Origin of the sequence: Paenibacillus haidiansis (genome assembly GCF_036553665.1) — a bacterium.
In the GTDB taxonomy this organism is placed as follows: Bacteria; Bacillota; Bacilli; order Paenibacillales; family Paenibacillaceae; genus Fontibacillus; species Fontibacillus haidiansis.
This window is the reverse complement of sequence record NZ_JAZHPZ010000007.1, coordinates 170,980-228,650: the sequence shown is the minus strand read 5'-3', so window position 1 is coordinate 228,650 and position 57,671 is coordinate 170,980. Positions and strand designations below refer to the sequence as shown.

At 53.1% G+C, this 57,671-nt stretch carries 53 protein-coding genes (1 of these 53 running past the window's edge); 42 read left to right on the top strand and 11 right to left on the bottom strand.

Annotation, left to right across the window (positions count from 1 at the left end):
* Positions 1–120: 120 nt before the first annotated feature.
* From V3851_RS16090 to V3851_RS16020, 15 genes are all read left to right on the top strand, one after another.
* On the top strand, positions 121–885 hold the full coding sequence (locus V3851_RS16090) for an energy-coupling factor ABC transporter permease (RefSeq protein WP_331847574.1): 765 nt from the start codon (positions 121–123) through the stop codon (positions 883–885).
* On the top strand, positions 885–1,160 hold the full coding sequence (locus V3851_RS16085; RefSeq protein WP_331847573.1) for an energy-coupling factor ABC transporter substrate-binding protein: 276 nt from the start codon (positions 885–887) through the stop codon (positions 1,158–1,160). The genes V3851_RS16090 and V3851_RS16085 overlap by 1 nt, the downstream gene beginning before the upstream one ends.
* A gap of 4 nt (positions 1,161–1,164) precedes the next feature.
* Positions 1,165–1,953: a cobalt ECF transporter T component CbiQ gene (gene cbiQ / locus V3851_RS16080; protein ID WP_331847572.1), complete on the top strand. Its 789-nt coding sequence runs from the start codon at positions 1,165–1,167 to the stop codon at positions 1,951–1,953.
* 50 nt (positions 1,954–2,003) lie between these two features.
* A complete protein-coding gene (locus V3851_RS16075) occupies positions 2,004–2,873 on the top strand; it encodes an energy-coupling factor ABC transporter ATP-binding protein (RefSeq protein ID WP_331847571.1) in 870 nt (289 codons plus the stop codon).
* A gap of 82 nt (positions 2,874–2,955) precedes the next feature.
* A complete protein-coding gene (gene cobJ / locus V3851_RS16070; protein WP_331847570.1) occupies positions 2,956–4,818 on the top strand; it encodes a precorrin-3B C(17)-methyltransferase in 1,863 nt (620 codons plus the stop codon).
* Complete coding sequence (gene cobK, locus V3851_RS16065; RefSeq protein WP_331847569.1) at positions 4,815–5,630, top strand: precorrin-6A reductase; 816 nt, start codon at positions 4,815–4,817, stop codon at positions 5,628–5,630. The genes cobJ and cobK overlap by 4 nt, the downstream gene beginning before the upstream one ends.
* A gap of 44 nt (positions 5,631–5,674) precedes the next feature.
* A complete protein-coding gene (locus tag V3851_RS16060; protein ID WP_331847597.1) occupies positions 5,675–6,352 on the top strand; it encodes a precorrin-8X methylmutase in 678 nt (225 codons plus the stop codon).
* Positions 6,349–7,515 carry a cobalt-precorrin-5B (C(1))-methyltransferase gene (locus V3851_RS16055; RefSeq protein WP_331847568.1) on the top strand — a complete coding sequence of 389 codons (1,167 nt, stop codon included), beginning with the start codon at positions 6,349–6,351 and terminating at the stop codon, positions 7,513–7,515. The genes V3851_RS16060 and V3851_RS16055 overlap by 4 nt, the downstream gene beginning before the upstream one ends.
* A complete protein-coding gene (gene cbiE / locus V3851_RS16050) occupies positions 7,508–8,761 on the top strand; it encodes a precorrin-6y C5,15-methyltransferase (decarboxylating) subunit CbiE (RefSeq protein WP_331847567.1) in 1,254 nt (417 codons plus the stop codon). Before V3851_RS16055 ends, cbiE begins: the two co-directional genes overlap by 8 nt.
* 13 nt (positions 8,762–8,774) lie before the next feature.
* On the top strand, positions 8,775–9,638 hold the full coding sequence (cobI, locus tag V3851_RS16045) for a precorrin-2 C(20)-methyltransferase (RefSeq protein WP_331847566.1): 864 nt from the start codon (positions 8,775–8,777) through the stop codon (positions 9,636–9,638).
* 5 nt (positions 9,639–9,643) lie between these two features.
* The gene (cobM, locus tag V3851_RS16040) at positions 9,644–10,438 is read left to right on the top strand and encodes a precorrin-4 C(11)-methyltransferase (protein WP_331847596.1); all 795 of its coding nucleotides are present in this window, start codon (positions 9,644–9,646) and stop codon (positions 10,436–10,438) included.
* Positions 10,431–11,546: a cobalt-precorrin 5A hydrolase gene (locus tag V3851_RS16035; RefSeq protein ID WP_331847565.1), complete on the top strand. Its 1,116-nt coding sequence runs from the start codon at positions 10,431–10,433 to the stop codon at positions 11,544–11,546. Before cobM ends, V3851_RS16035 begins: the two co-directional genes overlap by 8 nt.
* Positions 11,539–12,984: a cobyrinate a,c-diamide synthase gene (locus tag V3851_RS16030; protein ID WP_331847564.1), complete on the top strand. Its 1,446-nt coding sequence runs from the start codon at positions 11,539–11,541 to the stop codon at positions 12,982–12,984. The genes V3851_RS16035 and V3851_RS16030 overlap by 8 nt, the downstream gene beginning before the upstream one ends.
* A gap of 89 nt (positions 12,985–13,073) precedes the next feature.
* Positions 13,074–14,687 (top strand): alkaline phosphatase family protein, encoded by a 1,614-nt coding sequence (locus V3851_RS16025; protein WP_331847563.1) that lies wholly within the window; start codon positions 13,074–13,076, stop codon positions 14,685–14,687.
* Between the two features lie 48 nt (positions 14,688–14,735).
* Complete coding sequence (locus tag V3851_RS16020) at positions 14,736–15,986, top strand: MFS transporter (RefSeq protein WP_331847562.1); 1,251 nt, start codon at positions 14,736–14,738, stop codon at positions 15,984–15,986.
* A gap of 92 nt (positions 15,987–16,078) precedes the next feature.
* On the opposite strand, the gene V3851_RS16015 is transcribed toward V3851_RS16020, so the two are convergent.
* Both V3851_RS16015 and V3851_RS16010 read right to left on the bottom strand, forming a co-directional pair.
* Entirely contained in the window at positions 16,079–19,567 is a 3,489-nt protein-coding gene (locus V3851_RS16015; protein ID WP_331847561.1) for a glycoside hydrolase family 2 TIM barrel-domain containing protein, read from the bottom strand.
* A gap of 34 nt (positions 19,568–19,601) precedes the next feature.
* Positions 19,602–20,474, bottom strand: coding sequence for an AraC family transcriptional regulator (locus tag V3851_RS16010; protein ID WP_331847560.1), 873 nt, complete (start codon positions 20,472–20,474; stop codon positions 19,602–19,604).
* 234 nt (positions 20,475–20,708) lie between these two features.
* On the opposite strand from V3851_RS16010, the gene V3851_RS16005 reads away from it, so the two are divergent.
* From V3851_RS16005 to V3851_RS15985, 5 genes are all read left to right on the top strand, one after another.
* Complete coding sequence (locus V3851_RS16005; protein WP_414859327.1) at positions 20,709–22,865, top strand: glycoside hydrolase family 3 C-terminal domain-containing protein; 2,157 nt, start codon at positions 20,709–20,711, stop codon at positions 22,863–22,865.
* Between the two features lie 71 nt (positions 22,866–22,936).
* Positions 22,937–23,890 carry an ABC transporter permease gene (locus V3851_RS16000; protein ID WP_331847558.1) on the top strand — a complete coding sequence of 318 codons (954 nt, stop codon included), beginning with the start codon at positions 22,937–22,939 and terminating at the stop codon, positions 23,888–23,890.
* 66 nt (positions 23,891–23,956) lie between these two features.
* On the top strand, positions 23,957–24,778 hold the full coding sequence (locus V3851_RS15995) for a carbohydrate ABC transporter permease (RefSeq protein WP_414859328.1): 822 nt from the start codon (positions 23,957–23,959) through the stop codon (positions 24,776–24,778).
* Positions 24,779–24,902: 124 nt separating this feature from the next.
* Complete coding sequence (locus tag V3851_RS15990) at positions 24,903–26,576, top strand: ABC transporter substrate-binding protein (RefSeq protein WP_331847556.1); 1,674 nt, start codon at positions 24,903–24,905, stop codon at positions 26,574–26,576.
* Between the two features lie 132 nt (positions 26,577–26,708).
* Positions 26,709–27,389 carry a DUF421 domain-containing protein gene (locus tag V3851_RS15985; protein WP_331847555.1) on the top strand — a complete coding sequence of 227 codons (681 nt, stop codon included), beginning with the start codon at positions 26,709–26,711 and terminating at the stop codon, positions 27,387–27,389.
* A gap of 324 nt (positions 27,390–27,713) precedes the next feature.
* Here the strand turns inward: V3851_RS15985 and V3851_RS15980 are convergent, their stop codons facing one another.
* Complete coding sequence (locus V3851_RS15980) at positions 27,714–28,379, bottom strand: FadR/GntR family transcriptional regulator (protein WP_331847554.1); 666 nt, start codon at positions 28,377–28,379, stop codon at positions 27,714–27,716.
* Positions 28,380–28,665: 286 nt separating this feature from the next.
* Here V3851_RS15980 and V3851_RS15975 point away from each other — a divergent pair, with 286 nt between their 5' ends.
* The 17 genes from V3851_RS15975 (at position 28,666) to V3851_RS15895 (ending at position 48,446) form a co-directional block, all read left to right on the top strand.
* Positions 28,666–29,619, top strand: coding sequence for a sugar kinase (locus V3851_RS15975; protein WP_331847553.1), 954 nt, complete (start codon positions 28,666–28,668; stop codon positions 29,617–29,619).
* Positions 29,620–29,631: 12 nt separating this feature from the next.
* The gene (locus V3851_RS15970; RefSeq protein ID WP_331847552.1) at positions 29,632–30,276 is read left to right on the top strand and encodes a bifunctional 4-hydroxy-2-oxoglutarate aldolase/2-dehydro-3-deoxy-phosphogluconate aldolase; all 645 of its coding nucleotides are present in this window, start codon (positions 29,632–29,634) and stop codon (positions 30,274–30,276) included.
* A gap of 12 nt (positions 30,277–30,288) precedes the next feature.
* Positions 30,289–31,440, top strand: a complete 1,152-nt coding sequence (dgoD, locus tag V3851_RS15965) for a galactonate dehydratase (RefSeq protein ID WP_331847551.1) — start codon at positions 30,289–30,291, stop codon at positions 31,438–31,440.
* A 120-nt stretch (positions 31,441–31,560) separates the two neighbouring features.
* Entirely contained in the window at positions 31,561–34,575 is a 3,015-nt protein-coding gene (locus V3851_RS15960) for a glycoside hydrolase family 2 TIM barrel-domain containing protein (protein WP_331847550.1), read from the top strand.
* A 132-nt stretch (positions 34,576–34,707) separates the two neighbouring features.
* Entirely contained in the window at positions 34,708–36,420 is a 1,713-nt protein-coding gene (locus tag V3851_RS15955; RefSeq protein WP_331847549.1) for a sensor histidine kinase, read from the top strand.
* Positions 36,378–37,607, top strand: a complete 1,230-nt coding sequence (locus V3851_RS15950; RefSeq protein ID WP_331847548.1) for a response regulator transcription factor — start codon at positions 36,378–36,380, stop codon at positions 37,605–37,607. Before V3851_RS15955 ends, V3851_RS15950 begins: the two co-directional genes overlap by 43 nt.
* Positions 37,608–37,753: 146 nt before the next feature.
* Positions 37,754–39,079 carry an ABC transporter substrate-binding protein gene (locus V3851_RS15945; protein WP_331847547.1) on the top strand — a complete coding sequence of 442 codons (1,326 nt, stop codon included), beginning with the start codon at positions 37,754–37,756 and terminating at the stop codon, positions 39,077–39,079.
* A gap of 30 nt (positions 39,080–39,109) precedes the next feature.
* Entirely contained in the window at positions 39,110–39,994 is an 885-nt protein-coding gene (locus tag V3851_RS15940) for a carbohydrate ABC transporter permease (protein ID WP_331847546.1), read from the top strand.
* A gap of 13 nt (positions 39,995–40,007) precedes the next feature.
* Positions 40,008–40,871 (top strand): carbohydrate ABC transporter permease, encoded by an 864-nt coding sequence (locus tag V3851_RS15935; protein ID WP_331847545.1) that lies wholly within the window; start codon positions 40,008–40,010, stop codon positions 40,869–40,871.
* A 129-nt stretch (positions 40,872–41,000) separates the two neighbouring features.
* A complete protein-coding gene (locus V3851_RS15930) occupies positions 41,001–41,231 on the top strand; it encodes a cysteine-rich CWC family protein (protein ID WP_331847544.1) in 231 nt (76 codons plus the stop codon).
* Between the two features lie 27 nt (positions 41,232–41,258).
* Positions 41,259–42,434 (top strand): alanyl-tRNA editing protein, encoded by a 1,176-nt coding sequence (locus tag V3851_RS15925; protein ID WP_331847543.1) that lies wholly within the window; start codon positions 41,259–41,261, stop codon positions 42,432–42,434.
* Between the two features lie 14 nt (positions 42,435–42,448).
* Positions 42,449–43,264: a helix-turn-helix transcriptional regulator gene (locus tag V3851_RS15920; RefSeq protein WP_331847542.1), complete on the top strand. Its 816-nt coding sequence runs from the start codon at positions 42,449–42,451 to the stop codon at positions 43,262–43,264.
* 91 nt (positions 43,265–43,355) lie between these two features.
* On the top strand, positions 43,356–43,778 hold the full coding sequence (locus V3851_RS15915) for a VOC family protein (protein ID WP_331847541.1): 423 nt from the start codon (positions 43,356–43,358) through the stop codon (positions 43,776–43,778).
* 120 nt (positions 43,779–43,898) lie between these two features.
* On the top strand, positions 43,899–44,579 hold the full coding sequence (locus V3851_RS15910; RefSeq protein ID WP_331847540.1) for a response regulator transcription factor: 681 nt from the start codon (positions 43,899–43,901) through the stop codon (positions 44,577–44,579).
* Positions 44,554–45,540, top strand: a complete 987-nt coding sequence (locus tag V3851_RS15905) for a sensor histidine kinase (RefSeq protein ID WP_331847539.1) — start codon at positions 44,554–44,556, stop codon at positions 45,538–45,540. The genes V3851_RS15910 and V3851_RS15905 overlap by 26 nt, the downstream gene beginning before the upstream one ends.
* A gap of 81 nt (positions 45,541–45,621) precedes the next feature.
* Complete coding sequence (locus V3851_RS15900; RefSeq protein WP_331847538.1) at positions 45,622–46,380, top strand: ABC transporter ATP-binding protein; 759 nt, start codon at positions 45,622–45,624, stop codon at positions 46,378–46,380.
* Entirely contained in the window at positions 46,377–48,446 is a 2,070-nt protein-coding gene (locus V3851_RS15895) for an ABC transporter permease (protein WP_331847537.1), read from the top strand. Before V3851_RS15900 ends, V3851_RS15895 begins: the two co-directional genes overlap by 4 nt.
* A gap of 40 nt (positions 48,447–48,486) precedes the next feature.
* Here the strand turns inward: V3851_RS15895 and V3851_RS15890 are convergent, their stop codons facing one another.
* The 7 genes from V3851_RS15890 to V3851_RS15860 all read right to left on the bottom strand — a co-directional run bounded on the left by V3851_RS15890 (position 48,487) and on the right by V3851_RS15860 (position 53,223).
* Positions 48,487–48,948 (bottom strand): CBO0543 family protein, encoded by a 462-nt coding sequence (locus tag V3851_RS15890; RefSeq protein WP_331847536.1) that lies wholly within the window; start codon positions 48,946–48,948, stop codon positions 48,487–48,489.
* On the bottom strand, positions 48,945–49,436 hold the full coding sequence (locus V3851_RS15885) for a CBO0543 family protein (RefSeq protein ID WP_331847535.1): 492 nt from the start codon (positions 49,434–49,436) through the stop codon (positions 48,945–48,947). The genes V3851_RS15890 and V3851_RS15885 overlap by 4 nt, the downstream gene beginning before the upstream one ends.
* Positions 49,437–49,501: 65 nt before the next feature.
* Positions 49,502–50,419, bottom strand: coding sequence for a DMT family transporter (locus V3851_RS15880; protein WP_331847534.1), 918 nt, complete (start codon positions 50,417–50,419; stop codon positions 49,502–49,504).
* Complete coding sequence (locus V3851_RS15875) at positions 50,416–51,264, bottom strand: AraC family transcriptional regulator (RefSeq protein WP_331847533.1); 849 nt, start codon at positions 51,262–51,264, stop codon at positions 50,416–50,418. The genes V3851_RS15880 and V3851_RS15875 overlap by 4 nt, the downstream gene beginning before the upstream one ends.
* A 124-nt stretch (positions 51,265–51,388) precedes the next feature.
* Positions 51,389–51,682, bottom strand: coding sequence for a phosphatidylinositol kinase (locus V3851_RS15870; protein ID WP_331847532.1), 294 nt, complete (start codon positions 51,680–51,682; stop codon positions 51,389–51,391).
* A gap of 104 nt (positions 51,683–51,786) precedes the next feature.
* The gene (locus tag V3851_RS15865) at positions 51,787–52,320 is read right to left on the bottom strand and encodes a CDP-alcohol phosphatidyltransferase family protein (RefSeq protein WP_331847531.1); all 534 of its coding nucleotides are present in this window, start codon (positions 52,318–52,320) and stop codon (positions 51,787–51,789) included.
* 93 nt (positions 52,321–52,413) lie between these two features.
* Positions 52,414–53,223 carry a lipase family protein gene (locus V3851_RS15860; RefSeq protein ID WP_331847530.1) on the bottom strand — a complete coding sequence of 270 codons (810 nt, stop codon included), beginning with the start codon at positions 53,221–53,223 and terminating at the stop codon, positions 52,414–52,416.
* Between the two features lie 250 nt (positions 53,224–53,473).
* Here V3851_RS15860 and V3851_RS15855 point away from each other — a divergent pair, with 250 nt between their 5' ends.
* The 5 genes from V3851_RS15855 (at position 53,474) to V3851_RS15835 (ending at position 57,185) form a co-directional block, all read left to right on the top strand.
* On the top strand, positions 53,474–53,755 hold the full coding sequence (locus tag V3851_RS15855; protein ID WP_331847529.1) for a DUF6809 family protein: 282 nt from the start codon (positions 53,474–53,476) through the stop codon (positions 53,753–53,755).
* 59 nt (positions 53,756–53,814) lie between these two features.
* Positions 53,815–54,072 carry a hypothetical protein gene (locus V3851_RS15850; protein ID WP_331847528.1) on the top strand — a complete coding sequence of 86 codons (258 nt, stop codon included), beginning with the start codon at positions 53,815–53,817 and terminating at the stop codon, positions 54,070–54,072.
* Entirely contained in the window at positions 54,062–54,448 is a 387-nt protein-coding gene (locus V3851_RS15845) for a retropepsin-like aspartic protease (RefSeq protein WP_331847527.1), read from the top strand. The genes V3851_RS15850 and V3851_RS15845 overlap by 11 nt, the downstream gene beginning before the upstream one ends.
* 146 nt (positions 54,449–54,594) lie before the next feature.
* Complete coding sequence (locus V3851_RS15840) at positions 54,595–56,688, top strand: thioredoxin domain-containing protein (RefSeq protein ID WP_331847526.1); 2,094 nt, start codon at positions 54,595–54,597, stop codon at positions 56,686–56,688.
* A gap of 74 nt (positions 56,689–56,762) precedes the next feature.
* Positions 56,763–57,185, top strand: a complete 423-nt coding sequence (locus V3851_RS15835; protein ID WP_331847525.1) for a hypothetical protein — start codon at positions 56,763–56,765, stop codon at positions 57,183–57,185.
* Between the two features lie 41 nt (positions 57,186–57,226).
* On the opposite strand, the gene V3851_RS15830 is transcribed toward V3851_RS15835, so the two are convergent.
* Positions 57,227–57,671 carry the end of a glycosyltransferase WbsX family protein gene (locus V3851_RS15830; protein ID WP_331847524.1) on the bottom strand. It continues 620 nt past the right edge of the window, so only the last 445 of its 1,065 coding nucleotides appear in the window; its start codon lies off the right edge, out of view — the gene reads right to left on this strand; its stop codon occupies positions 57,227–57,229.

Below are 57,671 nucleotides of genomic sequence, written 5' to 3'. Positions count from 1 at the left end.
CCAGCGGTCTTCCGCAGCAGGTCCGACTCTTGCACAACTGATGACGTACAAAGCACTCCCACCCTGCAGGGTGGGAGTTTTTAGTTTGTGACTGTACGAATAATAAGTGGAGGAACAAGAATGAAAAAGCGGAGATTTTGGAGCATGACGGCCCTGATCGCCGGATTTACCGTTTATTTACTGCTCAATGAACCGGGAACGGCGCTGGCGATGCACATTATGGAAGGCTTTCTGCCGGTTGGCTGGGCCGTTTTCTGGTGGGCGGCGTTTCTGCCTTTTTTTGTGCTCGGGGTGGTGAAGCTGCAAAAATTGACCCAGGACAATCCCGAGGTGAAGCTGCTGCTCGGGCTTTCCGGAGCGTTCACCTTCGTCTTGTCCGCGCTCAAAATGCCTTCCGTTACCGGAAGCAGCTCTCATCCTACGGGGACGGGCCTCGGAGCGGTCATGCTAGGGCCGCTGCCGATGAGCGTAATCGGCTCGATCGTCCTGTTGTTTCAGGCGCTGCTGCTGGCCCACGGAGGAATCACCACACTGGGAGCGAACGCCTTCTCGATGGCGGTGGCGGGTCCTTTTGCCGGGTATGCCGTCTACAGACTGATGATGAGATTCACCGAACGCGAAAAGCTGGCGGTGTTTCTGGCGGCGACCTGCGCCGATCTGATGACCTATGTGGTTACTTCCGTCCAGCTTGCGGCCGCTTTCCCCGCGGCGAACGGCGGATTTGCCGCTTCCCTGCTGAAATTCGGCGGCATTTTTGCCGTAACCCAGATTCCGCTGGCGATCAGTGAGGGATTGCTGACCGTACTGCTCTGGAATTGGTTGAAATCGTACATTCCGAACGACCTATCGCGGCTAAAAGGTCAAACGAAAGAAGGAGGCCTGTAATGAGCAATAAGTGGAAGAATGCGTTGATGCTGCTGGCGGTAGTTCTGCTCGTGGTCCTGCCGCTGCTGCTGGTCGACGGGGAATTCGGCGGGGCTGACGATGCGGCGGAGGGGGTCATTACGGAGGTTGCCCCCGATTATGAGCCTTGGTTCAAGCCGATTACCGAGCTGCCCGGGGAAACGGAAAGCATGCTGTTTGCGCTGCAGGCGGCGCTTGGGGCCGGAGTGATCGGTTATTCGGTCGGGCTGCTGAAAGGCAGACAGCAACGGCGGTAGTCCCATGCTCAGAAGAATTGACGCTTTGTCCTACAGCAATGCGCTGCGCCATTTGTCGCCCCTGTGGAAAAGCTTATTCGCCGTGGTGATGTTCATCCTTTCTTATTCCCTGCATCCTGTTTTACAGGTCATTATTTTCTTTTGGATGATGCTGTGGTGCATCCATTTTGCCAAAATTCCTGCCCGTACCTACGGATCGCTTCTCTGTACGGCGCTGTTGTTCTTTGTTCTCAGCCTTCCAGCAGTGCTCGTGGAGTTGGGACGGCCGGAGGCCTCCGACGCGGTACTTGCTCTCAAGCTGCCGGCTTCGGAGCAAAGCCTGTACGTTATGGCGGCGGGAATTCGGCGGGCAGGGAAGCTGCTGGCCCGGGTAATAGCCTGTTTGTCCTGCTTTTTCTTCCTGATATTAACGACTCCGTTCGGCGAGCTGCTGCAGGTGCTCCGGAAGCTGCGGCTGCCGGAAATCGTACTGGAGCTGATGCTGATTATGTACCGATTCTTATTTCTATTGAGCGATACGGTGCACGGAATGCTTCTCGCCGGTCGTCTGAGGGGCGGAAAGCGAGGATTTTGGGCCAGGATGAGGGAGATGGCGGGGATGGGCAGCGCTCTATTTGCAAACACCATGCGACGTTATGACGGGCTTTCCAAAGGGCTGCTTACCCGGGGATATACGGGACAGATTGTCTTGCCTCCATATGAACCCCGGACTGTACCGGGAAAAATCGCCGCGTCGGCATACATCGGCATCGCTTTGATGCTGCTTGCCGAGCTGTGGATTAGGTTGGTATAGGCATCATCAACGGACAAATGGACCGACAAGAGAAGGAGAACAAGATGAACATGGCTGACAGCTTGACTTTTGAAGGAGTAGTATTCCGCTATCCCGATACGGCGGAGCCCGCGCTGCGGGAATTGACCGTTTCCATCCCCGGGGGATGCAAGACAGCGGTGATTGGCCATAACGGTTCCGGCAAGTCCACATTCTTTCTCCATGCCGTCGGCATTCTCCGTCCGCAGCAGGGCAGGGTGCTGCAGGCGGGAATCCCCGTATCTTATGCCAAGAAAGATCTGGCGGCTCTGCGCCGCAACGTCGGTCTCGTGCTCCAGGATCCCGAGCAGCAGTTGATCTTGAACACACCGGGGGAGGATATTTCATTCGGGCTGCGCGGGATGGGGATGAATGAAGCGGCAATTAAGACGCGCTGCCTTGAGATGCTGGACTTGCTGAAGCTGGAAGAACTGAAGGACAAGCCCATTCATCAGCTCAGTTTGGGACAAAAGAAACGCACGGCGCTCGCAGGGGTGCTGGCGATGAAGCCGGAGCTCCTTTTGCTTGACGAGCCGACTTCCTATCTGGACCCACTTTCGGAAGCTCAATTGCTTGCGGGACTGGAGAGCGTTCATAAGCAAGGGACAACGATCGTGATGGCGACACACGACATGAATCTGGCCTACAGCTGGGCGGATTGGGTTATCGTGCTGGATCATGGGGCTTGCCTGGCGGCGGGAACGCCGGAAGCGGTATTCAGCGGGCGGGGTGGCTTGCGGGCCCTTGGTCTCGAACTGCCGCTGATTGCGGATTTGTGGTACAGCCTGCCCGCGCGGTATACCGAAGGCCGCTCCGTTCCCCGGAGCGCCGAGGCATTCAAGACCATGCTGAACCAATTGCTGGTTGAACGCACGGAAATTCCTGAGTATGGGATGAAATAGAACAATTTTAAATGCGCGGGAACGTATCGAGCGTTATCGCACGTTACTAATTAACGCTACACGCTGAAGTGGAGGAAACGGAATGAAGCAACAAGGGAAGTTGTCGATTATCGGCTTTGGTCCCGGCAGTCTGGAGCATATCACAGGCCGGGCATTGTCCGCTCTCGGAGAGAGTGAGGCCGTAATCGGCTATAACACATACGTGGAGCTGATCAAGCCCTTGCTTACGCATCAGGAGATCGTCGGGACGGGCATGACGGAAGAGGTCGGCCGGGCCCAGGAAGCGGTCCGCCGGGCGGAGTCGGGGCAGAGCGTCGCCGTCATATCCAGCGGAGACGCAGGCGTGTACGGCATGGCCGGTCTGGTGTATGAGGTTCTGATCGAGCGGGGGTGGAACCGGGAAGAAGGCGTACAGGTTGAGGTGATCCCAGGCATATCGGCGGTTCAGTCCTGTTCCTCGCTGCTGGGTGCCCCGATTATGCATGATGCCTGCACAATCAGCTTAAGCGATCATCTCACGCCGTGGGATAGCATTGTGGCGCGCGTTGAGGCCGCTGCGGCGGCGGATTTTGTGATTGCCTTCTACAACCCGCGCAGCGGCAGACGCACGCGGCAAATCGAGGAAGCCCGCAACATACTGCTCCGCTACCGCGATCCTTCCACACCGGTAGGCATCGTCAAGAGCGCTTATCGAGATCGGCAGCAAACGATCGTAACCACGCTTCGGGACATGCTTGAACATGAAATCGGCATGCTCTCCACGGTCGTGGTCGGCAACTCAGCCACCACTGTATACCAAGGACTGATGGTGACCCCCCGGGGATATGAACGGAAATACAATCTGAGCAAAGCTATTCAGACTTTGAAGCCGCATGAACGGCTGCGGACGACGGCGGAGCCCTGGTCGCTTGCGGCCGCTGCAGCGCGCGGAGATATCCTGGCCGCAACCGGTCTTACAGACAATTCGTCTGAGCGAAACTCCCCGCGCACAGTCCTGCTTGTGGGACACGGCAGCCGGGTCGAGGAGGGTAATGATCAACTGCGGGAGTTAGCGGATAGACTTGCCGCACGCAAACCTGAGCTGCATATCGAAACTTGCTTTATCGAGCTGGCCTCCCCGTCGATCGCCGAAGGAATCGACAACTGTATCAGGGGAGGCGCCAAAGCGGTTTATATCGTACCGGTGATTTTGTTTGCGGCGGGGCATTCCAAGCTGGACATTCCGATGGTGATAGACCGGGCCAAACAGAAATATCCCGATGCGGAATTCGTCTATGGGCGACCCATAAGTGCGCAGAAAAGGGCGGTAGATATTTTGCTGGATCGGATCAAGGAAGCCGTTCCGGCAATCGGAACGGAGGCGTCTCAACTGGATGGGACGACGGAAGTGCGCTCTTCGGAAGTGCGGGACCGGGATACGGCCGTGCTCTTGATGGGTCGCGGCAGCAACGACTCCGACGCCAATAGCGAGCTCTGCAAGCTTTCTCGTTTGCTCTGGGAAAGAACGTCTTATCTAAGCGTGGAAAGCTGCTTCATAGCCGTGGCCAAGCCTTCGCTACAGGAGGGGCTCAAGCGCTGCTTAACGCTGGGGGCCCGCAAAATCATTGTGCTCCCGTTTCTGCTGTTTACTGGTGTGCTGATGAAGCAATGCGAAGAAGAGGTCCGGCGCTTCGCCGCCGATCATCCGCAGATCGAAGTGGAGATCGGCGGCTATATCGGTACGCACCCCCTCCTGACGGACATGCTGGCCGAACGGATCGATGAGACGTTGGCAGGTCAAGCCTCTGCCAATTGCGATACCTGCCAATATCGCCAAGAGGCGGCATATCATCACCATCACCACCATCACCACGATGTGGTGGAAGGGGAATTCCACGGTCGGCACGAGGCCGCGGCAACGTCCGTCACTTCCGCGGGCGGTACCGGGGATATGCAGAGAAGATGATTTTCATGCTATGCGGAACCCGCGACGCCTTGGAACTGGCACTTGTCCTTGCGGGACAAGGTCTGCCGCCGGTTGCTTCCGTTGTGACGCGGGAAGCGGCGCAGCAGCTTGAAGCGGTCGGGATAAATACCGTAACCGGAAGGCTGGACCGGGAGGGAATGATCGCTATGCTGAGGAAAGGCGGCTACCATGCCGTAGTGGATGCCAGCCATCCCTTCGCCGCCGAGGCGCATGCCAATGCCATAGCCGTCGCCGCTGCCCTGGGGCTGCCTTATTTTCGATACGAGCGGCGCAGGGGAACCTATCCCCGCCATCCCCGGCTAATGGAAGTCTCCTCGTATGAAGAGGCCGCCCGCACCGCCAAAGCTTTAAAAGGCTCCGTCATGCTGACCACGGGCGGCAAGACGCTGGCGATTTTCGCCCGCGAGCTGATCGGCGATCCCGATATCCGTTTGACGGTCAGGCTGCTGCCCAGCCTTGAGAATATAGAGAAATGCCGTACGCTTGGCATCGATCAACGGAACATTATTGCGCTGCAGGGGCCTTTTTCGTGGGAAATGAACGAGGCGCTGTACAGGCAGTACGGCACGCAGGTTATGATCACGAAGGAGAGCGGCGCGGAGGGAGCGGTCGAAGAGAAGCTGTCCGCCGCACTCGAGATGGGGATCTTTGTCATATTAGTCACCCGGCCGGTCATGCCTCCGATAAGGGAGGGCGGTATTTTCGATTCATTCGAGAAGCTCGCGGCAGCGGTTAAAGCGGCGCTTGCGGCGGAGGCAAGCGGCGGCGCCATGCGGTTTAATACGAAATAAGAGTCTGCGAAGGGCAAAGGAGAAGGGGGAGTGGAAGAATGGATATGGACTTCGGAACCGATTTTGAGCCGCTGACGGTGCAGCCGCAGGAAATCGAAGCTCTGAGCTTCGAATTGATTGCGCAAGAGCTTGGAGAGCACGACTTTACCGAGCTCCAGTACCCGGTGGTACGGCGTATTATCCACGCCTCGGCCGATTTCGAACTGGGGCGGAGCCTGGTCTTTCATCCACGGGCGGTGGAAGCGGGCATTGCGGCCATTTTGGAGGGCCGGCCGATTATCGCCGATGTGCGGATGGTGGAGGCGGGGATATCCAAGGCACGGATTCACCGGTTCGGCGGAGAGGCCAGGGTACATATCACCGATGAGGATGTAATTGCCGAAGCCAAGGAACGGGGCACGACAAGGGCCATCGTAGCCATGCGCAAAGCCTGCGCCGAAGCTCCGGGAGGGATTTATGCGATCGGCAATGCGCCGACGGCCCTGCTGGAGCTGATCCGCCTGGTCAAGGAAGGCGCCGCCCGGCCGGGGCTTGTGATCGGCATGCCGGTCGGATTCGTGTCCGCGGCCGAATCCAAGGACGAGCTGCGCAAGCTCGATATTCCCTATATTACGAATATCGGGCGCAAGGGCGGCAGCACGGTAGTGGTCGCCGCGGTCAACGCGCTCAGTCTGCTCGCCGTACAGCAGGCCGCCGAACGGCGGGGCGGGGATTGTAAATGAAGGCGGGCGGTCTGAAGGACGGCGGACGGCAGGCTGCGGACGAGGCCCAGCCGTCCGGCAAAGTCGGCCGGGACAAAGGCAATGCTCCGCTGCGCCGGGGTTACACCACCGGCGCCTGCGCCGCGGCGGCGGCGAAAGGCGCGGCGCTGCTGCTCATTACGGGCAGCGAGCCGCGCTGCGTGGAACTGCGGCTGCCCGCCGGCTTCAGCCATACTTTTGAACTGATGGGCTGGTGGCGCCAGGGCAACAGCTCGGCGGTCTGCATGACAGTGAAGGATGCCGGCGATGATCCCGACGCGACACACGGGGCCCGGATCGAGGCCGAGGTGAGCTGGCGGGAGGAGCCGGGCGTGGAGATCGACGGCGGCCGGGGAGTCGGCAGGGTCACGAAGCCGGGACTGCCGGTTCCGGTCGGCGAAGCGGCGATCAACCCGGTACCCCGGCGGATGATCGCGGAGGCGGTTGCGGAGGTGCTGGAGGAGCATGGTGCCGCCCGGGGGCTGCGTGTGGTGATCAGCGTGCCCGAGGGGGAAGCGATCGCGCGCAAGACATTGAATCCCCGGCTTGGCATTATCGGCGGCATCTCCATCTTAGGGACGAGCGGCGTGGTCACGCCGTTCTCCACGGAGGCGTACAAAGCAAGCGTGGCGCAGGCCATTGCGGTAGCCGCCGCCGCGGGCAACAGCGGGATCGTCTTGACTACCGGCGGCAGCAGCGAGAAATTCGCCAAGGCCATGCTTCCGGAACTTCCGGAGGAAGCATTCGTCCAGATGGGCGAATATGTCGGATTTTCGCTGGAGCATGCCAAAGCGAGCGGTATAAGGAAGGTCACGCTTGTGGGGATGGCGGGCAAATATTCGAAGGTGGCGCAAGGCGCCATGCTGATCCATTCCAAAAACGCGCCGGTCGATTTCCGCTTTCTCTCCGCCGTCGCCGCCGAAACCGGAGCGGATGCCCGGCTGGTCCAAGAGGTTGCCGGCGCCAACACCGCTTCACAGGTCGTGGATATGATGACCGAGGCGGGGTATGACGCTTTTTTTGAGCGACTGTGCGAGCACGCCTGCCGGCATTGCCTTGAACATATTCGGGGCGGCTTGGCAGTGGAGATGGTGCTCATAACGATGAAAGGCCGCGTGCTGGGGAGGGCGGAGCTTCATGGCTAATTTGATCTATATTATCGGCATTGGGGAGGACGGAGCCGCCGGACTGACCGAAGAAAGCTTGAAGAAAATCAGCGAGAGCGAGGTTCTGCTCGGCGGGGAACGGCAGTTGTCCTTCTTCCCCGGATACAATGGCGAGAAGATCGTGCTCCGGGACGGGCTGAAGCCTTTTGCCGACAAGCTGGAGGAAGTGTGGAAAGAGCGGCGGACGGCGGTGCTGGCTTCGGGCGATCCGCTGTTTTTCGGCATTGCCGGGTATCTGACGCAAAGGTTCGGGCGGGAGCATGTCGAAGTGATCCCGCATTACAGCAGCGTGCAGCTTGCCTTTGCCAGGCTGGGTGACAGCTGGCAGGATGCGGAGCTGGTCAGCCTGCACGGGCGGCCGATCCGGGGATTGGCTCAGCGGATCGACGGCAAGCCTAAGGTCGCTCTGCTGACCGATGAGACCAACAGCCCGGCGCGGATTGCCGCCTATTTGCTGGAATTCGGGATGACCGAATACGAGGCATTTGTCTGCGAGCGGCTGGGGGGCCCGCAGGAAATCTGTAGGTTTTGGGAACTGGAGGAGATGGAGCGGGGGACGTTCGCTGCGCTCAACATCGTGATCCTGCGGAAGAAGTCGGGCCTGGATGCAAACCCGAAGCGCGGATTTGCTTTTCCGGATGAAGCGTATTCGCAACGACGGCCGGAGAAGGGGCTGATCACCAAACGCGAGGTCCGTTCCTTTATTCTGTCCGAGCTTGATCTGGCCGAGGATGCGGTGGTTTGGGATATCGGCTCGGGCTCCGGCGCGGTGGCGGCGGAATGCGCGCGGATCTCCCGCCTGGGCCAAGTATACGCTGTGGAAAAAGGCGCCGCCAATCTGCCCCATATGGAAGCCAACCGGAGCAGATTCCGGGCCGATTTCGCCATCATCCACGACAAAGCGCCGCATGGGCTGGACCCGTTGCCGGACCCGGACGCGGTGTTCATCGGCGGCAGCGGCGGGGAGTTGGAAGCGATCATCGACACCTGCGCCGCCCGGCTCCGCCCGGGGGGAAGGCTCGTGGTCAGCGCGGTCACGGTGGAGACGCTCCACGGAAGCATGCGGGCGCTGCAACAGGCCGGAATGGACCCGGCAGTGACGATGCTGCAGGCGTCGCGGGGCAAGGCGATACTCGGCATGACGCGGTTTGAGGGAATGAATCCGGTTTATGTGATCAGCGGAATCAAGCAATCAGCCGGGAATGATCTTGTAATCGATACATAAGGGGGAATTGGCGATGAATCGAAATGGAACGATTCTTATGCGTCAAGAGCGACCGGCCTTAAGCGGTGCCGGGAGCTTCCACGGGACCGAATTAGAGAAATCTGAGACATTGTCGGGGGCAGATGGCAAGAAGGTTATTCGGACGGAAGACAAGGAGGAGCTTGACGCGCCGACTGTCGGAACTTTATACGGCGTGGGCGTCGGTCCCGGCGACCCGGAATTGGTGACGCTCAAGGCTTATCGGCTGCTGAAAGAATGTCCCGTGATCGCCTATCCGGCGGCGCAAAAAGGCGGCAAATCTTATGCCCAGGAAATCGCGGATATCCATGTGAACGCGGTAGAGAAAAATATGCTTGGACTTGTATTCCCCATGACGAAGGACCCGGTTCTGTTGGAGAACGGGTGGCACCGGACGGTCGAGCAATGTTGGGATGAGCTTCGGCAGGGCAAAGATATCGCCTTTGTCACGGAAGGGGACCCCAATTTGTACAGCACGTTTATCCATTTGGCCCGGTTAATGCGGGAGCTGCATCCCACTGTCCCGGTCGTGTCGGTCCCGGGCATTTCCTCGGTACTGGGCGCTGCCGCATCGCTGGCCAGGCCTCTCGCCGAAGGCGATCAGCGGGTCGGCATCATCCCGGCGACACCGGACCGCAAGGCGCTCAAGGAGGCACTGCTTCACCATGATACCGTTGTTTTTCTGAAGGTGGCGAAGGTGTTGGAGCTGGTGCTGGACGTGCTGGACGAATTGGGGTTTGGAGGCAAAGCGTCCGTCGTGACTCAAGCAACCTCTTCCCAGGAAATGGTCTGGCTCGACGCCCGCGAACTGCGCGGAGCGGAGCTTGCATATTTAAGCCTTATGGTGGTGAGCAAATGACGGAGATGCGGTTGGAACCAAAGGTTTACTTCATCGGCGCGGGACCCGGCGACCCCGAGTTGATTACAGTGAAGGGCGGCCGTATTCTGCGTTCGGCGGATCTTGTGCTGTATGCCGATTCGCTGGTCAGCGAGGAGCTGATCCGCAGCGCAAAAGACGACGCCGTCGTGCTGCAAAGCTCGGGAATGGACCTGGAGCAGCAGATCGCGGCCATGGCGGAGGCGGTGTTGGAAGGCGGCGTCGTAGCCCGCGTCCATACCGGCGACCCGGCCATGTACGGTGCGATCCTGGAGCAGATGTCGCTGCTGAAACTGTGCGGCATCCCGTGCGAGATCGTGCCGGGAGTCAGCTCGGTCTTCGCCGCGGCGGCGGCGCTGGAAGCGGAGCTGACCGTTCCGGGCTTGACGCAAACCGTCATTCTGACCCGGGTGGAGGGACGCACTCCGGTTCCGGAGCGGGAACGGCTGCGCGAACTTGCCGCCCATCACTGCACGGTGGCGCTGTTCCTCAGCGCTGCGCAGGCCGGGCATGTAACGGAGGAATTTCTGGCGGCGGGCTGGAGCGGGGAAACGCCTGTAGCCGTCGTTCAGCGGGCGAGCTGGCCGGACCAGCGGATTGTACGTACATCGGTGAACAGGCTGGAGGAAGATTTGAAAGCTGCGGGCATTACGATGCATGCGATGATTCTGGCCGGCCGGGCGCTTGATCCCTCGCTGGTCGACCGGGATGCCTACCGTTCGAAGCTCTATGACAAGAGCTTCACCCATGGCTTTCGGGAAGGAAAGGGAAGCCATGGCTAAGAAGTATGCGGTTGTGGCGATTACCCGAAACGGGATTCGGCTTGCCCTGAAGCTGGGAGAAAGGCTGGAGGATTCCGAGGTTTACTCTTACGCCAAATATGGCGACGGTCTGGAACAGGTGGAGGGTAAGCACTATTTGTTTAACGGACCGGTAAAAGAACTGCTGCCGTCCCTGTTTCGGCGCTACGAAGGAGTCATTCTGATGTTCTCGCTCGGCGCGGCCGTCAGGCTGATCGCCCCCTTGCTGGTCGGCAAAGCAACCGATCCGGCCGTAATCGTGATCGACGAACGCGGGGAGCATGTCATCAGTATGCTGTCCGGCCACCTAGGCGGGGCTAACCGGCTGACGCTGCGGATTGCCGAACTACTGGGCAGCCGCCCGGTCATTACGACCGCTTCGGATGGACAAGGCGGCTTTGCCGTGGATTTGCTCGGCAGGGAGTTCGGCTGGCGGGCGGACAGCTTTGCCCCGGTGAAAGCGGTCAGCGCCGCGCTGGTGAACGGGGAGCCGCTCGCCTTTCTACAGGAGAGCGGGGAACGGAACTGGCTGCCAGCCGGTGCCAGGCTGCCGGGGCATGTAAGATGCTGCAGTGAAATGGAAGAACTGTCGCAGTTCCCGATCACGGCTGCGATACTCGTAACCGACCGGCTGCTGGCAGCCGAGGAGGAAGCGGTTTTGCCGGAGCATACAGTTGTCTATCGCCCCCGGAGCCTGGTGGTCGGGCTTGGATGCAACCGCGGAACTTCGGCGGAGGAGCTTGAGGTAGTAGTGAAGGAAACCTTGGCGGATCTGGGACTCTCGCTGCTAAGCGTCCGGAAGGCGGCAACGGCCGAGCTCAAGGGTGACGAAGCCGGGCTGCTGAGTCTGTGCGCCAAATACGGCTGGGAGCTGGAGCTGTTTGCGGCGGAACGGCTGAACACGGTGACCATGGACCGGCCTTCGGAGGTTGTGTTCCGGGCGACGGGGGCGTACGGCGTCTGCGAGCCCGCGGCCTTGCTGTCCTCGGGAGCGGCCGGGCTGCTGCAGCGCAAGCGGAAAAGCGGCAATGTCACGATCGCCGTTTCCCGTATACCCTTTGAGAATATAGGAGGCGAGGGAGATGGATGAACGAAAGATTACGAAACGGCGCCCCCGCTTCATTATCGCCGGCACGGGCAGCGGCGCGGGCAAAACGACCGTGACGCTGGGGCTGATGCGGGCTTTTGCCCGGCGCGGCTTGACGGTGCAGGGCTTCAAAAGCGGGCCGGATTATATCGACCCCGCCTATCATGCCGCCGCCGCGGGTTGTCCGCCCCGCAACCTGGACTTATGGATGACCTCCGATGCCTATCTGCTGGATTATTTTTTGCGCTCCTCCGAAACAGCGCAGTTATCCGTCATCGAAGGGGGAATGGGACTCTATGACGGCAAAGCTGCGGCAGATCTTACAGGCTCCACCGCAGAGATGGCCATTCTCACGGACACTCCGGTGCTGTTTGTTGTTGATGTTCGCGGCATGGGCCGCAGCGCGGCTGCCGTTGTGTTGGGTTTCCAGCATTTGGAGCCGAGCGTGCGCATCGCCGGGGTGATCGTGAACCAATGCGGGAGCCGGAGTCATTACGATACGGTAAAGACCGCGATTGAAGCGGCTTGCGGCATCCCGGTTGTAGGGGGGCTTCATCGTGACAGTAAACTACATGTCCCGGAGCGCCATTTGGGTTTGCTGCCCGCGGTTGAGCGGGGGGAGCTGGAGTCATTGTTTGACCGCGCTGCGGACTTGCTTGAGGCAGGGACGGATCTCGAGGCGCTGCTGGAGTTGGCAAATTCCGCCCCTCCGCTGCCGGTTCCGCATCCTGCCGGGCAAGTATGCGATCCACCGGTAGCCATTTCTTCCGGCGGCGGGGCAACCCCGGTCCTTGCCGTGGCCCGGGATGCGGCGTTCAACTTCTACTATGCCGACAATTTGGAGCTGCTGGCTGCTGCCGGAGCCCGGCTGGTCTTCTTCAGCCCGCTTGGCGGCGAAGGGATTCCGGCGGAAGCGGACGGCATTTATCTCGGAGGCGGTTTTCCCGAGGAATTCGCTCCCGCGATCGCCGCGAATCAGGCCTTCCTGGAAGGCCTTAGGTCCGCCGCGGCGCTAGGGATGCCGCTGTATGCGGAATGCGGCGGCTATATGGTGTTGGCCCGCAGCTTGACCGACCGGGCGGGTCAAACGCATCCGATGGCCGGGATCATTCCGGCGCATACGGTGATGCGGGAACGCCGCGCCGCGCTTGGCTACCGGGAGGTCGCCGCGCTGCGGGACAACCTGCTGCTGAAGCGGGGGGAATGCATGCGCGGTCATGAATTTCATTATTCGATTATGGACTACGGTGCCGAGGAGCCCCAATGCCATGCGTATCTGAGCGAAGGCAGAGGCGGAGCCGAGCCTGAGGGATATGCCGGCGGAAATGTGCTGGCGTCTTATGCGCATGTTCATTTGGCTTCCCATCCTTTGGCCGCGAAGCGGCTTATCGAAGCGTGCGCAGCGTACCGTTTAAAGAAGATGGATTGTTCAGGATTGTAGTCGCAAATGTGGTTGCAGTTACATTACAAAAACTTTGAATGGCGATCCCCCTCCGGAGGAAGAATGTAATTAAAAAGGGGGATTTAACCATGAAGTGGGGCATATTTTTTATCATCGCAGCGGTACTGATCGTATTATTGATTGTGGTTGGAAGTTCCCGGAATCAAAAGCCGAAGGAACAGGATTTGTCGCGCATCAAACCGGAGACTGGCGCAAAGGGCAAGAAGGTGATTCTGCTGCTGGCGGACTCCCTGATGTCGCAATCCATTGACAGAGGGCTCCGGGAAAAGGAGCTTCCGACCTTTCGATTTTTGATCGAGCACGGACAATATTACAAAAATATGGTCAGCTCGTTCCCGACCATGTCCGTTACGATCGACAGCACCTTGCTGACGGGCCGCTATCCGAGCGAGCATCGGCTGCCGGGTCTGACCTGGTATTCGGCCAAGGACAAAAAGGTCATCAATTACGGCACCGGCCCGATCGAAGTGCTGCGCCAGGGCGTGAACAACGTTTTGACCGACGGCCTCATTCACTTGAATCAGGACCACCTGAATCCCGACGTGCCGACTATCCATGAAGAATTGGCCCGGCACGGATTGCAATCCGGTTCCATCAACGGGTTGATATACCGCGGACCGGCGGTTCACAAGCTGACGATTCCCGCCTGGCTCCATATTCCGTCCTCCTTACCCGACGAGATCGAGGTGAAAGGGCCGGACTTCTTGACGTTGGGGGCATTAACCAACCCGTTGGAAGGGTTGGCCGATCTGCCGGATAACCTGACCGACAAAATCGGCTTCAATAACCGTTTTTCCTTTGAAACCGTCAAATACCTGGTTCGCCACCGGAAGCTTCCCGATTTTTTGTTTGTCTATCTGCCCGACCTGGATCAGGAGCTGCACAAGAACGGTCCTTCTTCGCTGAAAGGAGTCAAAGACCTGGACGGGCAGCTTGAATCGCTGCTGCAATCGTTTGGCTCGCGGGAGCAAGCCATGAAGGAGGCGGTGATCCTGATTTCCGGCGACAGCGGGATGACGCGGATTCTCCCTGCCGACCGCAATCCGGAAATCGACTTGTCCGCTCTGTTCGGCGATGACCGGGTGCTTAGCCCGGGGGAAGAGGAATCCGGGAGCAAGGACATCCTGTTTACGGTTAATGAAACGATGGCCTATGTATATTCATTAAAAGGAACCGATACTTTGAAAGAAGCGGCGAAGGTGCTTCAAGCCGATTCGCGCATCGATTTCGTCGCATGGAAAGAGCGGGACGGATGGGTCAACGTCATTCAGGGCGGGACTTCCAAAGCGCTTAAATACAAAGCCGACGGGAAGCTGCAGGATACATACCGTCAATCCTGGACGATCGATGGGGACTCTCAAGTGCTCGATCTAAAAGTTAATGATGTTAATAATATGCTGGAATATGACGAGTACCCCGATGTGCTCATGAGGTTGAAGAGTGCGCTAGATTCGCATGAAGGCGATTATTTGGTCGTCACCGCCAAACCCGGATACGAATTGAAGGACAAAAACTCCCCGACGCATAAGGGGGGCGGCGGTCACGGCTCGATCCGCAAAGCGGAGTCGCTCGTGCCGTTGATCATTTGCGGAACCGACCGCAAGCCAACCTTGTTGCGTATGGTCGATCTGAAGAGTTATTTGCTTGACCTGCTTGCAAAGAACCCCCCAAATCATGGATAATGCGAAGGAGATGATTGTTATAACAGAAGAGGGAAGGTGAGAATGTAAATGAACTCCTCTAGCGAACAACTCGCTGGCCACTGGAAGAAAAATATCGTTCTTTTCTTATCCAGTCAGACGATATCGCTATTCGGTTCGGCTTTGGTTCAATATGCGATGATGTGGCATATTACCTTAACGACCTCGTCGGGTGTTATGATGACGCTGTATATTATTTGCGGATTTATCCCCACGTTTCTTTTGTCCCCTTTTGCCGGGGTCTGGGCGGACCGGTTCAACCGGAAGATCCTGATCATGTCGGCCGATGCGATGATCGCGCTGGCTACCTTGATTCTCGCTGTCGTCTTTCTAATGGGCTACGACGCGACGTGGCTGCTCTTTGTCATGGCCGCCATCCGCGCGCTCGGAACCGGTATTCAAACCCCGGCCGTTGGCGCCATTTTGCCGCAAATCGTGCCCGCGGAGAAGCTGACGCAGGTCAACGGCGTCAACGGAACGCTGCAGGCGGTGATAACGTTTGTGGCTCCGATTGTGAGCGCGGGACTGCTCACGATGACTTCGATCGAAATGATCTTTTTTATCGATGTTGTTACCGCGGCGATCGCGATTCTGACCCTGCTGCTGTTCTTTAAAATCCCGGTCCACGCCAAGGCCGCCGAAAAACAGTCGGCGAGTTATTTCAGCGATTTTAAAGAGGGCTTGATTTACATCGGCAATCACCGTTTCCTCAAACTGTTTTTTCTGTTCTTTTCCATTTTCTTTATTTTGATGGCCCCCGCGTCCTTTCTGACCCCGCTTCAGGTGAAACGCAGCTTCGGCGGCGATGTCTGGCTTTTAACCGCTATTGAAATCGCCTTTTCGGTCGGCATGATGGCGGGCGGGGTGATTATCGCTTCTTGGGGTGGCTTCCGCAATAAAGTCCACACGATGACCCTAGCCAGTCTGATCATGGGGGCGTGCACGCTTGCGCTCGGCCTTGCGCCCGCCTTTTGGATCTATTTGATCTTCATGGCTATTTTCGGCGTAGCGATGCCTATGTTCAACACCCCGACCACCGTACTGATTCAGGAAAAAGTCGAGGAAAGCTACTTGGGAAGAATCTTCGGCGTTTTCGGGATGATCTCCACCTCGATGATGCCGCTTGGAATGCTCATCTTCGGTCCCGTCGCGGATATCGTCAAGATCGAATGGCTTCTGATCGGAACCGGGGTGCTGATTTTGATCCTGTCCATATTTCTGGGCCGAAATCAAATTATGCTTGAAACCGGAAAGCCCGCAATTCGCGAGCACTCCTCTTAAGACAGTTTGCGTTGATGCCACCCCAAGGGGCAATAAGGGTGTCCATAACGCGACAAGAAGCTCCCGCAGCGCTGCGGGAGCTTTATTACTAGTTATGCGCGGTGAAACTCAAACCATTTAAAATCAAACTCGCTGCCGGGCAGAAACACGAAAGTGACCGTTTGCGGGCCGGCAACACGTTCCAGGGAAAATTCCCGTTCGCAATAACCGTCGGAATGGGCAAATTCGACGATTTGTTTGGATTCCCCTTGGGGGCCGGCAAACAAAATGTGAATGGTGTTCTTGTCGATCGGGGAATGTCCGCAGATCACGAGCTTCGTACTGCCGGTTTCGCCGAAATCCATATCCTCGAACACGAGCGAGACATTGTTGCCGATATTTTTTACCGCATCATCCGACAGCGTATAGGAATCTCCATAAATCCGGTTGCTGTCCAAAGCGCCGAGCCGCTCGTATGCCTTCATCGCCTTTGTGAACCGGAAGCCTTTTAAGTGGATTTTCCGGTACAAAACGAAGCAGAGGGTCGTAATTCCCCGCAGGCGTTTAGGCAAGCGATAGGCGACTTCCTGATACACATTCCAAATCGACGGTTTCTGATAGGTCACCCGCGTCAGCAATTGCGCGTTCTCTTTACCCGGGACGCCTTCCCAAATTTCGATCGGGAATTCCTCGTCGTCCAGTGAAAAGATCGGCAGGGTGATCTCGTCCGATCCATAGCTGCCGAAATCGATTTTGTCGAAGCAGATCCGGCTTTCTCCTTCCCGGCCCGTGGCCACGCCCCGTTCATTGCCGTTCGTTAAATTGCGGCTCAATTCGGCGTTATGGTAGCCCGCGGAGACGAACTCGTATGGATTGAGATAGGCTTGCCCCATCCCGGCGATATGAAATTCCATCAGGGAATAGAGCGAGATTTTGCCGGAACCGTTCGTTGCCGCGCAGCGGACATAAACTTTGCCGTCGCCCAAAGCCGTGATCACGGCTTCATGACCGTTCGCCTCAAGGGTGGCGATATTGGCATCGATCCCGGCCGCATTGGTGATCCGCCATGCAACATCCTGATAGGTGGCGTTCTCCGGGTGAATTTTGACCCGGACCGGAAGCGAGCGGCTGTCTTTGGCAAGCCGGTTGCCTTGCGGGCAGATAAGCTCCAGCTTGCGGATCGGAATTTCGTCTCGTTGCCGCTCTTGCAGCTCCAGGCTATCGGACGAAGGAGCCGATGGCGCATAGGCATAGAGCGGCGGTTGGTGTTCGCCAGAGGCGTTGACGGCGGGCGCGGGGGAAACGGCCGTCAGTTCGATCTCGCACGGCTTCATCCCCTTTGAATCGGCTCGCAACGTAATCGTTCCGCTTTCCAGGCAAGAGGCGATGACGGCCAGCAGCTTGCCGCTGAACAGCTTGCGGCTCGTTCCTTTATACTGTTCGTAATCGGTGCTGTCTCCGTTATCGAGGCCGACCAGACGGCCGGGGCCTTCGACAGTAAGCTGGATCCGGTTATTGGCGTTCTCGACGGGATTGCCTTCATCATCGATCGCGGAGATTTCCACAAATACGAGGTCCGAGCCGTCCGCCGCGATAGTTTGCTTGTCCGGAACCATCACAAGTTCGGACGCATCGCCGAAGGAACGTTTTACATCCTCGGCAACCTTCCGGCCGTCTTCATCGTAGGCCACGGCCCGCAGAACGCCTTTAGCGTAAGCCAGCCGCCAATCTCCTACCAGCTTCTCGCCATGGGCATGATCGATATCGAAAGTGCCTTGCGACACATCGTTAAAGAACAATTCGATCCTCGGGGCGTTGGAGCATACCCGCACATCGATGAGCTGCCCTTCGGAAAAATCCCAATACGGGAAAATATGAACCATCGGCTTGACCTTGTAATCGGTCCATTCCGCCTGATAAATATAGAAGGAATCCTTCTTGAAGCCCGCTGTATCGAGCTGGCCGAAGTAGGAATTTTTCGTATGATAAGGCGTCGGTTCGCCGATATAATCGAACCCGGTCCACAGAAACTGCCCGAGCGAGAAGGGGGCGTCCCGGTCGGCGATGATGCAGCTTTCCGTACTTTTCGCGCCCCAGCTGGTCGAGCTGTTTCCGAGCGAGGAGCACTGCTCGTCATCGTCCGACAGTACGGACTGGGACAGCGGGAAATGATAAATGCCCCGGCTTTGCACGGTGGAGCAGGTTTCGCTTCCGTATATGAACCAGTCGGGATGCTCTTGGTGGTGGAGTTCATAGTACTTGTCCCCGTAGTTGTAGCCGGCGAATTTTACGAGATCGGCGCATTTTTGGGCATTATCCCACGGCATATAATTGGAGCCGATCGTAACGGCCGCGTTACCTTTCGGATCATGCAGCCGTACCGCATCCCGGAGCATTACCGTGATTTCCTGGCCGCGCTCGTCGGCATGGGTATCGTAGATTTCATTGCCAATGCTCCACATCAACATACTGGGACGATTTCTGTCGCGGCGCACCCAACTGGCCACGTCCTTTTCCCACCATTCCGGAAAAAATCTCGCGTAATCGTACGTCGTCTTCTTCCGTTCCCACATATCGAAGGCTTCCGATACGACCAGCACGCCCATTTCATCCGCCAATTCCATGAATTCCACGGCGGGCATATTGTGGGCGGTACGAATGGCGTTGACGCCCATTTCCTGCAAGAGCGCGATCTGTCTACGCAGGGCGGCCTTATTGACGGCCGCGCCGAGGCAGCCCATATCGTGATGCTGACAGACGCCCTGAAGCTTCACATGGCGGCCGTTCAGGAAGAATCCTTGCTCGCTATCGAATTCCATCGTCCGGAACCCGAAGGTTTGCACTTCTTCCTCGGTTACCGTTTCGCCCGCAATCAATTCGGTTTTGAGGGTATAGCAGTAGGGGGCCGCGATGTCCCAAAGCACGGGGTCGGCCACGGACACAACGGCGGGGGACACCGCCGTTTGACCGGGCTCCGGCGCGATTTCGGACTCCGTTTCGGCGACCTTCGCCCCGGAGGCGTCGAGAATGCTGTGCCGGAGCCTGTAGCCGGTCAAGTCTTCACTTTGCCCGCCAAACCGCATCTCGGTGTCAACCTCTACATTCCAAGCGTCTTCGGTTTTCCTGGCGGAAATATAAATTCCGTCCGGAACCAGGTGAGTAGCGGGATGCGTCTTCAGCCATACATTCCGATAAATCCCCGCGCCGGTATACCAGCGGGAATTGGGAGCCTCGTGGACGACCCGCACATAGATTTCGTTATCGCCGTCCGATAGGTAAGGGGTGATATCGATTTCAAAAGTGGAATAACCGTATTTCCAGGTTCCCGCCTCATGGCCGTTGACATAGAGGGTAGAATTCATGTAAACGCCTTCAAACCGTAGCGAGATGCGGGTATACGGCGCGTGATTTTCCACAGTAAAAGATTTGCGGTACCAGCCTTCTCCGTCCTCATACAAATGATTGGCGTCATAAATCAGCCAGTCGTGCGGCAGGGTCACAGGGTTCCAAGCCGTATCTCTGCCCTGAACGGCTTCAAGGTTCGATCCCAGCGGCTGCTTAGTAAATAACCAGCCGTTATTGAACAATTTTTTTCGACTCATGCAGAAATCTCCTTTATCCCATGAAATGACTATATTAACGATTCGTATGATTGCCGTGAAGGCATTTGTACTCGGACGGAGTACATTTCTTATAGCTCTTGAACACGCGGTTAAAGGTGGGAAGACTCCCGAAGCCGGAGCTCATGGCGACTTCCATGACCGATAAATTCGGGTCGATCAACAGCTTCTCGGCGTGCATGATCCGATGCTGGTTGAGGTAGCTGTAATAGGACATGCCCATGTATTGCTTGAACAGGCGCATGAAGTGAAATTTGCTGAAGCCCGCCAGCTCGGCCAGCTCTTCAACCTGAATATCCTCGGTGCAGTGCTCGTTCATGTAATTGCAGACTTCCATCAGCTTATCGATATATTTGTGCTGTTTCTGGTTTTTGCTGTGGAGGAAGCGGCGTTCTTCATTCATGAAGTTCCGCCCGAGGATGACAAAAAACTGGATCAGCATCGAGTAGGCGGAGGCTTCTCTAAGTATGGACTTGCTGAAATATTCTTTCATTAAATCCAGCAGCAAAGGTTCAAGCAGATCGTGAAGCTCGCGGTTTTGCTCCGCGGTGATGTGCAAGCAGGGGCGAAGCAAATGAAACGTGGAGTCCAGGCCATTCAGATGATACAGAAGGGAGCAATCGAATTGCATGATGATCCGCTCTCCCGACTCGGGGGCGAAGAGCTGATGGAGCTCGCCCGAAGGAATGACAAGAATATCGCCGGGGTCGAGCACATATTTTGTATCGTCAACGACAGCGGTATAAATATTTTCGAGCGGCATGATGATTTCGGCCGCGGTGTGCCAATGGACCGGATAATCTTCGGTTTCCTTGTTCAAGTAAAGACGAATTCCGAAATGCTCGCGGAACGACACGGTTTCTTTGGCGCCATCCAAAATTTCGATCAACTTAATTCATTCCTTTCTTCAGCTTAAATTTAGCAATATTTGATAAGTCGAAAGCTAAATTCACGAAGAACATGAAAGTTATAATCGATATAATTTAAATGATGTAACCGCATACAAAGATTGCAAGTTCCTGTCGAACGGGTTCCAGACTTGCAACAATGAGATCATAACATGTGATCTTGAATTTTGCTATTTATTATATGAATACTTCGAGAAAAGATGGTGCAAAAATCTATGGCGGAGCTAACGAAAAACAAGCAAAAAATCAGCGAGTACAAGGAACGGGCGAAGCGGCTGGTCAGCCAGATGACGCTTTCGGAAAAAGTGCATCAAATGCTGCATGCCGCACCGGCGATCGAGCGCTTGAATGTGAAGGCATACAATTGGTGGAACGAATCGCTGCACGGCGTGGCAAGAGCCGGGGTGGCGACGGTGTTCCCGCAGGCTATCGGCCTGGCGGCAACATTCGACGAAGAACTGCTGGCAGAGGTTGCGGAAGCCATCGCGACGGAAGCGAGAGCGAAATTCAATATGCAGCAGGATTTCGACGATACGGATATTTATAAGGGCTTAACGTTCTGGGCGCCGAACGTGAATATTTTCCGCGACCCCCGCTGGGGCAGGGGCCACGAGACCTATGGTGAAGACCCTCATCTGACTTCGCGACTTGCCGTCCGCTTTATCCAAGGCTTGCAGGGGGCTGACGAGAACTATTTGAAGGTCGCGGCTTGTGCGAAGCATTTTGCGGTTCATTCCGGGCCCGAGGATTTACGGCATGAATTCAATGCGGTGGTTTCCACCCGTGATTTATATGAAACATATCTGCCGGCATTCCGCGCCTGCGTCGAAGAAGCCCAGGTCGAAGCGGTTATGGGAGCCTACAACCGGACCAACGGCGAGCCTTGCTGCGGCAGCGAGCTTTTGTTGAAGCAGATTTTGCGCGGGGATTGGCAGTTTGACGGGCATGTGGTGTCGGACTGCTGGGCGATCCGGGACTTCCACGAGCATCATAAGGTTACGGCGAACGCGGTCGAATCGGTCGCTTTGGCCGTCAACCAAGGCTGCGATTTGAATTGCGGCAGCCTGTTCGTTTTCCTGCTGGAAGCGGTGGAACAAGGCCTCGTCACCGAAGAACAGATCGACCAGGCGGTGATCCGGTTATTCACCACCCGGATGAAGCTCGGTCTCTTTGACGAGCAGGAGAAAGTTCCGTATTCTTCGATCCGTTATTCCGAGGTGGATTCGGCACGGATGCAGGAGCTGAACCGCAAGACCGCTCGCGAATGCCTGGTTCTGCTTAAAAACGAAGACAACCTGCTGCCTTTGGAAAAATCAAAAATCAAAACGATCGGCGTGATCGGGCCGAACGCGGATAACCGGCGCGCGCTGGTCGGCAATTACGAAGGAACCGCCTCTCGATATATTACCGTACTGGAGGGCATTCAGGACTATGTCGGGGAGGATGTGCGGGTCTTTTATTCCGAGGGCTGTCATTTATATAAGGATAAGATCAGCGGTTTGAGCGCCGGAAACGACCGGATGTCCGAAGTCAAAGCGGTTTGCCGGGAGAGCGATGTCGTCGTTGTCTGCCTGGGCCTGGATGCCGGGCTCGAAGGCGAAGAAGGGGATACCGGGAACCAGTTTGCGAGCGGCGACAAGAAGGATTTGAAGCTTCCCGGACTGCAGGAAGAAGTGCTGAAAGCGGCTTATGAATCGGGAAAACCGGTCGTTCTAGTCGTTCTGTCGGGCAGCGCTTTGGACCTTCGCCTGGCCGATGAGCATGTGCCGGCGATCATTCAGGGCTGGTATCCCGGCGCGCAAGGCGGTCGTGTGATCGCCGAGGCGATCTTCGGGGAGTTCTCTCCCGAAGGGAAGTTGCCGGTCACATTTTACAATACGACGGAGGAACTGCCCGATTTCAAAGATTATTCGATGAAAAACCGGACGTACCGTTTTATGGAGGGAGAAGCGTTATATCCATTCGGGTACGGACTCTCCTATACGGATTTCAGCGTTTCGAATGTGAAAGTGGATAGCGATCGAGTAACAGAGGAAGGAATTTCCGTATCCGCGACACTGAGAAACGAAGGCAATATGGCCGGTGGCGAAGTGCTTCAGGTTTATGTCAAATCGGAACACGGAGGCCCGCTTAATCCGCAGTTGCAAGCTTTCCGCAAAGTTCATCTGAAGCCGCAGGAATCCGTGGAACTGAAGCTGCATCTGCCGGCATCGGCCTTCGGCGTATTCGACGAAGCAGGAACAAGAAAGCTGCAGAAAGGAAAGTACTCTCTCTTTGTAGGGGTATCCGGACCGGACGGCAGAAGCCGCAAGCTTACCGGGAAGAACACGGAGGAAATTATGCTGGTTTCGGAGCTGGATTTGGAGGTTTGATTTTGGAGAAAACGCGTTTTAACCGCAAAAGTACAAACAGGGAACAATTCTAGAAGAAATGTGGTGATGACATGGCAGCCCGTAACAAGGCAGCAGTAGACGCAGGCCCGCTTTGGAAGCACGTCAGAAAGGAGTGGAAGCTGTACTCGTTTCTCATTATTCCCGTAATTTACTTTCTGATCTTCAAATACGCGCCGATGCTGGGAAATATCATCGCTTTCCGGAAATACAGGGGCGGTCCGAATTTATTCGGGACGGAATGGGTCGGACTTTCTTATTTCAAGATGTTCATGAAGGACCCTGTCTTTTGGCGAGCTTTTTACAACACATTGTTTTTAAGCATCATTTATTTGGTCTTCCGCTTCCCTTTGACGCTCGGCTTTGCCTTGCTGCTCAATGAAATCGTCAGAGTCAGACTCAAGAAGTTCGTTCAGACCGTCTCTTATTTGCCGCACTTTATTTCTATGGTTATCGTGGCGGGGATGATCAAGGAAATGGTTTCCTTGAGCGGTCCGATCAACACGCTGATCGCCAAAATAGGATTCGAGAAAATCCAGTTCATCTCGCTTCCGGAATGGTTCCCGACCATTTATGTCACATCCGGCATCTGGCAGGGGCTCGGCTGGGGCACCATCCTTTATTTGGCGGCAATGACCGGAATCAATACGGAATTGTACGAAGCGGCCAGGATTGACGGAGCCAACCGGTTCCGGCTCGCCTGGCATGTCACGATCCCGGGAATTCTGCCGACGATTATGGCGCTGCTGATTCTGGATATCGGCGGGATTATGGGATCGAACTTCGAGAAAATCTTGCTGCTCTATAATCCTTTGACTTTTGAAACCGCGGACGTTATTTCGACTTACGTCTACCGCATGGGGATAGGCGGCGGACAGTTCGGCGGTGTCGGCGGCAACTTCAGCTATGCGACCGCTGTCGGCTTGTTCGAAGGGATCATCGGCTTGATCTTGGTCACGACCGCGAATTTTATTTCCAAGAAGACTACAGAGTCAAGTCTTTGGTAGAAAGGAGCAGAAAACGTGAAAGCATCCTTATCCTATCGTGTGTTTCAGATCTTTAACGCGTTGATCATGACGCTGGTCGTATTTTTCACCCTATACCCGTTCGTATATTTGGTCGCCCAATCCTTCAGCTCGGAAGGCGCCATATATGCAGGGAAGGTTTCCTTTTATCCGGTGGAATTCACTACGCAAACCTACGAGACGCTGCTGAGCAAGCCTGACTTCTTCCACTATTACGGGAATACGATTCTGTATTCCGTGGTAGGCACGGTGATTTCGGTAGCCGCGACGGCGATTCTGGCCTATCCGCTTTCGAAGGATAAGCTGCGGATGAATAAATTTTTTATCCCGTTCGTGCTGTTTACGATGTATTTCGGCGGCGGCTTGATCCCGAACTATATTCTGGTCGCCAAAACGATGGGCATGCGGGATACGATTTGGGCGATTATTATTCCCGGCGCCATCAGCGCCTTCAATGTCATATTGATGAAGACGTTCTTTGCCAGCCTGCCGAATGAGCTTGAGGAAGCGGCCAAGGTAGACGGGCTTGATGTCTACGGCATATTCTGGAGAATTACGATTCCCTTGTCCAAGCCGATTATCGCCACGATGGTCTTGTTTGTCATCGTAGGCATCTGGAATAACTGGTTCGGGCCTTCGCTTTATTTGCAATCCAAGGATAAATGGCCGGTTGCCTTATATTTGCGGCAAATTATTGAAAACGCCATCAGTCCTACTGAGGTCGGTGCGACTACCGATACAAATACCCAGATTGCGGCGACCGTCAAGTCCGCCGCCATGGTGCTCACCTCCTTGCCGATAATTTGCGTCTATCCATTCGTGCAGAAATATTTCGTCCAGGGGATGATGATCGGTTCGGTTAAAGGCTGACCGCGATATATTCGGGAATATTGCAATCGCTTCCAAGCGAATTGCGGCATTTTCCGTTATATATAAATTCCTATAGCTTCCTAGCCAAATGTTTGCTTTACAAAATTTTCTGAGGAGGTTCTGTATGAAAAGATTTAAAAAGACAATCGGGGTCATGCTGGCATTAATCATGTCGGTAAGCTTGGCGGCATGCAGTGGAGGCAATGACAAAGAAGCCAACAAGCCTGCGGGCAATACCAATTCCACGGGAGGAACAAACGGAACGGAAGCCGCTTTGGACTACACGTTTGGGGAGAATCAAACCTTCCACTCCAATGAGCCGGTTACCTATTCCATGATGTTCAGCGATAATGAATCCTATCCTTACAAAGAAGACTGGAGAATTTGGAGCGCGATACAGGAAAAAAGCAATGTCAGCTTTGACCTGTCCATCACCGCCAGAACCGAGTACGAGAACCAAAAAGCGCTGCTTGTAAACAGCGGCGACGCACCTTATATTATTCCTAAAACTTACATTGAATCTCCATTTGTCGCCGGCGGACAAATCGTTGCCATCAGCGATTGGGTTCAGTACATGCCCAACTATCAGAAAGCTCTCAAAAACTGGGGACTTGAAGAGGATCTGAAAGCCAAGCTGCAAGCGGACGGCAAATATTATGTCCTGCCCGGATTGTGGGAAGTGGCCGGCGGCGGATATTCGTTCGTAATCCGCAAAGACGTGTTCGAAGCCGCAGGAGTCGACGTCGAAGCGGAGGAGGGCAACTGGACGTATGAGGATTTCTATCAAGCATTGAAGAAGGTGAAGGAATACACCGGCAAGGATTATGTGTTCTCCGACCGCTATTTCGCCGATGCCACGCTGAACATTGCGGCGGCTCAGTACGGAGTTACCTCCGGTTGGGGGCTGGCCAACGGTTTGAAGTTCGACTTTGACAAAAAAGAGTTTTACTTCGCCGACACAACCGATGATTACAAAGCGATGCTTACTTATTTCAACAAATTGGTAAAAGAAGGCCTGATGGATCCGGAGTCCTTCACGCAAGAAGACGAAACCGCCCTGGCTAAATTCTATAAAGGCGACAGTTACGTTATTATAAGCAACTACCAAATGATGATGGATATCAAAACCAAAATGCAAGTTCCCGAGGCGGAACTGTATATGATCGTCCAACCCGGCGGTCCGAAAGGGATGCTGCAGGTCGAAACCTCACGGCTTGAAAACGGTATTATGATCAGTAAGAACGCGCTTGACGATCTCGGCGAAGAAGGATTTATCAAGATGCTGCGTTTCGTTGACTGGCTGTGGTATTCGCCGGAAGGTCAAACCCTTAGCTTGTGGGGGGTTGAGGGAGAGACCTACACCAAAGATGCTGACGGCAATATTGTGCTGAATCCGGACATTACCTTCAACGGTCTCAATGAAGGGGCGCCGAAAAAATTGAACGAGGATTACGGCTTCGGCGGCGGGGTATTCGCTTATGGCGGTTCGCAAGAACTGAAATTGTCGAAGATGACGGAAGGCGAGAAGGATTTCAACGACCGGATCTTCGCCACCCGCGAGCCGCGCAAGATCGATCCGCCGATCATGGGCACGCCTGACCAAAGCGAAGAGATGAACCTGATCTCGACGCCGTTGATGGACTATGTGAAGACGATGACCCTGAAATTCATCACCGGCCAGGAAAGCCTGGACAATTGGGATACCTATGTGAAAACGGCGGAAGCCAACGGCAGCACCCGCTATACGCAAATGGCCAACGAAATCTTTAACGAAACGAAGAGCCTGCTCGGATACTAATCCAAAAGGCTAGAGAGCCCGGCGCACCGCCCACGGTGAACCGGGTTCTTTGTTTTGTCAAGGTTAAAATCGGGCAAAGCCGTTAATGATGTTGATAAATAAATCGCCATATCGCTGAAACCGGAGGATGAAATGGATTATCTCAACCTTACCGTTGAACTTGTGACAGGGTTTATTCTTCTGTTTATTATCGTAAAAATTTTGGGCCGAAAAATCATCAATCAAATCACGCCGTTTACCTTTATAGCCGCGATCGTTCTTGGCGAATTGTTAGGCAACGCGCTTTATAATGACGGGATCGGCGTTAAAAGCATCCTATTTTCCATGGTGTTATGGGCTGCAATGTTGTTGTTTGTTGAAATATTGGGCCAGAAATTCCTGAGACTGCGGTTGGTGTTCGAGGGGAAGCCGGCGGTATTGATACATAACGGGGTCATCAATAGAGAGCAGTTGAAAAAGAACCGCATGAATCTGAATCAGCTTCAAAGCCTTTTACGGCAATCGGAGACATTTTCGATCCGTGAGGTAGCGTATTGTTACCTGGAAGCCAACGGTTCCATCAGTATCATGAAAAAATCGAACTATCAAAAAACAACTCAAGAAGATTTTCAATTTCCCCAAAAAGAAGTCCATGTCCCCGTTACCATTATTCGGGATGGCGAATTGTTAAAGGATGAATTGCGCGATCTTGGAAAAAGCGAAGAATGGCTGCAGAAACAACTTGAAATGCACCATGTGAACGACTCGCGGGATGTTTTCATCGCGGAATGGCTGGAAGGAGACGGGCTGTTTGTGCAGACTTTCAGTGAATAATCCCCCATTTCCCCCTAATTCGGAGGAATTTTTAGGAACGTACAGATACCAATAAACGATCACGCCAGGAGGAACGTCCGTGAAAACGTTGCTCGTGAATATCGTGTACGCGGGAATTGAACCCTGTATGCAGGACATGGATCACTGCTCCATAAGGAGTATAGGGAACGGACAAATTGAAATGAATATTAAAATGAAGAACAATTGCTATGTCATGGATATGGGTTGTTGCTGGAGGAATGGATACAATTGAATAGCTTAATCACAACGTAAATCCCCGGTAGCGAAGGCTAGTGGGGATTTACGCGTTTAGGTCCATTTATATTATTTTTTCAGCGCTTCAAGCATGTCCTGAATGTGAAAATGCATAAGCTGACGGGCTTGTTCCTCATGCCGTTCTTCGATGGCGATGGCGATCAGAATATGATAACTGGAGGCTTTGGTTCGCATATGCGGCAGCGTATTCGTCTGCTTGCGCCCCTCGGCAAGCAAAGGGTAGATCGATTCCAGCATTCTTTGCAACACGGGATGCTCCGCCGATTCGGCGATCAGCCGGTGAAAAGCCAGATCCGTTTCCAAAAAAGGGCCGCCGTCCTCCATCTGCAAAACCATAGTATCGGCCAGCTCCCGGAGCTCCTTGACTTGGGCATGGCTAGCCCGTCTCGCGGACAAAGCGGCCAGTTCGGGCTCGATCAACAGCCGTGCCTCCAGCAATTTCACCAGCGAAATATCGCCAAGCTCCTTCAGATTCGCCGCGGGATCTTCCAGCAGCAACGGATCATTTCTGACATACATGCCCCGGCCATGCTCTATACTTACAATGCCCTGGCTTTCCAATGCCCGCAAAGCTTCCCGCACCGTCGTTACGCTGACTTCCATATCCTTGGAAATTTGCTGCAGGGTAGGTATCCGGGAGCCGGGCTCCCACTCTCCATCCACAATCTTCTTTTTGAGATGATCTATGGTTGTGGCAAATGTATTTTTTTTCATCGTTCAGCGTCCCCTAATCATGTCTTCTCTTTATGCTTTCCCTTTATTTTAGCATAGTCGTTACCTATGCCGCTATGGAATCAGTGTATTGACACCATATATTAAAGATATTATGATAGCAACATAAACATAGTATGTATATTTTATTATGTCCATTAAAATGTGTTTAATTCGTCTTTGTTCGCAAAAAAAGATCGTATTTACTTTTTAAATCAAATAAAGATATGATCTATATTTGCGATCGGAAAGCGAAGCATTCACTCTTGTAATCCAAGGAGGAACTGGGATGGAGGTTGTTACCTTTGGGGAATCCATGGTCCTGTTTAGCGGGGATCAGGATTTGCCGCTGGAGTATGTGCACAGGTTCAACAAACAGATGGCGGGAGCCGAATCGAATGTGGCGATCGGGCTGGCCAGACTTGGCCACTCCGTGGGCTGGTTCAGCAAGCTGGGGCAAGATGCCTTCGGGCGCTACATATTGCAGTGCGTTCGAGGGCAGGGGGTGGATACTTCCCGCTGCACCTTTACGGATGCCGCCCCGACGGCCGTATTCTTCAAAGAGCGCCGTCCGGGCGGGGGAACGAAGGTTTACTATTACCGCGACCGTTCCGCGGCCAGTAAAATGACGCCCGCCGATCTGGACGAAGCTTATCTCACTCAGGCCAAAATTTTACATGTGACCGGCATTACCCCGGCCTTAAGCGAAGGCTGTTTTGAACTCGTTCTGCGCGCGATGGAGTCGGCGAAACGGAATGATGTCGGCATCGTGTTCGATCCCAATATCCGCTGGAAACTCTGGGACCGGGCCGAGGCAAAGGGCAAACTGCTGGAACTGGCTTCCCGCGCCGATTATATCCTGCCCGGCCTCGATGAGGGGGAATTTCTTACGGGCGTGACCGGAGCGAATCAGATCGCTGAATTCTTCCTTAAGCTCGGGGCAAAGGCCGTGGTCGTCAAGCTGGGGAAGGACGGCGCGTATTACCGCTCTTTGACGGAGCGGGGACATGTGCCCGCGCTGCCCGTTCAAGAGATCGATCCCGTGGGAGCTGGCGACGGATTCGCCGCCGGGTTCATCAGCGGGCTGCTTCGCGGGGAAAGCCTGGCGCAAGCCGCGGCGAGGGCAAATGCCGTCGGAGCCATCGTCGTCGGGGTTCATGGGGATACCGAGGGCCTTCCAAACGAGGAGGAGCTGACGGCGGTGTTGTCGGGGCAGTCCACGTACCAAAACGTTCAACGATAAGGGGTGACGGGAATGAATAAACAGGACAAGCTGCAGCTATTGAAGGATTCCGGCGCGGTCGTCGTTGTGCGCAGACCTCCCTATGATCAGGCGGTCCGCATTGCGGACGCTCTTGTAACGGGCGGCGTGAAGGCGCTGGAAATCACGGCGGACACCGAGAAGGTATTCGACCTTATCGCCTCGTTAAAGGGGAGGTACGGCGACAAGGTTCTGGTCGGTGCAGGCACGGTGCTGGATGCGGAAACCGCGGAGAAGGCGATTGCCGCCGGAGCAGATTTTATATTTTCGCCGATTCTCGATGAAGAAACGATCAAGGTCACGATCCGGCATGATCGCATTTCCATTCCCGGGGTGATGACACCGACCGAGATCGTGCAGGGGTACAAGTACGGGGCGGACCTGCTTAAAATTTTCCCCGGTTCCTCATTAGGAGTTCATTATATCAAGGAGCTGTCGGCACCGCTCGGCCATATTCCGGTGATGCCGACTGGCGGCGTTACTTTGGAAAACGTGGCCCAGTTCATTCAAGCGGGAGCCGTCGCGGTCGGATTGGGCAGCTCGCTGCTGGACAAAAAGGCGATCGAAGAGCAAAGGTACGACGAGATTACCAAACGTGCGGAGCAATTCATCGAAGCGATCCATCAAGCAAGGGAATAGGAGAGAGACTACGTGAAAATAACAAACTACACCACATATATCGTACCGCCGCGCTGGCTGTTTTTGAAAATCGAAACCGACGAAGGCATCGTCGGCTGGGGGGAGCCCGTCATTGAAGGCCGGGCCCATACGGTGCAGGCCGCGGTGGGCGAATTGATGGATTACTTGATCGGCAAAGATCCGCTGCGAATCGAGGATCACTGGCAAACGATGTACCGCGGCGGCTTCTATCGCGGGGGTTCCATCCTGATGAGCGCGATCGCCGGGATCGACCAGGCGTTATGGGATATTAAAGGCAAGGCCTTCAATGCGCCGGTATATCAACTGCTGGGCGGGGCTTGCCGGGATTCCATCCGCGTGTACTCCTGGATCGGCGGCGATCGCCCGAGCGATGTGGCCCAGGCCGCGCTTGAAAAGCAGCAAGCCGGGTTTACGGCGATCAAGATGAACGCCTGCGAAGAGATGCAGTACATCGACAGCTATCGGAAAGTCGACGAGGTCGTGGAGCGCGTGGCCGCGATCCGGGCGGCCGCGGGTCCCGATCTCGGGATCGGGGTCGATTTCCACGGCCGCGTCCATAAGCCGATGGCCAAGGTGCTCGCCAAAGCGCTGGAGCCCTACCGCCTGATGTTCATTGAGGAGCCGGTGCTGCCGGAAAACAACGAGGCGCTGCGCGATATCGCGAATCATACCAGCACTCCGATCGCCACCGGGGAGCGGATGTTCTCGCGCTGGGATTTCAAATCGCTTCTGCAGGACGGGTACGTCGATATTATTCAGCCGGATTTGTCGCATGCCGGCGGCATCACCGAATGCAAGAAGATAGCCGCGATGGCGGAGGCTTATGATGTGGGCGTCGCTCCGCATTGTCCGCTCGGTCCGATCGCTCTGGCCGCCTGCCTGCAGGTCGACGCGACGGCGCACAATGCGGTCATTCAGGAGCAGAGCCTGGGCATTCATTACAACAAGGGCAACGACTTATTGGATTATATCGTCGATCCCGGCGTGTTCGCCTACGACGACGGTTATGTGAAAATTCCGCAGGGACCCGGACTGGGCATTAACGTGAACGAGGAATATGTGATCAAACGGGCCCAGGAAGCGCCTCACCGCTGGAGAAACCCGGTCTGGAGACACCGGGACGGATCGGTGGCGGAATGGTAAGAAGCGCATGGCGACCCCGAACAAAATGACGCCGCAATCGGACAAAAGTCGGTGTGAAAGCCTTTTCAGTTCGGATACAATAGAAAAATCCAAACGCTTATGACGGAGAGGAGAACCAAGATGATTCAGATTCCAAAATACTGGGAAGATCTGAGCGTACTGCAAAAAAACCGGGAAGCGCCCAGAGCGTATTATATCCCCTATAGAGATGCGGAAACGGCGCGGACAGCCAAACGGGGCGGCTCGCCGTATTACCGGACGCTGAACGGGAACTGGAAATTCAAATACCTGGAATCCGTCCGGCAGGTCGATGACGAGTTCTACCGTACGGATACCGATGTCAGCACTTGGGACGATCTGCTTGTGCCTTCCTGCTGGCAAGTTAACGGCTACGACCAGCTTCACTATACGAACGTCAATTATCCGTTTCCCTGCGATCCGCCTTATGTCCCGAACGACAATCCCGCGGGATTGTATGTAAGGGAGTTCAACATCTCCGGCGCCTGGGAAGCGAAAAGCAAATATATCGTGTTCGAAGGCGTCAACTCCTGCTTTTATTTGTGGATCAACGGCGTCTGGGTCGGGTACAGCCAGGGCAGCCGCATGCCGGCGGAATTCGATATTTCCCCGTATGTACATACCGGTGCCAACAAGATTGCGGTGATGGTGCTGAAATGGTGCGACGGCTCCTATATCGAAGATCAGGATCTGTGGAGATTTTCGGGGATTTTCCGGGATGTATACTTATTGGCCCGCAGTCCGGAGCATGTCGTCGATGTATTCAACCGGGTGGACCTGGAACCGGATTATAAGACGGGAATCGTTGCTTGCGAGCTTAGCACCCTTGGCGGAGTGGAAGCCAAAGTCGAGCTTAAGGACGGAGACGGCCGACTTGTGCAGGCTGAAACGGTAGCCGTCGCCGGCCAAGCGGAGGTAACCTTTAAGGTTGACCATCCGCAGCTGTGGAGCGCCGAAACCCCGTACTTGTATCATCTTTATATTACGGCGGCGGACGAGGTTCTGCACTTTGCGCTCGGTTTCAGAAAGGTGGAAATCATCAACGGCGTCTTTCGGATTAACGGAACGGCGGTCAAGCTGAAGGGAGTCAACCGGCACGATTCCCACCCCGAGCTGGGACAAACGGTCCCGGTCAATCATATGATCCGGGATTTGAAGCTGATGAAGCTGCACAATATCAATACGATCCGGACGTCCCATTACCCGAATGATCCGCGTTTCCTCGAGCTGTGCAACGAGTTCGGATTTTACGTCATCGACGAAGCGGATCTCGAATGCCATGGGGTGTTCCATGCGATCGGCAACTTCAATATGCTGACCCGGCTGCCGGAATGGGAGCATGTCTTCGTCGAACGTGTTGTACGCATGGTGGAGCGGGATAAGAATCATCCCTCCGTCATCATCTGGTCGATGGGGAACGAATCGGGCTACGACGTCAATCATATGGCGATGGCGCGATGGACCAAGTCCCGGGACGCTTCGCGTCCGGTTCACTACGAGGGCTCCGATCCGCGGCATTTGGGAAGCCCGGACACTTCCGTGCTCGACATGGAAAGCAGGATGTATTCCTCGCCGGCCTATATCGAGGCGTATGCCAAGGATGAGAACAGCAGCAAGCCGATGTTTATGTGCGAATATAGCCATGCGATGGGCAACGGGCCGGGCGATTTGAAGGACTACTGGGATGTCATTTACAAATATCCGAAGCTGATGGGCGGATGCGTCTGGGAATGGAGCGACCACGGCATCCTGACGAGGAACGCCGAGGGAACGCCGTATTACGCTTACGGCGGAGATTTCGGCGACCAGCCCAATGACGGCAATTTCTGTATCGACGGGCTCGTCTCGCCCGACCGGGTTCCGCATCCGGGTTTGCTGGAGTTAAAGAAAGTCATCGCTCCGATCCGGGCGGAAGCGGAGAATCTGGCCGCGGGCTCGATCAAGATCACCAATCTCTATGACTTTATCGATCTTTCGCATCTGGCGTTGAATTGGAGAATCGAAAAAGAAGGAGTGCTGTTCCGCCAAGGGCAACTCTTGCCGGGCGGCATTGCGCCGCATACCTCGCAAGTAGTGAAGCTGGAATACACTTTGCCGGAATTTTCGGAAGATGCCTTCTATCTGACCGTATCCTTCCGGCTGCGGGAGGATACACATTGGGCGAAATCCGGACATGAGGTATACGCCGAGCAATTCAGGCTTCCGGTCGAAATCCGTAAACGCGCAGAATCCGTGAAGCCGGCCCTCCCATCGCTCCTGCTCAAGGAACAGGGCGATCGGCTCATGATTGAAGGCTTCGATTTCAGCCATGTGTTCGACCTCCATAAAGGAACTTTTACCTCCATAACCAAACACGGGGTCGAAATGCTTGAACAGCCGCTCGGGTTCAATATTTGGCGGGCACCGACCGACAATGACCGCAAAGTGAAGCGGCAGTGGATGGAGGAGGGCTATGATCGGGCGCTTATGCATGTGTATGAGGCCGCAGTGACCGAGCGGAAAGAAGACGCCGTGCAAATTAGCGTTAAATATTCCCTGGGAGGTTATATCAAACCGCCATTGCTTCACGGCGTGGCCGAGTGGTTGGTAACCGGAAGCGGGGAGATCAGGCTGAGAACGGAGGTTACCGTCCGCGAGGATTTACCGTTCCTGCCGCGGTTCGGTCTCAGGATCACCATGCCGGCGGGGACGGAGGAAGTGGAGTATTTCGGCAACGGTCCGCATGAGAGCTATATCGACAAGAGTCAAAGCACCATCAAAAGCAAATACTTGACCACGGTGGACGAGCTCTTTACGCCGTATATCATGCCGCAGGAGAACGGTTCCCATAATAACACCGATTGGGTGATCGTGACGAACGAGCAGGGAATGGGACTGAAATTTACCGGCAGCGGGGCGTTCTCGTTCAACGCCGCTCATTATACGCCGGAAGACCTGACACTGGCGCAGCACACCTACGAGCTGTCGCGCCGGAACGAGACGATCGTGCATCTGGATTACAAGATGAGCGGGGTAGGCTCCAATTCCTGCGGACCCGAGCTGCTTGAAATCTATCGTTTGGATGAGAAGCGGTTCACTTTCGAAATAAATGTAATGCCTGTATTTAAAGAAGACTAGACAGAACCATATAATGGTGTTCCCGAATCTTGCGATATGGGGACACCATTTGTTCAAATTTTAGACGTATTTTGATATACTGAGCTAGATTCATTAGCCAACTCACTTAAGTCAAGTCGCAAGAGGTAAATCATGAAAAGAATACTTACGAGGATCCTGCTCCGCTTCAGGATGGCGGGCAGCGTCCGGACGAAGCTCATGCTCGCTTTCTTCATCGTCGCCACACTGCCGGTAGGTGCGCTCGGCTATTTTTCTTATCACCAATCATCCAAAGTCGTGAATTCGCAGTTCGGCAGTTACGTGCTTTACGCCGTGGACCAGCTGAAGCTGCATGTCGACGGAAATCTCAAGCAGATCGACCAGATTACCGGCAATATTCTCTCTTATTTGATCGCTTCGTCGATCACCGTGGGGGACGACGTCCCGTCAACATACGAGCAGTATGTGGAGGAGCGGGATTTTCAGAATTATATCACCTCCCTGGAAAGCACGAATATTTTTGTCGTAGCCGTCATAACACCTTCGGGCAGGGTGATCGGCAACCAGCTCATCAATGAGCAAAGTTTGGCGGAATCGGAATTTTGGTCCGATATTTCGCAATACGGCAACGAGCATGTCCTGATTCATATCCCGGACTATTATTCCACGCCCGCGAACGAATACATGATCAGCAAGATTGTGCCGCTGAACAGGCCCTTCGGGCTGCCGGACGGCAGTAAACTGCTGATCGATATGAAAGCGGATACAGTTCTAAGCTTGATCAAATCGTTCGAAAAGGACACCAAATCCCATCTGCAAATTATGGACGCTGCCGGAAAGGTCCTGCTGCAAACGTCTTCGGACTATGAAAGCCGGGAGGACGACATCGTCTGGTCAAGAACGCTCGATGCGGAGGATTGGGTGGTGGAGGCTCGCGTTCCTTATGCCACTTTCTACGAATCTTCTTCGGTCATTCTGCGGTATTCGGCGTTGTTTTCCGGGCTGGCGATGCTGTTCGGCGTCATGATGGCCAGCTTCTATTCGATCCGCTTCACGATGCCGATCAAGAAACTGGCCCATTCCATGCGGCGTTTCGGGGAAGGCGACCTGCTGATCCGCACGCCGGTGAAATCATCGGACGAGCTTGGCTTTTTAAGTGAATCGTTCAACAAGATGACGGAGCAGCTTGTCGAGCTGGTGCATGAAATCAGCCGCACCGAAAAGCTGAAGAGCGAAGCCGAGCTGAAAATACTGCACTACCAGATCAATCCGCATCTTTTATTCAATACACTGAACTCCATCCAATGGAAAGCCAAGCTGGCCCGGCAGCCGGAAATACAGAAGATGCTTCAGCATCTCATCGTCGTTCTGGACGGGAGCTTCAATTTCAAACAAACGTTGGTCCCGTTAAGGAAAGAGCTGGAAATCGCCAGACATTTTATCGAAATTCAGCGTTTCCGTTACGAGGATGCGTTTACCTTCCGGTTAGAGGTCCAGCCGGAGCTTGAGGAATGTCTCGTTCCGCGCATGGTGTTTCAGCCTTTGCTGGAAAATATATTTTTCCACGGTTTTCAGGACGGTCAGGGAAATATCCGGATGCGGATTTTTGAGGATAAAAATATACTGTGCATGACATTGGAAGACGATGGAGCCGGAGTGACGGCCGAGCATATGAAATACATCGCTTCCGGACAAAAGGTGCCGGGCAAACGCGGCGGATTGGGCCTCCGGAATGTCGATGAACGGTTCAAGCTTCATTACGGGGAGGCTTACGGGTTATCTATAGAATCCATCAGAAATCAAGGAACGAAGGTGACATTGACATGGCCAACGACAACGGAAATCCAAGCCCCATCAAAGTACTGATTGTAGATGACGAACAGCTGGTTAGAAAAGGACTGCGGCTGACGATCGATTGGGAAGAGCATGGCATGGTCGTCGTCGATGACGCGCCGAACGGCAGCATCGGCTGGCAGAAATTTTTGCGGTACCGGCCCCATCTGGTGATCACGGATATCGTCATGCCCGAGATGAGCGGCATCGAGCTTGCGCAAAAAATAAGACAAGAAGCCCCCGGCACGAAAATTCTGTTCCTGAGCTGTCACAGGGATTTTAACTATGCCCAGTTCGGCATTAAAATAGGCGTGCACGATTATATCGTCAAGACGGACATGGACGACGATTATATCAATGAGTCGCTGCACCGGATTTATGAAAGATACGAGGAGAGGACGTCAAAACAACGGGCGGCTGCCCAACCGGCGGAGAAGAAGACGGACCGGGCAGGGGAGTCTCTGATTGACTGGCTGCAGGGCCGGAGTTATACGGCAAGGGATCATCTGCTCGGGAAGCTGCGGACGGAATGGAAATGGATGCTGTCCAATTCCAGCCTGCTTCACATTTACCGTTCCCCCGGCGCGAGCGGTCCGTTGGAGCCGTTGCTTCATCCGCTCAAGGATCTGTCGCAGGCTCATCCGGACCGGCTCAAATTGCTCGCGCTTGACGATGATTCCGCTTTTCTGGTTTGCGGTCCGGATACGCTGGACTTGGGGTTATCCGGACTGGTGGAGCTGAAGATCTCCTTTCGGGCGCTGGAGTGGCGCCAAAGCAAACCGATCGCCGCCGCGAATCCCGACGGATGGCTCGATGCCTTAAGCCGCTTGTATCGCATTTATCGTTTGGAACGAAATATCAATCTGCTCAGCACGGCGCATAAAGAAGATATTCTCCAAGCCATCGATTTCATCGACGAGCATCTTGATCAGGATATCCGCGCGGCCGATGTCGCGGCTATGATCGGCGTCAGCCGCAGTTATTTCAGCACCATCTTCAAGGAGGCCACCGGCTGCAGCATCATCTCCTTTATCGCGGAACGCAAATTGAAGCGGGCAATGGAGCTGCTCAGCGCAACGTCGATCCGAACGGAGGAGGTCGCCGAGAAAGTCGGCATTCAGGATGTAAAGTATTTCTCCAAATGGTTCAAGAAACAAGCGGAGGTGACGCCGGGACAATACCGTCTGTCAAACAAAATGACGGCGGGTTCAAACAAATAGACACTGCTGCCCGGCTTGTCCGGGCGTTTTTTATGTCGACCGGAAAAGATCGCACCGAAATCGAACATCTGTCGGTTTGAAAGCCTTTTCAGGAGATTTATTATGGATTCGTAGCCAACATTCCAACATCATAGGGGGTATTATTCGTGAGAAAAAAACGGGTATTGTACGTGCTGATTACATGTCTGCTGGTTTCTTTGCTCACCGCGGCCTGCTCTTCCGGCGATAAGCCGGCGGAATCGCAAAGCCCGGGCGAAAGCGGCGACGAAAAGGTGAAATTGGTGGTCTGGATCTGGGAGACCGCCAAGGACGGGCTGGATTTGAATATGGACGCCTTTAAGGCCAAATATCCGAATATTGAAATCGAGTTCCAGACGATGAAATCGACGGATCTGTACTCCAAGTATTTGATTTCGTCCAGTACCGGAGACGCGGTGCCGGACATTATCACCGTAGAATCGACCAACCTGTCGCAAATCGTACAAATCGACGCCCTGCTGGATATTACCGACCGCGTGGCGCCGTACAAGGACAAGATGAGCGCCTATAAATGGGAAGACGCCACCAAGGACGACAAAGTTTACGCCATGCCTTGGGACAGCGGCCCGGTCGTCATGTTCTACCGAAACGATCTGTTCGCCCAGGCGGGATTGCCGACCGATCCCGAAGAAGTGGCCCAGAAGATTCAAACCTGGGATGACTACTATGAAGCGGCTAAGCTAGTTAAAGAAAAAACGGGAGCCATGATGTACGGGGACTCCAAAACGAACTCCAGCAACCGCATGTTCGAATCGATGATGTGGCAGCGTGGTTTGTGGTACTTCGACGGAGACGGCAATGTCGCCGTGGATACGCCCGAAATCAAGGAAATCGCCGATTACCTGATCAAGATGCAAAATGAAGGGCTCGTCTACGATGCCCGCGCCAACACCGACCCGTGGGGCAACGCCATCCGCGACGGCCAAATCGCTACCGTTGTCGGCGGTTCCTGGCATGATGCGATTATTGAAAATCAGTACTCCCCAGCGGATAAAGGCAAATGGTCCGTCACGATGATGCCGAAATGGTCCAAAGACGACAAGTACAGCGGCGCTAACCAGGGCGGGGCCAACCTGGCGATCAACAAGAATTCCAAGCATCCGGAAGAAGCATGGCAGTTCATTGAATTTATGCTCGGAAGTGAAGAATCGCAAATCAAAATGATGACGGGCGCCGGATTGTTCCCGGCCATGCTGGTCGATGATAACGCTTCGCTGGAAGAACCGTCCGAATATTTCAACAACGAGCCGATCCGCAAAGTATACGCGCAATCGCTGGCCAACACTTACCCGCTCGCGTACACGTCCGATTTCCCGATGGCCAATAAATTGATGACCGATGTTTGGGCCGAGGTCTTCCTGAACAAAGTCAGCTCGGACAAAGCATTGAAAGACATGGCGGACGAGCTGCGCAGCAAAACAAAGAGAAACTAATTTCATTTCGATAGGATTGGAGGGAATGATATGAAGGCACCCAAATGGAACAAACAGATGCTGGTTGCTCCCTACATCTACATATCACCCTATTTCATCTTGTTTTTCATCTTCTCGCTCTATCCCATCCTCTATTCGATTTATATCAGTTTGACGGATTGGAACGGGTCCGGGGAGAAGGTGTTTATCGGGTTTGATAATTATATGCAGCTGTTTAGCGACAATGACTTCTGGCTGTCCCTGTGGAATAGCGCCTTGATCTTTCTGATGTATGTCCCGTTGATGCTGTTCGTGGGTCTGATCCTGGCGTCCATATTAAATTCCAACTGGATGGTGGGCAAGGGATTTTTCCGGATGGCGCTGTTTGTTCCGAATTTTGTTTCCGTCGTGGCCGTGTCCTTTGTATTTATCCTGCTGCTGAACACCCAGGACGGTCTAATCAATAGCGTGCTGCGAAATATCGGATTGATCGACAATCCGATACCATGGCTTGAATCGCCATGGTGGGCCCGGCTGTCCGTCGCGATGATGGTGCTGTACCGCTGGCTCGGGTACAATATGCTGCTGCTCTTGACCGGCCTGCAGAACATTTCCAAGGATTTGTATGAAGCCGCTTACGTGGACGGCGCCACAAAAATCAAAAGCTTCTTTTATATCACCATTCCGCTGGTCAAAAAGATGCTGCTGTTCTGTACGGTACTCTCCACCATCGGGACCTTCTCGCTCTTTACGGAGCCGTATATCCTGACCCAAGGCGGGCCGCTGAACTCGACCCTGACACCGGTGCTGATGTTATACAGAGAAAGCTTCCAAAACTTCAATTTCGGTTACGCGTCTTCCATCGCTGTCTGCTTCTTCGTGCTTATGATGGTGATATCGCTGGTGCAGATGCGTATCTTCGACGAGAAAGAGTAGGCGGGAGGATACTATGGAAAAAACGGTTAAATTACAAGCTGCCGGCCATGGCGGCGGCAAAAACATCTGGTCCTCGTCGCTGGCTTTCGCCTTGATGGCAATCGTCTCTCTGTTTACTTTGTTCCCGTTGTTCTGGCTGTTCAGTTCCTCGTTAAAGGATATCAGCGAGATCTTTGTAAATCCGCCAATCTGGGTTCCTTCGGTGCTCCACTGGGAAAATTTCAGGGAATTGTTCGTGGAACGCAAATTCGGCATCATTACATGGAACAGCTTCCTGCTGTCCACGACTTCTACGCTGATATCCCTGATCTTTTGCAGCTTGGCCGGGTTTGCGTTTGCAAAATACAAGTTCAAAGGCAAACAATTCCTGTTCGTCCTCGTGCTGGCGTCGCTGATGATCCCGCATGAAGCCACAATGGTTCCTTTGTTCTCAATCTATAAAAACCTGCACCTCATCGATAACATTTGGGGCGTCATCCTGCCGGATCTGGCCAACGCTTTCGGGATCTTCTTCATGCGCCAATACTGCATGTCCCTGCCCGACGAGATGATGGAGGCGGCGCGCATCGACGGCTGCAGTGAATTCAAAACTTTCCGGCGGATCATCCTGCCGAATTTGCGCTCCGGCTTCGCCGGACTCGGAATTATTTTGTTTGTGAAACAGTGGAACAATTTCCTGTGGCCGTCCGTTATTTTGAGATCCCAGGAAAACCTGACTTTATCCGTAGCCCTGAAGGCGCTGGAGGACAGCAACAATACGCCGTACCACCTGATCATGGCGGGCTCCGTCATCAGCGTGGTGCCGCTGTTGATCATCGTGCTGATCTTCCAGAAGCAGCTGATCGCCGGTATGATCGACGGCGCGATTAAAGGCTAATCCGGGAATACCCCCGAGCAATTCGGGGGTATTTTTGTGTGCTTCGTATGGAAACTCCCGGGCGTTCATTAAAACTCCGTCCTCCTTTTGCTATAATGAGATCATGGAAGTAAGAGGAGGGGGAGCGGCTTGAGCGGGGAAGCGATAGATCATAACCATGACCATCATTCTGAATACATAGATGAGCGGCGTTGTCCGCTATGCGGCCGACCCAATCAATGCGGGGCGAAAGAAGGGGATTGCTGGTGTTTTCACACGAAAGTGCCGGATGAACTGCGAAGCCGGATCCCCGAGGAACGGAGAGGCAAAGCCTGCATTTGCCGACAATGCGTCGAAGAATTCCACAAGATGAGCTCCTAATAACGAGCGTTAAGAAAGGACAGCGAAATGACCAAACAGCTCTACTACGACTCTGCTTATACGATCGAATGGAAAACCGTAGTTTCCGGGGTATTGGAAAAGGAAGACGGGATTTATGCCGTTCTCGAAGAGACGGCTTTTTATCCGCACGGAGGCGGACAACCTTGCGATACGGGAACCATTGACGGTATTCGCGTGCTCGACGTGGTGAAGGAAGAGGAAATGATCCTGCACAAGGTCGAGAGCCGGCCTGCGGAAACGGCGGTTCTATGCCGGCTGGATTGGGACCGGAGATTCGACCATATGCAGCAGCACAGCGGTCAGCACCTGTTGTCGGCTATTTGCTTGCGGATCATAGGCGCGCCGACGCTAAGCTTTCATCTGGGCGAAGAGTACGCCACGATCGACGTGGAACTACCGGAGCTGACGACGGAACGGATGGCCGAGCTGGAGCGGGAAGTCAACCGGCATATTTACCTTAACCACGAGATAACAAGCTATTTTGTCACCGGGGAGGAAGCCGCGAGTTTACCGCTCGTCAAACAGCCGACGGTGTCAAGCGGGATCCGGATCGTGGAGACGAAAGACGTGGAATATAACGCCTGCGGCGGTACCCACGTCTCGTCCACGGGCGAAATCGGGATGATCAAACTGCTCAAAGCGGAGCGCCAAAAGGGTAATACTCGCATTTATTTCTTATGCGGATTCCGTACGCTGCGGGAGTTTAACGAGAACCAGCGGATTCTGAATGCCCTGGCTCTGAAATTCAATACGGGGAAAGACGAGATTTTAAGTCGTTTTGAGAAAATGGAACAAGAGCAGAAGCAGCTTCAGCAGGAGCTGGCCGCTCTGAAAGAGATCAACGACCGGTATTTACTCCAGGAACTTGTCTCCCAAGCCGAGGGCGGATCTGTGGCTCATGTATTTGAAGATAAAAGCCTCAGGGATTTGCAGAATTTGGCCACCAAGCTGGCGGCCGAGCATGGAAAGACCGTGCTATTTGCCGGAGCCGGGGAAGGTAAGGTCGTGTTGGCATATGGCGGCGACGGCGGATTTTCGTGCGGCTCGTTTTTCAAGGAGCATCTTGGCGCCTTTAACGGCAAAGGCGGCGGCAGCGACAAACTGGCGCAGGCGGGATTCGGCTCAAGCGAGGAAGCTCTCGCTTTTTATGAATTTGCCAAGCAGGTCTTATCCGAACGGTAATAGGGGGGATTCTCATGACGAAGTATCTTCCACTGCAACCGCCTATGCTGCAAAACGAGCTACAGGATGCCCGTTATCGTTATCGTGAGTTCTCTCCAAGTTTAGGACTCAGACATTGCGTAGCTTGTTATTGGACCATAGATTATCTGGCGTCGGATGACAGCAAATTGCATCGGATTTTGCCGGACGGCTGCACGGATATAATATTTGACCTGAGCAGCTCCGCCTCTTCCGGAGGAGCTGTTGTATCCGGGTTGATGACCGCCTTTGAAACCATGAACTTGACCGGGGATCTCTCCTTATTCGGCATCCGTTTCTTTTCGCACCAGGCCCGGCAATTTCTGAGATACCCTGTTTCCGAGTTTGCCGGATACCATGTGTATCTTGAAGACCTATGGGGAAAAGAAGCGGAACGCATCGAGGAGGAAGTGTGTGCCGCCAAAGGAATACCGGAAGTCATTGAGCGCGTTGAAAATTTATTGATAAAGCTTCTGCACAAGGAAAAGAATCAAACCGATGACATGCTGGAAGCAGGGGTGCAATACATCCAAGCCAGTCGCGGGAAGCTATCCATCCAAGCCCTGGCGGAAAATCTAAATTACAGTGAGCGAAATGTAAGAAGAATCTTTCAGCATGAACTCGGAGTCAGCCCGAAACAATTTATAGATATCCTGCGTTTTCAATATCTTTTACAGGAACTGTATGGAAGTAAGAAGACGCCCGCCCATTTTAGCGAAACCGCCGTAAAATACGGCTACTACGATCAGTCGCACTTTATACACGCCTTTAAACGCTATTATGGATTAACGCCCAATCAGGTGTTCACCTGATTTGTCCGTTTTTTACAATCCGAAGGGGTTGAAAATGACTATCATTTAGCTCATGGGGACAATAACGATTGCGAGAGGAGTAGTGAAGACGATGATACCGTACATTACAGTGCTCACCCTGGGCGTTGACGATCTGGAGAAGTCCGTGGCCTTCTACCGGGATGGACTGGGCTTCCCGACTGAAGGGATCGTAGGCCGCGAATTTGAACACGGGGCCGTTGCGTTTTTCGATTTGCAATCCGGCTTGAAGCTGGCTCTTTGGAGCCGTGAGGATCTCGCCCATGAGCTGAAGCTTCCGCTGGCGGCGCCAAGCTCAACCGAGCTGACGATCGGTCACAATGTCGGCAGCAAAGAAGAAGTGGACGAGATTATGGAGTTGGCCTTTAAGGCTGGAGCCAAAATCGTCGATCCCGCACATGACGTCTTTTGGGGCGGGTATTCCGGCCATTTCATGGACCCGGACGGCCATCTTTGGGAGGTCGTCTGGAACCCGGCATGGGAAAATGAAGCATAAGTTTTAGATTTTTTGACCGGCAGGATCACTGTCCGGTCTTTTTTTTGATCACAGAACTCGGAAGCGGACTCAAGCTATAATAAGGTCAACCTCTGATGATTGGAGTTGGATCGGGAGACGATGGACAAAATTCTGATAATCGAAGATGATCCGAAACTGCGGAAGTATATCAAACAATATTTGCAGGCTTATGATTTCGAAGTGGAGACGGTCGCAGATTTTGACCAAGTTCTGGCCAAGGTGGAAGAGTACAGCCCGGATCTTATTCTCCTCGATATCAATTTGCCGGGATTTGACGGGTTCTATTATTTGAAGGTGTTAAGAAGGAAGTTCCATTATCCGGTGATCATTCTCTCGGCCCGCAGCGACGAGGGAGAACAGATCCGCGGGATGGAGTACGGGGCGGACGATTATGTCACCAAACCGTTCAGCATGGGTGTTCTTGCGGCCAAAATCCATGCCGTGCTGCGGCGCGCAAACCGGCGGACCGAGGAAACAAGCCGCGAATTCGGGGAATTCAAACTGCTGCACGACAGCATGAAGCTGCTATACCAGAACATGGCGATGGAATTGAGCAAAAACGAGTACCGTCTCATGAACTGCTTTATGAGCAACGCCGGCAGGATCGTGTCCCGCGAGCAACTGCTGGAGGCGTTATGGGACAATCAAACTTTTGTCGACGACAACACGCTGACGGTGAATATCACCCGGATCAAAAAGAAACTCGGCGAGTACGGGCTTCAGCATGTCATAATGACCAAACGGGGAGTGGGCTATGTCTTTGATCCGCAAAATCGTTAATCTGCTGCATATGAAAAGAAGCTTCATCTTTGTCTACATCCTGAATACCGTTTTGCTTGTTCTCATCTCTTATGTCTTCTATGGAGTAAGGGAAATCGCCTATCCTTTCATCGTCAGCTTCTTTCTCTTGACGGTTTACCTCATTTTCGCGGCATTCGGCCATTTCAAATGGGAGCGTAAATTGGAGCAGGCGAAGCTTGGTCCGCAAGTGGAGGTTGACGAGACGGATGTGCGGGACAGGCTGTTTTTCACCCCGATTCAAGCCATCCATGACAGGTATAACGCCGACATATTCCAAATAACCGTCGCCGTGAAGGAAAGAAATATGCTGTTTTCCCAGTGGATTCACAATATGAAAGCTTCCGTTTCCGTTATCGCTCTGGCTTTGGAAAGCCCTTCAAAGGAAGCGCTTCCGGACATTCAAGAGGAGAACGACCGATTGAAGCAAAATCTGGAGGAGTGTTTAAACGTACTGCGGCTGGACGATTTCTCACGGGATTATATGCCGGAAAAAGTCAATCTGCACAAGGTCGTAACCGAAGCGATTAATGCCAAGAAGCGGGATTTTATATATAGGGGCGTATATCCGAAGCTGGATGTCGACGAATGCGCGCAGGTGTATACGGACGAGAAATGGTGCGGGTACATGCTGGAACAAGTGCTGTCCAACGCTATCAAATACAGCCGCAAAGAAGGGAAGGTTTTCATCGGGAGTGAGCACCGGGAAGACCGAATCCTTCTGTACGTTCGGGACGAAGGCATAGGGATCGATCCGGAGGACCTGCCGCGGGTGTTCGATCCTTTTTTTACCGGACGGAATGGCAGGGAACACCGCTTCTCAACGGGAATCGGACTGTATATGGTCCAACATATCGCGCGGAAGCTGGGGCATGACGTCGCCATCGAGTCGGAGAAAGGAGCGGGAACGAAGATCACTCTCTCTTTTCTTGCAAAAATGTAAGGTTGTGAAAGGGAAATGAATTCATGAATTGAACGGGCCCCTTTATACTTCTCTTATCAAGATCATGGGGAGGAAATAGGTGTGGGTGTCATAAAGCTCAAGCATCTCGTCAAAGTATACAATGCGTATAAAGGAGCAAACGGCGTTACCGCGATCGACGGCCTGAATCTGCATGTGGGCAAAGGCGAGTTTACCGGAATCATGGGCCCGAGCGGCAGCGGAAAAACGACGCTGCTGAACCTGCTGTCCGGCGTCGATAAAGCGACCTCTGGGGAGATCGTCATTGACGGTCAGGACATTACCAAGCTGTCCAAGGATCAAATGGCCTTGTTCCGAAGGGGGAGGATCGGGTATATCTTTCAGGATTTCAATCTGCTGGACAGTCTGACGCTGAAGGAGAATATCGCATTGCCGCTTATTTTGGACAAAAGAGACCCGCAAGAGATTGAAGCCAAGCTGGCCCCGTTAATGGAATTTCTCGGCATCCAGGATGTGCGGGACAAGTATCCGTATCATATATCCGGCGGTCAAAAGCAAAGAGTGGCGGCGGCCCGCGCTATCGTCAATGAACCGGCGGTCGTATTGGCGGACGAGCCGACAGGCAATCTCGACTCCAAATCGGCGCATCAATTGATGAGTATACTGGCATCGCTCAACGAGAACATGGGCAGCACGATTCTGATGGTGACGCATGATCCTTTTGCCGCATCGTTTTGTAAACGGATATTGTTCATCAAGGACGGGAAGGCCGAGCTGGAGATCAGATCGTCCGGAGACCGGAAAGCCTTTTTCGATAAAATCCTGGAAGCGCAGAGCGTGATCGGAGGTGTCCCGGTATGACCTTCCCATCTATCGTCAGGAAGAATTTCCTGTATCATGCGAAAAAGTACATGTCGCTCTATTTTGTAAATACGCTGATCGTCGCGATATTGTTCCTGTTCGGCAGCCTGATGTTTAATTCGGAGGTCGGGCGCCAGGTGGGCGATACGACCATTTACGGCATCGTTCGCAGTGATTTGATCGGCGTCGTCTTATTCTCGATCGTGTTTATTACATACAGCCATATTTCGTTTCTGAAATACCGGGGGAAAGAATTCAGCATGTATATCACTTTAGGCATGACAACCAAAAATTTGGGTCTCATGCTGCTCGTCGAACAGGCGGGAATCGCCGTTCTTTCCTTATTTAGCGGCCTTGTGACCGGGGCCGTCTTCGGAAAACTGTTCTTCATGGGGCTTAACCGGGTGCTGATGGCAAATCCGATTCCGTATGAAATCAAGTGGGAGAGCCTGCTTCTCAGCAGCGGCATTTTCCTGATGATATTGGGACTCAACTTGCTGTTCAGTATGCTCCATACTCGTAAAATCACGATAGCCGAAGGCTTAAAGTCCGCCCAAACGAAAGGAATCGGCAGCAGCGGTGCCCTGTCGGGAAGCGTTGCGTTAGCCTTGTTTGCGGCAGCGCTCATCCTGCTTCCGAAAATTATGCTCGGCAAGGAAACCGACGGAAAACCGGTTTATATTATGTTCCTCCTCGTATTGACCATGATTTGCCCATATGTCATCTTGGGATCATGGATCAAGGTCATCCGGCCCGTCGCCAAGCGTTTCAAACGGTTATACAATCATAATTTGATCGTGATGTCGAATCTGTCCCATCGCTTTGTATCGTACCGAACAACCGTCTATATCGTATCCCTGCTGATCGCTGGCGCCGTGTTCTTTATCGGGATGACCTATGCGATGTACGCGACAAGCCAGGAGAAGAACGATCTCAATAATCCTTTTGATGTGATGTATGTTGAAACGAACCGCTTTAATCACTTGGAGCCTAATCAGCTAGAAACTATTCTGGAAGAAAAAGGGGTTTCCTTGGAGCAGCATAAAACCCTCGAATATGTGGAAGTGCCGGAATTTCGTTATTACGGGGGATCCTGGGTATTGTGGGATGACCGTTCGATGCTGATTGGCGAGAGCGGGTTCAACCGGCATTTAGGAACGGATTACGAAGTGGCCGCGGATCAAGCGCTATTCGCAAGAGTGAAGGAAGAGAACAAGGAGTTTGAAGCGCCGGACATGGTCCTGCCCGTCATGGATCCGGGGTGGATCGAGCCCAACGAATTTCCGGATCACGAGAGTAAAGAAAGTTTACTCCGGACTTTGGAAGGGTATTCCGTAATCGATTACCGCACCGAGAATATTGACGAAATAAGCGGGCCTTACATAAACAACGAGCAAACGGCGGGCGATTATTTCGGCCAAGCCCTCGTGGTTGACGATCGAGTCTATGAAACGGTAAAAGCCGCGGTGGGAGAAGATCAGGTCAAGCGGGTGCATTTGCTGAAGGGGGAGATCCCGCCGGAAGGTTTCCAGGCACTGCTGGACGTTTTGCGGGAAGCGAACGGACTGGATTCTTCGTATTGGACCTCATATAAGCCCACGATGACCGAAACCGATGAAACTCGATTGAAGCTGGAAGAACTGCGGCCGATTCACAAAGACGAACTGCTGATATCCCAGTTGGAATCGAGCGGCATGATCTTTTTTATCTTCATTTTCATGGGTACGCTGTTTGCGTTGGCGTCCGGCATCGTCATCTACCACAAGGTGCTGTCGGATATCGACGACCAGAAGGAAAGCATGCTTTCGCTCGGAAGAATAGGCGTCACCTCGAAAGAATTAAGAAAACTCGTATCCAAGGAGCTGGCGATCGTATTTCTCCTGCCGGCGCTGTTCGGGGTGGGACTGGGGTTGTATTATTTCTACTTCCTATTCAGCAATCAGCCGATCATTGTTCAATTGTTGGGAAAATCTGGGTTGGCCGCGGGAATGTTCTGGGTTATTCAGACGCTGTTCTATTTTGCTTGCCGCAGAAAATATTTCTCGGAACTCGGGAAGTACGCCTAATTATTCTCTAATGGTTCTAAAGGACGAGCCAATATTTTAATCACGCCTTTGAGAAAAACCAAACGCATAATCTGCGTGTTATATAAAAAGAAATCCAGAGCGTAATCCAAGTAACATACCCTTCCCAGTGTATATATTCAATAAGGTCGGTATAGGTTTCTAAAACAACTTCAAGGACGGTCAAAACGGAACAATAAGCGGCGTAATATCCAAATTGGTGAAGTTTGCTTCGATCATTCGGGTACCATACCATAAAAAGGGCACTGACCACCGGCAAAGCAAACTGCTCGTAAGTAAAGCTTGTCCTATTGACGGATGCAAATAACCGGACGGGGTATTCAATCAGGTCTAATTCTACGACAACTAAACCGATTAAAAATGTGATTACATGTTCAGTCAAAAATGCCACTACCCCAAGCCTGATCTTACGTTTCGGTACAAAGCAAAGAATACCTATTGCCACTGCGTATACCGATAAAAGAATCCAGTATTCGACCCTCATTGGATACCCCGCCGCTCCGCTTGAAACAACGATTTGTCCTTAAAAAACCAGTCGCAGCAGACTTGGCTCATATAAAATAAAAAACCGATGTATATCCACATTCCATACCATGTCAATTTTCCATATTCCAGTAAATCCGTATATATCTCCAATATGTTATCATGCAACGTGATAAACGAGACCCAAAGGAAAAAGTATGTGAATCGGAACCAAAGACCGGTTTTCTTGTGCCGGTAGACATAAAATATTGAAAACAACACGGGGTAAAAAAAATAATTTATCGTTATCGCAAGGTCTGATGCTTTCGGGAACTCCCGAACAGGAGCGCTTAACAAATTATATTGAAATGCCGGCATATCACAAAGCCAAATGAATGCCTGAAACATCAGAAACGCCAGGAATCCTTTACGTCGCCGTTCGCGTGGAATAAGCCCGAAAAAGCAAACAAGACCAATCAGCCACATAGCAGTCAAAATCGAACGCTCCATTTAATCCACCTTCTTATACGGCTAATGTTCAATAAAAGTAGGTTTCCCACAGTTTCATTCGATATTCAAGAGGTTATACTCCGCTCCTTAAGGGAAGGTTTTGGTTTGCGCTCTGAAATAAACGAGCCTGTAAGCGTCAAGATAGTTCCGGCCACAATGGCCCAAGTGATCTTTTCGTCCAGAATCAGTGCGGAAGCCGCGACGGCGATCACCGGTACAATGTAGATGTATACGCTGGTTTTCACCGCTCCAAGAACCGACACCGCCCGGTTCCAGGTGACATAGCACATGGCCGAGGCCCCGAGGCTTAGGAATAGAAGATTGCCCAAGTTTGAAATTTGGCCGAACCGGTCCAGCCCCAAGCGGAAATCGAACAGAAACAATGCGGGCGCCATCCAGGCCAGTCCATAAAAAAATACTTTACGGGTTGCCCCGATCGTATGAACCTGCAGCGCGCCGATTTTACGCATCAAAACCGAATATACCGCCCAGACGATCGGCGCGAGCAAGGCGAGCAGGTCGCCCAGCGGGTTCAACTTCAGCAGAAAACTGCCGTTAAAGCCGATCAGCAAAATCCCCGCCAGTGCGATCACAAAACCGATCATGAACGGCGCGGTCAGCTTTTCTTCCTCCAGGAAGAAATGGGCGATGACCGCCGTGAAGAACGGAGCGACTGAAACGATGACCCCTACATTGGAAGCAAGCGTATAAGTCAGAGCCACATTTTCCAAAAGAAAATACAAAGTGACTCCGCAAAGGCCCGCGAAGATAAAGAGCAGTTCCTCTTTAAGTGATTTGGTGCGGACAGGCCGCGAATAGATCAGCAGCAATACAATGTAGCCGATGGCAAAGCGAAAGAACAATATTTCGACCGGGGTAAAATCCACGAGCAGGATCTTGGTTGAAATAAATGTGGTTCCCCAGATCAAAATCGTAAACAGCGCAAGAGCGTGTCCGGCAGCAAAGCCCGGTTGATCCCTCATAAAGCGTCACCTCGGATCCGCTTCGGCTCGCCAGGGTTAAAGATGCTCATATATTGCTTGGGGGTTAAACCGATCAGCTTTTTGAAGAAGTTCGTAAAATGGCTTTGATCGCTGAACCCGGTTTGCATAGCCGCCTCGACCGGAGGTGTGCCTTGCGCCAACAGCTTTTTTGCTTGGCCGATCCGGATCATTTCCAGGTAACGGTAGGGGGAAATGCCTTTCTGTCTCGTAAAAAGACGCAGCAAGTGGTACTTGCTTACCCCTGTTAAACCTTGCAATTCATTTAGCGTGATGCTGCGGGCATAATGCGACTCTATGTATTCGCATACTGTTCTGACTTCGAATGTATAATCCTGATCGGGACCGGGCGGTTCGGAATCTGCCGCATCTTGAAGCAATTGCTCCAGGAGAAACAGCAGCAATTCCTCTTTTTGAAAATCGGCTTGATTCTCCAAAATCATCCGATGCAGATCATGCAGGGACAGCGCCAGCTCGCTTCGGTAAAGTACATTTTGCGTGAAGCGGGGCAAGGAGTTCCTTCCCGTGATCTCCAGCGCATACTGACGCATGATCTCGGGTTGAATATTGATGCAGCGGTAATCCAGGGTTCCGCCGTCGATTTGTTCGCAGGCATGGGGATCCTGCGGATTAAAGATGACCACATCGCCCCGGCTCAGGACATACTCTTGGTTGTTGCATAGCAGCAACCTATTGCCTTGTTCAATAAAACCGATAACGTAATAGTCATGGAAATGGTTCGGAAACTTTTGCATGATCCCTTCAAACCGGTATGCCTCAAGCTTCAATTCCTCGTCGAAAACGACCGTCCGAACTTCACGGGTCACTTTATGCACCTTCTTCTCCGGCAATATTATTGCTATTATAATGCGAAAATTAGAATGGTTCTTGAACAATATTGCGGAGTCGGATAATTAGAGGACCGGGTGAGCCCGGACGGCCGTTCAATGTTTAAATAAAGAACGGAAGCAAGAACAAAGCGGTAATCCCGCGAAAAGGGATGCGTCTCGGGAAAAAGCGGCGGCGCGGGAAAAAGCCCGGATGAAATCCAAACTGTCTGTACGTAGATGCATTGGCGGGCATTCCGCTCATATGTCCTACCATTTCGTTCGTGGGAACGGCAAGCGTAATGTAGTCCTGATCCACATGAGCAATAAACCCGTCAAGGGACTGACCGTCGGTCGTGGTCACGCCAACATATTTATTCATACAGCTCCATGCGACTTGTTGATAATTGGTATCCATGGATAACCTCCTCAAATGATTTACTCGACAATAGTCTATGGACTGAAACCTATTTTGATCGGGCATATGCCTATAACTCGCCAAAAAATCCGCCGGAGGGAGTTCTAATGCTTAAAAATGCTTTGCCTGTTAAGATCAAGCTTTGCTGAAGTGAGATGAATGGCGGTTTCCTCCAGTGCCGACAAAACCGACACGAGGCATACCGGCCAGGCTACTGCCGGATTTTGAAAGAGAAAATACAGCGGCGGTGTCATAAACAGGAGGAATCCCGAAACTTTATTGCCCCAGGTATGCACAATGGCGAAGGAATGATATTTACGGGCGGAGATCAGCAAATTGGCGCAGCGAATGGTGACGATCAGGATGATCCACGGCAAGAAAATAAGTGCTTCATCCTTAAGCCATACGATCATGGCGACCGTGATTACCCCAAACAAAAGCAAATCCGCCGCCGAATCCAATCTGGCCCCCAGATCGCTTTGCGTTTTTGTTTTCCGAGCAATATATCCGTCCAATACGTCGCTTAAGCCGCAAAGCAGATAGACAAGCAGGAACATCCATACATGGTTTGTTAGGAAAAATAAAAGGATTAAAAGAATCATTCTGCTGATGGAGATCATATTTGCGAGATGTTTCATCCAATTCACCCCTTATACAGTTAGCCCATCCCACTCCCGTTGTCCAAAATGGAAGTTTCTCTCATCTTACTCCATCTGCATATACCGCAAAATTCATTTTTTCACTGTTGTTTCACGGACTGGACAAAGTCCGGGATTATTTGAGCATAACGATCCGGTGAAGGCCGGCTGTAGTTTGGAGAGATCGTCGAAATAGCTGGAAATCACATGATTGAGGCTGATGGCTCCATATTCAAAATCAAGCGATGAAAGGGTGCGGACATGCTGGTAGTAGAATTTTTTATCGCGCTTGGGCAGCTTGTAAACGGTCGGCGGAGCAAAGGTTACGATATCAAAGACATTGGCATAGCGGTAGCTTGCGGGGACATGCGACGCGAAAGCCTTCGCAAAAGCCGGATCGCCCACGCGGGGAGAACCGAATGTAAAAAGAATCGGCGAGCGGAAGCCGGTGTTGGCGGCAACATCGACGGCGCATAAGGTCGCGAGCGCCGCACCGAGGCTGTGGCCTGTAACATAGAGTGTTTTGCTTTCACCTGATGAAATTTTAGCAAGAGCGGCCATAATGCCATCGCGAGCGGAAGCATAGATATTCGTGAACCCGCGATGAGTCAGGCAGTTCGCCTCAATATATTTGAACTTTGTTTGCGAAGCGATAAGGTCGGAGACCCAATCGGGCGCCGAACTCGTCCCCCGAAACGCTATAATAACCTCCTCCGGAGATTCGATAGTAAACCCGAAGCGTTCCCATTCACCGATGAAGGATTTCGCTTCAATCGTATGACGGACCGAAAAATTCCACGGCACCACAAAGGCCCCGTCCGCATTCGAATATTGCTCATAGGTTTGTCCGCAAATCGCCGCCAGAAATATAGCCCGCTGCTCAACCGCGTCATTGCTCCCCATTCGCCCACCGCCTTTCTTTTCTACATTAAGTATGAAAGGAGTGGGGGAGAGGTGAATGTGGGGGGAGGCATAAACTGTATTCAAAGCTTGAATGCGATAATTAGGATTTATTGCTGGCGCTCCTAAACTTTTTATGCGAATTTTGCATAAATCCCAATATGCTAAAGCCCTTTGAAGTAAAATTGGCTTAGGAATTTAGAATTCGTTGGAAGAACGTCAATTCTTTCGTGTATCGGGAGGCTAAGGATTTATGAATAGTATTTTAGAAGATTTATACTATGGAAGATGGCGCCCGGATGAATCCATAAAGTCTTCAAACTCCAGAACCAGGCAAATTAATCGGCAAATCAGTGATTATATGGCAATTTACAAGAAAAATTTAACGGAACAAGATTTTGAACAACTGGAAAAATTGTTTGAACTTGTAGGGGAGTCGAATTCCATTCATGAAGCGGCAGCGTTTATGCATGGTTTTCGAGCGGGGGCTTTAATGATGATTGATGTTTTTAGCGGGGAGAAAGAAGTACTTTAATTTGCGAGTTTTCTAGCGTAACAGATAATGGTAAAATTAATAGGGTGGAGGCGATTACTATGCTTTGGGCGGAAGTAAGGGAGCTTTTTCCGGATCAATTTGTATTGGTGGAAGAACTGAAGTCGCATTACGAAGACGATAAGCTTCATGTGGAAGAAGTAGCCGTTATCAAACCTATTCATGATCAGCATGAGGCTTGGAAAGAACTGTTTTCCGCAAAGAATGAACGCTTTGTTTATCATACCTCCAATGAAGCTATTATAGTGGAAGTAAGGGACAAGCCTATGATTAGGAGATCACATAACGATGAATCTTGATTTTCGAGATGGGCTATTGTTTACCGGCATAACCATTACTCATTATGGGAAATCAGTGTTTATTCCAAATGTTATTATTGATACCGGTGCTGTAGAATCGATCATCTCTGTCGATGCCATTGACGGGTTGTTCGATAAATATGAGCCGGAGGATCAAATACGCTTTATGACAGGCATAGGCGGTAGAAAAGCTTCCGTTCGCAAGAGAGTCGATGAAGTAAAATTTCTTTCCTTCCGGATATTTCAATATACAATTGATTTTGGCCGGATGGGAGATGATAACAGTATTAATGGTTTAATAGGTTTAGATATATTGATCCCAGGCAAGTTTATAGTTGATTTAAACCAATTACGGATATATTCAGCGATTAGATAAGAGGCACCAAACCGCTCACGGTTCGGGCCTTTTTTTGTAGGTTCCATTTCGAATACCCATTTCTTGGTTTGCACCTTCCCGAATGGTTATAATATAGATAAAATTTAAAGTTTCGTATTCCTGACCATGGAAAGGATGGCTTCCATTTGAATGAATTTACCGATACGCGTGATCGTAATCCCAACCGCTTAGCCAAGGAAAAATCTCCGTACCTGCTCCAGCATGCATATAACCCGGTAAACTGGTTCCCCTGGGGGGAAGAGGCGTTTGACAAGGCCAAGCGGGAGCATAAGCCCATCTTTCTGTCGATCGGCTATTCCACTTGCCACTGGTGTCATGTGATGGAGGGCGAGTCGTTTGAGGATGAGGAAGTCGCGGAGCTGCTGAATAAGCATTTTGTCGCGATCAAGGTGGACCGGGAGGAACGACCGGACATCGACAATATTTATATGACGGTATGCCAGGCGCTGACGGGGCAGGGGGGATGGCCGCTGACGATTGTGATGACGCCGGAGAAGCAGGCGTTTTTTGCCGCGACCTATATTCCGAAGCGGGCCAAATACGGCCGTAAAGGCTTGATGGACCTGCTTCCGTTAATCCGCGAAAAGTGGGAGGAAGACGCCGAGGAACTGATGGAGACCGGGCGGGAAATTTCGCGGCAGGTGGAGCGCAGAATGCTGTCGGGACTGCAAGGCGAGGTTTCGGAAGCGACGCTGGATAAGGCGTATCAGATGTATGATCGCGATTTTGATCCCGCCTACGGCGGCTTTGGCGGCGCGCCGAAGTTCCCGGCTTCGCATAACTTGTCGTTTCTGCTGCGTTACTATCATCGGACCGGCAACATGAAGGCGCTGGGAATGGTCGAAAAAACGCTGAATGCGATGAGTCGCGGCGGGATATACGACCATATCGGCTACGGGTTCTCGCGCTATTCGGTTGACGAGCGCTGGCTGGTGCCGCATTTCGAAAAAATGCTGTACGACAACGCCCTGTTGGCCTGGACCTACCTGGAGGCTTATCAGATCACGAAGAAAGCGGCATACCGGGATACGGCGGAGCAAATCTTCGCCTATGTACTGCGGGATATGACGGACCCTGAGGGCGGCTTCTACTCCGCGGAGGATGCCGACTCCGAGGGTCAGGAGGGGAAATTCTATGTGTGGGAGCCGGAGGAAATTATCGAGGTGCTTGGTCCCGAGGACGGCGAATTGTTTTGCCGGGTATATGATATCACGGAGGAAGGCAATTTCGAGGGCCATAATATCCCCAACCGGATTGCGACCGACCTGAGTGCGTTTGCGGAGGTTACGGAGCTTGATGAATCCGGGCTTCGAGATATCCTGGAGGCAAGCCGACAGAAACTGTTCGAGTACCGCGAAGCCCGCATCCATCCCGGCAAGGACGACAAAATTCTGACTTCGTGGAACGGGCTGATGATCATGGCTCTGGCCAAGGGCTACTCGGTCACCGGGAAGCGAGAATATTTGGACGCGGCCGAGAAGGCGGCGCGGTTCATCCTCAAGGAGCTGCGGCGCGCTGACGGGCGGCTTCTGGCAAGATTCCGCGACGGGGAAGCGGCCTATCCCGCTTACGCGGACGATTATGCCTGCCTGATCTGGGGCTTGCTGGAGTTGTACGAGGCCTGTTTCGAACCGGGTTACCTGGAGCAGGCGCTGGAGCTGAACGGGCAGCTGATCGAGTTGTTTTGGGATAAGGAAAACGGCGGATTTTACTTCTACGGTTCGGACAGCGAGACACTGCTTATGCGCAATAAAGAGATTTACGATGGCGCCATGCCCTCCGGCAATTCCATCGCGCTGATGAATCTTGTCAAGCTGTCCCGGCTTACGGACGACGAGAGGCTTGCGGAATTGGCGGACAAGCAAATCCGCGCCTTCGCCGGCGCGGTGGGGCAATATCCGCCCGGATATGCCATGTTCCTGATCGGCCTTGAATTATTCTTCGCTCCGAGCCGCGAAATCGTGATCGCCGGGGACCTCGAGGCGAAGGCAACCCGGGAGATGATCGAAGCGGTTCACACATCTTTTACGCCGGAATCGATCCTTGTAGTGTTGAACAACGAGCCGGGTGATCGGGAAATCATTCACAAACTGATTCCGGCTTCGCAGGATAAAGGAACGCTTGACGGCAAACCTACGGCTTACGTATGCCAAAATTTCTCCTGTCAGGCGCCGACTCATAATATTGAGACGCTCAACGCATTAATCCAGGGAAAATAGATGGCTTAAAATATGCCGTAAACCTAAGCAAACCTGTCCGAAGCACATATAATACTACATCCAAATAGAAAGGGATGATAGTTTTGCCAACCTTCGATAGTGTGCTTGTTACCGGCAGCCAGACGATTCAGCAGGATTTGCAGGTGAATGGAAATGAGACCGTAACGAATTTGAGCGTACTCGGAAATGCAACCGTGGCGGGCAGTGTAAACGTGAACGGCAGTCAAACCGTTTTGACACATATGAATATTGGCGGCACGGCGACGGTAGGAGAAAATATGTTTGTGGGGGGCACTGCAGGAGCCGCGCAGCGTTTGGCGCACAGCAATACGCCCACCACGCCGGCTTCGTCCCCCTTATTGCAGACGCTTCGCTTCTACCCGACGGGAGTAGCGGGCCAACCCGGCATTCAAATGAGAGGAACGGATGGGCAGGATTATGTCCTGTTTGTCGTCGTTGTGAATGGAGTTCCCCAACTTGGAATACAACTGGCATAAGTCTGGTTTCCGGAGATAAATGCGGAGAGGGGAAAGCTTCTTTATAGGTGCTTTCCCTTTAAAGCGTTCCGCACAGCTTCCAGATACCCGAATCGGCTATGCTGATCCGGCTCCAGATAAGCGCCCTCCGCCCATTCATTCCAGGCGTTGATAAATAAATAATCGCTTTTAAATACGGTTTGGGCGCGTTCGATTTGCCGCGATAAATACTTTTCGAATTTCTCCGGGGTGGCCGCGACGGTACTGCTGCCGCGAATTCCAAGGCGCGGGGTGTTATCCCAGTTCACGAAAGCCCCGGGGATAATTTTTCTGCCCTCCTCCGCACCGTGCGGGAAGCGACCCAATATCAGCTCCCAGAGATGATCGTAATTCGTCACCAAGTGATCTTGCCCATTTTCCGCTTTGATCGATCTGAAGATATACTTGGAGTCGCTATGGGCAAAGGTATAATGGGGCTCGAATTCGACATCCGCATCAAAGCCGTCC

Bases quoted from the DNA above. Each gene is read 5' to 3' on its own strand.
- V3851_RS16090 (WP_331847574.1), top strand. From the start codon at position 121: ATGAAAAAGCGGAGATTTTGGAGCATGACGGCCCTGATCGCCGGATTT.
- V3851_RS16085 (WP_331847573.1), top strand. From the start codon at position 885: ATGAGCAATAAGTGGAAGAATGCGTTGATGCTGCTGGCGGTAGTTCTG.
- cbiQ (WP_331847572.1), top strand. From the start codon at position 1,165: ATGCTCAGAAGAATTGACGCTTTGTCCTACAGCAATGCGCTGCGCCAT.
- V3851_RS16075 (WP_331847571.1), top strand. From the start codon at position 2,004: ATGGCTGACAGCTTGACTTTTGAAGGAGTAGTATTCCGCTATCCCGAT.
- cobJ (WP_331847570.1), top strand. From the start codon at position 2,956: ATGAAGCAACAAGGGAAGTTGTCGATTATCGGCTTTGGTCCCGGCAGT.
- cobK (WP_331847569.1), top strand. From the start codon at position 4,815: ATGATTTTCATGCTATGCGGAACCCGCGACGCCTTGGAACTGGCACTT.
- V3851_RS16060 (WP_331847597.1), top strand. From the start codon at position 5,675: ATGGACTTCGGAACCGATTTTGAGCCGCTGACGGTGCAGCCGCAGGAA.
- V3851_RS16055 (WP_331847568.1), top strand. From the start codon at position 6,349: ATGAAGGCGGGCGGTCTGAAGGACGGCGGACGGCAGGCTGCGGACGAG.
- cbiE (WP_331847567.1), top strand. From the start codon at position 7,508: ATGGCTAATTTGATCTATATTATCGGCATTGGGGAGGACGGAGCCGCC.
- cobI (WP_331847566.1), top strand. From the start codon at position 8,775: ATGAATCGAAATGGAACGATTCTTATGCGTCAAGAGCGACCGGCCTTA.
- cobM (WP_331847596.1), top strand. From the start codon at position 9,644: ATGCGGTTGGAACCAAAGGTTTACTTCATCGGCGCGGGACCCGGCGAC.
- V3851_RS16035 (WP_331847565.1), top strand. From the start codon at position 10,431: ATGGCTAAGAAGTATGCGGTTGTGGCGATTACCCGAAACGGGATTCGG.
- V3851_RS16030 (WP_331847564.1), top strand. From the start codon at position 11,539: ATGGATGAACGAAAGATTACGAAACGGCGCCCCCGCTTCATTATCGCC.
- V3851_RS16025 (WP_331847563.1), top strand. From the start codon at position 13,074: ATGAAGTGGGGCATATTTTTTATCATCGCAGCGGTACTGATCGTATTA.
- V3851_RS16020 (WP_331847562.1), top strand. From the start codon at position 14,736: ATGAACTCCTCTAGCGAACAACTCGCTGGCCACTGGAAGAAAAATATC.
- V3851_RS16015 (WP_331847561.1), bottom strand. From the start codon at position 19,567: ATGAGTCGAAAAAAATTGTTCAATAACGGCTGGTTATTTACTAAGCAG.
- V3851_RS16005 (WP_414859327.1), top strand. From the start codon at position 20,709: ATGGCGGAGCTAACGAAAAACAAGCAAAAAATCAGCGAGTACAAGGAA.
- V3851_RS16000 (WP_331847558.1), top strand. From the start codon at position 22,937: ATGGCAGCCCGTAACAAGGCAGCAGTAGACGCAGGCCCGCTTTGGAAG.
- V3851_RS15995 (WP_414859328.1), top strand. From the start codon at position 23,957: ATGACGCTGGTCGTATTTTTCACCCTATACCCGTTCGTATATTTGGTC.
- V3851_RS15990 (WP_331847556.1), top strand. From the start codon at position 24,903: ATGAAAAGATTTAAAAAGACAATCGGGGTCATGCTGGCATTAATCATG.
- V3851_RS15985 (WP_331847555.1), top strand. From the start codon at position 26,709: ATGGATTATCTCAACCTTACCGTTGAACTTGTGACAGGGTTTATTCTT.
- V3851_RS15980 (WP_331847554.1), bottom strand. From the start codon at position 28,379: ATGAAAAAAAATACATTTGCCACAACCATAGATCATCTCAAAAAGAAG.
- V3851_RS15975 (WP_331847553.1), top strand. From the start codon at position 28,666: ATGGAGGTTGTTACCTTTGGGGAATCCATGGTCCTGTTTAGCGGGGAT.
- V3851_RS15970 (WP_331847552.1), top strand. From the start codon at position 29,632: ATGAATAAACAGGACAAGCTGCAGCTATTGAAGGATTCCGGCGCGGTC.
- V3851_RS15960 (WP_331847550.1), top strand. From the start codon at position 31,561: ATGATTCAGATTCCAAAATACTGGGAAGATCTGAGCGTACTGCAAAAA.
- V3851_RS15955 (WP_331847549.1), top strand. From the start codon at position 34,708: ATGAAAAGAATACTTACGAGGATCCTGCTCCGCTTCAGGATGGCGGGC.
- V3851_RS15950 (WP_331847548.1), top strand. From the start codon at position 36,378: ATGGCCAACGACAACGGAAATCCAAGCCCCATCAAAGTACTGATTGTA.
- V3851_RS15940 (WP_331847546.1), top strand. From the start codon at position 39,110: ATGAAGGCACCCAAATGGAACAAACAGATGCTGGTTGCTCCCTACATC.
- V3851_RS15935 (WP_331847545.1), top strand. From the start codon at position 40,008: ATGGAAAAAACGGTTAAATTACAAGCTGCCGGCCATGGCGGCGGCAAA.
- V3851_RS15925 (WP_331847543.1), top strand. From the start codon at position 41,259: ATGACCAAACAGCTCTACTACGACTCTGCTTATACGATCGAATGGAAA.
- V3851_RS15920 (WP_331847542.1), top strand. From the start codon at position 42,449: ATGACGAAGTATCTTCCACTGCAACCGCCTATGCTGCAAAACGAGCTA.
- V3851_RS15915 (WP_331847541.1), top strand. From the start codon at position 43,356: ATGATACCGTACATTACAGTGCTCACCCTGGGCGTTGACGATCTGGAG.
- V3851_RS15910 (WP_331847540.1), top strand. From the start codon at position 43,899: ATGGACAAAATTCTGATAATCGAAGATGATCCGAAACTGCGGAAGTAT.
- V3851_RS15905 (WP_331847539.1), top strand. From the start codon at position 44,554: ATGTCTTTGATCCGCAAAATCGTTAATCTGCTGCATATGAAAAGAAGC.
- V3851_RS15895 (WP_331847537.1), top strand. From the start codon at position 46,377: ATGACCTTCCCATCTATCGTCAGGAAGAATTTCCTGTATCATGCGAAA.
- V3851_RS15890 (WP_331847536.1), bottom strand. From the start codon at position 48,948: ATGAGGGTCGAATACTGGATTCTTTTATCGGTATACGCAGTGGCAATA.
- V3851_RS15885 (WP_331847535.1), bottom strand. From the start codon at position 49,436: ATGGAGCGTTCGATTTTGACTGCTATGTGGCTGATTGGTCTTGTTTGC.
- V3851_RS15880 (WP_331847534.1), bottom strand. From the start codon at position 50,419: ATGAGGGATCAACCGGGCTTTGCTGCCGGACACGCTCTTGCGCTGTTT.
- V3851_RS15870 (WP_331847532.1), bottom strand. From the start codon at position 51,682: ATGGATACCAATTATCAACAAGTCGCATGGAGCTGTATGAATAAATAT.
- V3851_RS15865 (WP_331847531.1), bottom strand. From the start codon at position 52,320: ATGAAACATCTCGCAAATATGATCTCCATCAGCAGAATGATTCTTTTA.
- V3851_RS15860 (WP_331847530.1), bottom strand. From the start codon at position 53,223: ATGGGGAGCAATGACGCGGTTGAGCAGCGGGCTATATTTCTGGCGGCG.
- V3851_RS15855 (WP_331847529.1), top strand. From the start codon at position 53,474: ATGAATAGTATTTTAGAAGATTTATACTATGGAAGATGGCGCCCGGAT.
- V3851_RS15850 (WP_331847528.1), top strand. From the start codon at position 53,815: ATGCTTTGGGCGGAAGTAAGGGAGCTTTTTCCGGATCAATTTGTATTG.
- V3851_RS15845 (WP_331847527.1), top strand. From the start codon at position 54,062: ATGAATCTTGATTTTCGAGATGGGCTATTGTTTACCGGCATAACCATT.
- V3851_RS15835 (WP_331847525.1), top strand. From the start codon at position 56,763: ATGATAGTTTTGCCAACCTTCGATAGTGTGCTTGTTACCGGCAGCCAG.